We start from the raw sequence: 54,822 nt of genomic DNA, 5'->3' as shown, positions 1-54,822 counted from the left end.
CTCATTGATTTGCAAGAAATCGGCAAAACTGGCACTACGAGAACCGCCCGAATACATTTCAGACCATACTTTCTCTAACGCAATCGCCCATTTCCCTTCTGCCAAAGGATAAAGTGCCGGAGCAATGCTATAATAGGGTTCTGCTTCCAGCTCATTAAAATTACCTGCCCGATGTTGATAATTGGAAAAATCCCAATGATTTTTCAGTTTATAACCATTACTTTTCGGGAAAAAGGCTAATTGAGGCGTGCCATCGCTCAAATAGAGGTCGCCATTTGCTGCTTGGTATAACCTTACTAAATCTTCACATTTCGGTAACTGGCGGCAAAGCTCCAGCCTTTTCGCCTCATTATCCACCAATTTCATTGTTTGTGCTTTAATCGAACTATTCGCAATTCCGGTTGATGAAAGCATAAGTAGCGAAATGCTGATGATTTTTTTCATTGATGATATTCCTTATACAAGCGGTTACTTTTCTGCTGTTTTTTGCAAATGTTGCCAGGCTTTGATCATTTCCTGCATTTTCGGCGAGCCAGCCTTAAAATTTTCATTAAAGCCACAGCCAAATTCAGGTGAAACCTCAAAATTTTGAGGGTTAAACTGCCAACTTGCGTTATCTTTCACACGAAAGGCAAGATCATAATTACATTCACGCCACAGCTCAAAAAAGCAGTGGTTTGGTTTAATTTCCGCATCCCAAATTGGGCTGATAAGCAGATGCGTATTGTAATCCGAGAAGTCTGTTACGGGCATTTCGCCCCACATCAAGGGTTCAGATAAATGGATACTTGTAATCGTACTCTCTTTTAACGGCTTTTCCTGCTTATATTTTGCCCTTGTTTTATTACCATCGTAGAAAATTGTCGTTTCCACAGGTAATGGCAGATATTTGGCTGTCATCGGCTCAGTTGTGATAAATTTCGGTGTTGGATCGGCTTTCCCCAAACTTTGTCCAAGCAGGTGAAAAAATACTATCATAGCAAGTGCTACCAAGACAAAAATAGCCCCTAAGATTATCAAAATCTTTTTCGCCATTTGAAGCTCCATCTTTTATTCAATTTGCAAATTTTTAGTGGTTTTTGACCGCTTACAAGCGGTTATTTTTTGTGTTTTTTTGCGACATTTTACTGCGGATTATCGCCAAAAATTCATCAATCTGAGCCTGCCCCCCAAAGGCACTTTTCGGAATAACGTGGCTGACAACACCTCTATCAAAAAAGATTAATACGAAATCTTTGCTCTGTTCAACGGCATAGAATTTTTCATAAAGGCTGAGGCTTGAACCCATATCACTTTGGTGAAACAGCTCTTTCTCACGTAGCTCAATACGATTATTCATCAGTAAGGCATAATAGTGCTCGAACGCTTTGATCCTATGCAATGCCATTTCAATATACGGCTTAACACCAGCAACAATCGCTAAAATTACCGCAGAGATCACTAACCAACGATTGGTTTGCTTAACATCATTGAGAAACTCATCGAGAGTTTCACCATAATCATCTCCAAGTATTTCTAAAATAACGCTTTGCTGTTCAAAAAACGTAATCCACCACCAAAGAATAAAACAGATGAATGGAAATATGAGCAGAGCACGAATAAGGTGAGACTTCAAAGTCCATTTGCTAAAAATGAGATTAGCTTGCAGTAACCCTTTAATATAACTTTTGGGGGTTAATTCGTAGTTTAATTGCATTTTTATTCCTATGTTGCCTGAAATCGAGCCACAATTTCCTGCACCAAACTTTCCGCCAATTTCCCTTTATCCGCAAGTGGGAGCGTTTTCTCACCGTTTTTCCAGAACAAGTGCAACGCATTTTGGTCTTGTCCGAATACTTGCCCGCCTGACACATCGTTGGCACAAATCATATCGAGCTTTTTACGTTCAAGTTTGGATTTCGCATATTCCGCCACATTTTGCGTTTCGGCGGCAAAACCAACCACGAACGGACGATTTTGGGTAAGATGAGCGATGTTAGCGATAATATCGGGGTTTTTTACCAATTTTAGCGTGAGTTCATTACTGTCATCGGTTTTCTTGATTTTCTGGTCGGAAATTTCCGCCATTCGATAATCCGCCACTGCCGCACAGCCGATAAAAATTGCAGATTTTTGGGCAAATTTGACCGCTTGTTGCTCCATCTCAACCGCAGATTCCACATTGATTCGTTCCACATTATCGGGCGTAGGTAAATTCACCGGGCCGCTAATCAGCGCAACGTTCGCCCCACGTTCAGCAAAGGCTTTGGCGATGGAGTAGCCCATTTTGCCTGAGCTGTGGTTGCTAATATAACGCACAGGGTCAATAGCTTCACGGGTTGGACCTGCGGTAATGGTTACATTCAAGCCTTGTAAATCTTGGTTTTTGGAGAAATGAGCCAATACTGCTTGGTAAATTTCTTCAGGCTCAGACATTCTGCCTGCCCCCACATCGCCACAGGCTTGGAAACCACTGTTCGGGCCGACAAACTGCATTCCACGAAAAATGAGGGTGGTGATATTTTCTTGCACCGCCAGTTGTTTATACATTTGTTGGTTCATTGCAGGGGCAAGCAGAATAGGGCTTGCAGTGGCAAGGCAGAGGGTGGAGAGCAAATCGTTCCCCATTCCCACACGCAAGCGAGCAATAAAATCAGCACTTGCCGGGGCGATAACCACTAAATCCGCCCATTTCGCTAACTCAATATGCCCCATTGCCAGCTCGGCTTGAGGGTCGAGTAGGGAAGTAGAAACGGCATTGCCTGAAATGGCTTGTAAGGTTAAAGGTGTTACAAAAGCCTCTGCGGCGGGGGTTAAAACCACTCTAACTTCCGCATTCGCCTTTTTCAAATGGCGGATAAATTCAATGGTTTTGTAGGCCGCGATCCCACCGGAAATGCCGACTAAAATTTTTTTGTTTTGTAACATCTTTACTATCCTTAAAGCGTGGATTTATTTTGCATATTTTAGCGGAATAAGGAGTTGCTCACAACTTCACTATTTTTGCGATCTTGCTCGAAAAATTGAATAAATCCCTTTGTCTGCAAAGGTTGGCTCTTTTATGCTTAACTAAATTGATGGAGGAAAAAATGAACGATTTTTTTGATGAAGATTCTCAAGAGCCAACAATAATGCCGCGTGAGAAATTATTAACACAGGGGGCAGCCTCATTAACTGATGCCGAATTATTAGCAATTTTTTTACGGACGGGCACGAAAGCTGTGCCTGTGTTGGCATTGGCAGAGAGTGTATTGATGGCATTTGGCTCGTTACGCCAATTACTGAATGCAAATATTGATGATTTTTGCAAAATTTACGGTTTAGGCAAAACCAAATACATTCAGTTACAAGCCTCTAAAGAGATGACCAAACGCTATTTGGCTCAACAAATGGAATTTAGCGAGATGATTCAAGCCCCTTATATGGCGATTATGTATTTCCAAACCGAGCTAGAGGAAGAAGATCGAGAAGTCTTTATGGTGCTGTTTTTGGACAACCAAAACCGATTGATTTATAAAGAAAAAATGTTCTTTGGTACGATTAACCAAACCGCTGTTCACCCCCGAGAAATTATTAAAAGAGCGTTAAAATATAATGCCGCAGCGATTATTGTGGCTCATAATCACCCCTCAGGTTCTTGTCTGCCGAGTGAGTCGGACAGAAGTTTAACTAAAAAGATCGAAATGGCGTGCGAATTGGTTGATATTCGCTTTGTGGATCATATTATTGTCGGCAAAGGGGACTACTTTTCATTCGAGGAAGAGAAATTAGAAATGCAGGAACATTCATTTTTGCAAATTTCTGATAGAAAATAACCGCTTGCTTTATTTAACCTTTAACATTTCTCCTGAAATAGTAAAAAAATACGCATATAAATTCTACTTGAATATAACAAATGAAATCGGTATAATCCGCAGTCTTTATTACATAGACTGTGGTCGGGTTAATGCCTGACGAGGCAATCAAAATCGGAGGGGTTGGTTGAGCAACGCCTTTTGTGAGATCGCCCGAACCATTTTTAAGCTTAAAATTATTGGAGAAATTCAAATGTCAAGAGTTTGCCAAGTAACCGGCAAGCGTCCAGCAGTTGGTAACAACCGCTCACACGCAATGAATGCGACAAAACGTCGTTTCTTACCAAACCTTCACACTCACCGTTTCTGGGTTGAGAGCGAAAACCGTTTCGTAACCTTACGTTTAACAGCGAAAGGTATGCGTATTATTGATAAAAAAGGCATTGATGCAGTATTAGCTGAAATCCGTGCTCGTGGCGAAAAAATCTAAGGAGCTAAAAAATGGCAGCTAAAGGCGCTCGTGAGAAAATCCGTTTAGTTTCTACAGCAGAAACTGGTCACTTCTACACAACAGATAAAAACAAACGTAATATGCCTGAAAAAATGGAAATCAAAAAATTTGATCCAGTTGTGCGTAAACACGTTATCTACAAAGAAGCAAAAATTAAATAATTTTGTTTTAAATTTTAGAACCCGACTTATGTCGGGTTTTTTATTATCCTACTTTTTAGGAAATACTTATTACATTAATTGGTTAGGCAAAAAAACTTTCTTTTTTGATAAAAAACGGTATCATTACGCCCCTTAAATGTAACCCTACATTTAAGTCTGTTTCCAACCTATCCCATTCATTTCTTCGGGACAAATAGGGTAAAAACAAAAAAGCTGAAACGCTTTTTTTAATAAGTAGCGAGTCAAATGCCCCAAGGCACCGAGTCTTTCAGGATTCGAGAGCTTAGGCTTCCTCCGCAAGGCACCCGACTTATTTTTTTCACCTCTTTTAGAAGGTTTATTTCAATGACAATTAAAACTCCTATTCAAGCTGTTCTTGCTTCAAACCAATACTTTTTAGATCGCCAAGATGCAATGGAATCAAACGTACGTAGCTATCCGCGTAAATTACCGTTTGCTTACCAAAAAGCTCAAGGCGTGTGGGTAACTGATGTTGAAGGCAATGAATACCTCGATTTCTTAGCAGGTGCAGGAACGCTTGCATTAGGTCATAACCACCCTAAATTAATCCAAGCGATTAAAGATGTTTTAGACAGTGGTTTACCTTTACATTCTTTAGATATTACCACCCCATTAAAAGATGCTTTCACAGAAGAATTACTTTCATTCTTCCCGAAAGATCAATATATTCTCCAATTCACAGGCCCAACAGGGGCTGATGCGAATGAAGCTGCGATTAAATTAGCGAAAACCTTTACCGGTCGTAGCAATGTGATCGCATTCTCAGGTGGTTTCCACGGTATGACACACGGTGCGTTATCTTTAACAGGTAACTTAAGTGCGAAGAATGCAGTACAAGGTTTAATGCCGGGTGTGCAATTTATGCCGTATCCGCACGAATATCGTTGCCCGTTTGGTATTGGGGGCGAGGCTGGTGCAAAAGCAGTTGAGCACTATTTTGAAAACTTTATCGAAGATGTTGAAAGTGGTGTGGTAAAACCGGCTGCTGTTATTCTTGAAGCAATTCAAGGCGAAGGCGGTGTTGTGCCAGCTCCAATCAGTTTCTTACAAAAAGTGCGTGAAGTAACGAAAAAACACGGCATTTTAATGATTGTGGACGAAGTTCAAGCAGGTTTTTGCCGTTCAGGTAAAATGTTCGCCTTTGAACACGCAGGTATTGAGCCGGATATCGTGGTGATGTCAAAAGCGATTGGTGGTAGCTTACCGCTTGCAGTATTAGCGATCAAAAAAGAGTTTGACGCTTGGCTGCCGGCAGGTCATACCGGTACATTCCGTGGCAACCAATTAGCAATGGCAACCGGCTATGTATCGCTTAAAATTATGCGTGAAGAGAATTTAGCGAAAAACGCACAAGAGCGTGGCGAATACTTAACTAACGCATTACGTGAATTAAGCAAAGAATTACCTTGTATTGGCAATGTGCGTGGTAAAGGCTTAATGATGGGTATTGATATTGTTGATGAACGCCAGCCAAAAGATGCAACAGGTGCTTACCCTCGTGATTGCGATTTAGCCATCGCTATTCAGAAATATTGCTTTAAAAACAAATTATTATTAGAGCGTGGCGGACGTGGTGGTAATGTGGTGCGTGTACTTTGTGCCGTGAATATTACCCAAGCAGAATGTGAAGAGTTTATTAAACGCTTTAAACAATCTGTTACCGAAGCAGTGAAAGCGGTGCGTGGTTAATTTGTAATGAGATAAGCGGTTGAATTTTGTAAATTTTTTGCGAAATTTAACCGCTTTTTAAAACACTCAAAATCAAGCAAAGGACATTCTTATGGCAACAACAGTTAATTGGAATAGCTTCTTTACAAATAAAGAAACCGTAAGTGATGACTTTATGCTTGAGCATTCTTTTGGAGAAGAAATAAATATGTCAAACCTAGAAAAACACAGACAATCTCTGTTCTGTAGTGATCCAAAATCCATTGCGGATTATGAATCCGCAATGAATAATGCAGTGAAAGCTGTTTCAGATTGGCTTAAGAATGAAAAAATGTACACAGGCGGTTCAATCAAGCAAATGCGTGCCTTGATTGATGGTTTCAAGCCGAGTAAAGAAGGCGTTGGGGTGCAAAAATCCCTTGAGCACTTAGTGGATATTTTCTTAAATCCAAGCCTTAAGGTTCACCACCCACACTCATTGGCTCATTTGCATTGCCCGACAATGGTAACCAGCCAAATTGCGGAAGTGTTAATTAATGCGACTAACCAATCAATGGACTCCTGGGATCAAAGCCCGGCAGGTTCGATTATGGAAGAGCATTTAATTGATTGGTTACGCCAAAAAGTGGGCTATGGAAACGGCACGTCAGGCGTGTTTACGTCAGGTGGTACACAATCAAACTTAATGGGCGTGTTGTTGGCTCGTGATTGGGCGATTGCAAACCATTGGAAAAATGAAGATGGCTCGGAATGGTCGGTGCAAGCAGATGGTATTCCGCCTGATGCAATGAAAAAAGTGAAAGTGGTTTGCTCTGAAAATGCTCACTTCTCGGTGCAAAAAAATATGGCAATGATGGGAATGGGTTTCCAATCGGTTGTTACTGTGCCGTCAAATGCGAATGCACAAATGGACGTTGAGGCTCTAGCGAAAACCCTTGCACAATTAAAAGCGGAAGGCAAAGTGGTGGCTTGTATCGTTGCAACAGCAGGCACAACAGATGCTGGGGCGATTGATGATTTAAAAGCAATCCGCAAATTAGCCGATGAATACAAGGCTTGGGTTCACGTTGATGCAGCGTGGGGCGGAGCGTTATTATTATCGAAAGATTTCCGTCATTTCCTTGATGGTATTGAACTAACCGATTCGATTACCCTTGATTTCCACAAGCACTTCTTCCAATCGATTTCTTGTGGGGCATTCTTGTTAAAAGATGAAGCGAACTATCGTTTCATTGATTACAAGGCGGATTACCTCAACTCAGAATACGATGAAGAACACGGTGTACCAAACTTAGTGGCAAAATCGCTGCAAACGACCCGTCGTTTTGATGCGTTGAAATTATGGTTCACAGTAGAAGCCTTAGGCGAAGATTTATATGCTTCGATGATCGATCACGGTGTGTATCTCTCAAAAGAGGTGGAAGCCTACATTAATGCTACCGATGGCTTGGAAATGTTAGTGCCGGCACAATTTGCCTCAGTGCTATTCCGTGTTGTGCCGGAAGGTTATCCAGCCGAGTTTGTGGATACCTTAAACCAAAACGTTGCAGATGAATTGTTTGCACGAGGTGAGGCGAATATCGGGGTAACTAAAGTAGGCGATAACCAATCGCTGAAAATGACCACATTAAGTCCGATTGCGACGCTTGAAAACGTAAAAGCATTATTAGCTCAGGTGTTAGCAGAAGCGGAGCGGATTAAAGATTCGATTGTCAATGGCACTTACGTTCCACCAATTGACTAACAGCATTGAAAATAAAAGCGTGTTTTCAGGATTTATTTATGTTTTAATGTTTGCATTCGGTAGTTTTTATCGAATGCAAATTTTTTAATAAGGAGTTTTTATGAAAAAAGTACTGGGTTTAGCCTTGATGGCAATGGCTTTATCGGCGTGTAATTCAACCGCTTCTAATAGTTCTTCACAAGCAAATACAGGCGTTGCTCCGGCGAATGTGATTAGCGTGAAACAGGCGTTAGCGGCAGCAGATGATAGCTACGTTACTGTAGAAGGCACAATATTAAATAAAGTAGGTGATGAAACTTACTTATTTAAAGATGCAACAGGGCAAATTCGTGTGGAGATTGACGATGAAGTTTGGGCAGGTCAACACGTTGGTAGCGAAGGCAATCAAGTCCGTTTATCCGGTGAAATTGACAAAGACCGTAACAAAACTGAGTTAGATGTTAAAAAACTCACGGTAATCAAACCTTAAGCTGATTCCCCGCCTTGTTTGGCGGGGTTTTCATTTAATAGAACGAAATTTTCAGCTCAATAAAGGCAAGTCACAAAGCCATACGTTTTGCAAAAAACGCAAAATCCTACCGCTTGTTATTTCAATATTTCTCTGCAAGATTCTGCAACTTCTTGCAAGATGGCCACATAATCTGTCTCTTTTAAGCCAATATTGCCAAAATAGTGCATTTTCACATCATTAATCCCACAAAACTCAAATAGCCCTTTACCAAGCGTGTGTTCAAAGGCATTGAGAAAACCTTTTCGCTCATATTTTTCATTGGAATTACCCAGCGTAACAAATTGTTGCATTTTCTTGCCTGTGAGTAAGCCGATACTTTCAATCTCGCCATTTTGATAGGCAAAATCATAGCTCAATACACGGTCTAAATAGCCTTTTAAAATGGCAGGAAACCCCATCCACCAAAGGGGATAAATCAGCGTAATCACATCGGCTTCCCGCCAATATTTGTGTTCTGTTGCAATATCGGGAGCGTATTGTTGGGAAAGGGTTTGGCTAAATTCTTGCCAAGTTAAAACAGGGTCAAAATTAAGCTGATAGAGATCTCGCACAACCACATTATTTGGCGAGGTTTCAATCGCTTTTTCTAAAATAGCGTGGTTAAAACTGCGGTTTGAGGGGTGAGCGTAGATAATGAGATGTTTCATTTTCTTACCTTTTATCTTTTTTTGTGTAGCTAATAGAGGATCTCAATGAAATTTCTTTGATGGAAATCAATGTTTTAGCGAATACTTGCCCAAATACCCCATTTGAGGAATGAACGATAACCAGTGAACATTGGATAATTTAACCTATGATAATGGCATTTAAAATGGTGTTTTCTTGACCAATAATCCTAATCAATTACTTCCTCGCCGCAGTTTTTTACGAGGGCAGTTTTTAGATTCACTAAAAAGCGAAAAAGCCAGTCGGCAAGGGTATGAAGCAATTCGTCCGCCTTGGGCTAATTTAGCAAATTTTTTAGAAAAATGCACCGCTTGTAATAACTGCATTAAGGTTTGCGAAACAAGCATTGTTGTAAAAGGGGCAGGTGGTTATCCTGAGGTTGATTTCAGCAAAGGCGAATGTACATTCTGTGAAAAGTGTGTGCAATCTTGCGAAGCTGATGTGTTTCGAGACGTTTCAGAACAGGCTTGGAATCACAAAATTGAAATTCAAGACAGTTGTTTATTGAAACAGGGAACAGAATGCCGAAGCTGTGGCGACAGTTGTGAAATGCGAGTGTTTCGCTTTCGACCGAGTTTAGGTGGTATCGCCCAAATGACATTAGATTTAGAAAGCTGTAACGGCTGTGGAGCTTGTTTAAATGTTTGTCCAACAAGTGCAATTAAAATCAGCCACAGTAATAATACAGGCAAATAGAGATGAGTGAAAAATTATCTGAACAGGAAAACTGGTATGTTTGTAGTTTAGTGGTGCAAGCAAAGCCAGAAAAGTTGGAAGAAGTGAAAGCTGAGATTCTGAACATTCCTTATACCGAGATTCACGGGGAAAAACCAGAAGAAGGCAAATTAGTCGTAACGATCGAAAGTAATGTGCATTTAGCCCTTTCCGATCGTATCGATCAAGTAAGAGATATTAAAGGTGTGATTGTAGTCTCTTTAATCTCAAACTATATCGATGAACAGTAACAGTTATTTTTGAAGCAAACGTGGGACAGTATTATGGAACTCAATCGTAGAGATTTTATGAAAGCAAATGCAGCTGTGGCTGCAGCTGCTGCGGCAGGAATTATGATTCCCGTGAAAAACGTCCAAGCTGATGATAGCGGTATTCGTTGGGATAAAGCTCCTTGCCGTTATTGTGGTACAGGTTGTAGTGTACTTGTAGGTACAAAAGATGGCAAGGTGGTTGCAACACAAGGCGATCCGGATGCAGAAGTGAACCGTGGTTTAAACTGTATTAAAGGTTATTTCTTATCAAAAATGATGTATGGTGCAGACCGTATGCAAGAGCCAATGCTTCGTATGAAAGATGGCAAATTTGATAAGAATGGCGATTTCACTCCGGTTTCGTGGGAACAAGCATTCACAGTAATGGCAGATAAAATCAAAGCTACCATTAAAAGTGATGGTCCTAATGCAGTAGGTATGTTCTCATCAGGTCAAACAACCATTTTTGAAGGTTATGCGAAAGTGAAACTTTGGAAAGGTGGTTTCCGTTCTAATACCATTGACCCGAATGCACGTCACTGTATGGCATCAGCTGCGGTTGCCTTTATGCGTACCTTTGGTATGGACGAACCGATGGGCTGCTATAACGATATTGAAAAAACCGATGCGTTTGTGCTTTGGGGCTCAAATATGGCAGAAATGCACCCGATTTTATGGAGCCGTATTTCTGATCGCCGCTTATCGAATGACAATGTGCGTGTTGTGGTAATGTCTACTTACGAACACCGTTCATTTGAGTTAGCCGATACACCAATTATCTTTAAACCGCATTCAGACTTAGCAATCTTAAACTACATTGCTAACTACATTATTGAAAATGATAAAGTAAATTGGGATTTCGTAAACAAGCATACTAAATTCAAACGTGGTGAGACCAACATCGGTTACGGTTTACGTCCTGAACACAAATTACAACAAAATACCAATGCGAAAACTGCAGGTAAAATGTATGACAGTGATTTTGAAGAATTTAAGAAAATCGTTGCGCCATATACATTAGACGAAGCTCACCGTATTTCGGGTGTGCCGAAAGAGCAGTTACAAGCCTTAGCAGAAATGTATGCTGATCCAAACAGAAAAATTGTTTCATTCTGGACAATGGGCTTCAACCAGCACACTCGTGGTGTATGGGTAAACCATATGATGTATAACGTACACTTATTAACAGGCAAGATTGCATTAGAAGGTTGCGGACCATTCTCTTTAACCGGTCAGCCATCTGCTTGTGGTACAGCCCGTGAAGTAGGAACATTTATCCACCGCTTACCGGCAGATATGGTGGTAACAAATCCTAAACACCGTGAGATTGTAGAAAAGTCGTGGAAATTACCGGCTGGGGTAATTCCTGATGTGCCGGGCTATCACGCAACTGCACAAAGTCGTGCATTAAAAGACAGTAAAATGAAATTCTTATGGCAGATGTGTACCAACAATATGCAGGGCGGTCCAAATATCAATGAAGAGATCTTCCCAGGCTGGCGTAACCCTGAAACCTTTATCGTGGTTTCAGATCCGTACCCATCAGTTTCAGCCGTTGCTGCAGACTTAATCCTTCCAACCTGTATGTGGGTAGAAAAAGAAGGGGCTTATGGTAACGCAGAACGCCGTACTCAATTCTGGCGTCAGCAGGTTAAAGGCCCGGCAAATGCACGTTCTGATACTTGGCAATTAGTTGAGTTCTCTAAATACTTCAAAGTAGAAGAAGTATGGCCGGAAGAACTATTAGCAAAAGCGCCTGAATTACGTGGCAAAACGTTGTACGAAATCCTTTATACCAACGGAAAAGTGGATAGCTACCAAGTACCGACAAACATTCCGGGTTATATGAATGATGAAGCGGATCACTTCGGTTACTACATTCAAAAAGGTTTATTTGAAGAGTATGCAGAATTTGGCCGAGGACACGGACACGATTTAGCTGACTTCGATACTTACCACAAAGTGCGTGGTTTACGTTGGCCTGTAGTAAAAGACGAAAAAACAGGCGAATATAAAGAAACACTATGGCGTTACCGTGAAGGTTATGACCCATATGTAAAACCGGGTGAAGAAGTTGCGTTCTATGGTAATGCAGACAAAAAAGCTGTTATTTTGGGCGTACCTTATGAGCCACCTGCAGAAGCACCTGATGAAGAATATGATTTATGGTTCTGTACAGGTCGTGTGCTTGAACACTGGCACACAGGTACAATGACCCGCCGTGTTCCTGAGCTTCACAAAGCATTCCCAACTAACTTAGTTTGGATGCACCCGGACGATGCGAAAAAACGTGGTTTACGTCATGGTGATAAAGTGAAAGTGATTTCACGCCGTGGTGAGTATGTATCTAACTTAGATACGCGTGGGCGTAACAAATGTCCACAAGGGTTAATTTACTCAACCTTCTTTGATGCAGGTCAGTTAATTAACAAAGTAACTCTTGATGCGACAGACCCAATTTCATTTGAGACCGACTTCAAAAAATGTGCGGTTAAAGTGGTTAAGGCTTAATGTGAATGGGCGAATTCTTTCGCCCGACATTATACCCCGTAGGGGCAAATTATTATTTGCCCATCACAAGCGGTTAAATTTTCATAAAAATTTGCAAAATTTCAAGTTTAGCGTAGGGGCTAATTGCAATTAGCCCCTACAGAAATCGTCAAATTTGCAAAAAATTGTCGAAAACCAACCGCTTGAATTAAGAGGAACCCTCAATGAAAATGGATCCAAATCGCCGTCAGTTTTTAAAAAATGCAACCCGAACCGCTGCAGGCGTTTGCGGTGTGGGAATGATTTTAGGGCTACAGCAACAACAAAGTTTTGCCCGTCAAGGGGTGGCATTACGTCCACCGGGTGCTTTGCCGGAGCAAGATTTCCTAAGTGCTTGCACCCGTTGCGGACAATGTGTGCAGGCTTGTCCTTACGATATGTTGCATTTGGCATCGCTTATTTCACCAGTGGAAGCAGGCACGCCATACTTTATTGCACGGGATAAGCCTTGCGAAATGTGCGTGGATATTCCCTGTATGAATGCTTGCCCAACCGGGGCATTAAGCGAAGAGCTAAAAGACATTGACGATGCACGAATGGGGCTTGCGGTGTTGCTCGACCACGAAACTTGTCTTAACTGGCAAGGCTTGCGTTGTGATGTGTGTTATCGAGTTTGCCCTTTAATTGATAAAGCAATTACCCTTGAAAAAGTACATAACGATAGAACCTCCATTCACGCAAAATTAATCCCAACTGTACATTCCGATGCTTGTACAGGCTGTGGAAAATGTGAACAGGCTTGTGTGCTAGAAGAAGCAGCAATTAAAGTATTACCGATGGATTTAGCCAAAGGATTACTCGGCAGACACTACCGCTTAGGCTGGCAAGAAAAACAAAATGCAGGTAAATCGTTAATTGAAGATGTACACCCTGACGGTTTACGTCCAGCTTATGATGCAAGAATGCCGGAAGGCTTACACGAACCCGTTTATCAACATATGGAAGTAAAACCGGGAGCGAAAGTTGCAACGCCAAGTCGGGCGACACAAAATTATGTACCGAACTCTACGACGGTGGAAGCTCCGGAGCATTTCCCTGATTTAGACTTGAATCTCAAGGGGGTGAAATAATGGCAGCCAATTCTCCAAAAAATGCGGGCTTAGAGGCTCGTCAGAAACTAGGTTGGTGGCACGCTTACCGCTTTTTGATTTTAAGACGCTTAACCCAGCTTAGCATTATTTTGATGTTTTTAAGCGGACCACTTTGGAATGTCTGGATTTTAAAAGGCAATTATAGCGGCAGCTTATTGCTGGATACCGTGCCAATGACAGATCCGTTAATGACAGCCCAAGTCTTAGCGACAGGCTATCAACCTGAATGGACAGTGCTAATCGGGGCATTAATTATTGTTGCATTTTATGCGATTGTCGGCAGCAAGCTATTTTGCAGTTGGATTTGCCCGATGAATATGGTAACTGATGCCGCCGCTTGGCTGAGACGCAAATTAGGTATTCGCCAAAGTGCTAAAATTCCACGCAATTTGCGCTATGTGATTTTGGCAGTCATTTTAGTCGGTAGTGCAATTTCCGGCACGCTATTATGGGAGTGGATCAACCCTGTTGCAGCACTAGGTCGAGCCTTTGTATTCGGGTTAGGTGCAACTATTTGGCTAGTGCTAGTGATATTTCTGTTCGACTTGCTAGTAACAGAACACGGTTGGTGCGGACACCTTTGCCCGATAGGGGCAACTTATGCCTTAATTGGGGCGAAAAGCCTGATTAAAGTTAAAGTGGTGGATCGTAACCTTTGCGATAATTGTATGGATTGTTACAACGTTTGCCCTGAGCCACAAGTGCTTCGAGTACCATTACATGGTAAGCCTGAAGATAGCACTGTTATCTTATCAAAAGATTGTATTACCTGCGGACGTTGTATTGACGTTTGTGCTGAAAAAGTTTTTGCCTTTGGAACACGTTTTCAAGGCAGTATTGATGTAAAGAATATTTAAATTTAGCTTTGTTTAAAAACAAGCATTTTAATGGAGTGAACCTCAAATGAGAAAATATCTTGCCCTAATTTTAGCCGCAATGACAGGCTTGGCAATGGCAGAAGGCCCGAAATTATCCGGTTCTATTGATGATACAGCCGAAAGTGTTGCACCGGGATTTCATAATCCGCAAAAAGATGTAGGGAATATCCCAACAACTTTCCCATTCCAACCACCACTTGTTCCACATAGTATTCGTGGTTTGCAAGTGAGTAAAAACGTGAACCAGTGCTTAGCGTGTCACGCAGTTGAGCCTTCAAAAGTAACAGGTGCAACTCGTTTACCGCCAAGTCATTTTATGGATCGTGATGGCAAAGTTTATGAAAATGAATCGCCACGTCGTTACTTCTGTTTACAATGCCACGTTCAACAAACAAGTGTAAACCCAATTGTTCAAAATAAATTTGAATCTGTACGACAAACGCAAGGTAAATAAGGAGTAAGTAATGATAAGAAGATTTTTTAACTGGTTACGTCGCCCAAGTAGAATGGCAATTGGTTTGGTAATTCTACTTTCTGCATTAGGGGGTATTTTGGCGTGGAGTGGTTTTAATGCGGGGCTTGCTTACACCAATACCGAAGAGTTTTGTTCAAGCTGTCATATGAACGATGTTGTACCTGAATACCGTGCTTCTGCTCACTACTCAAATCGCAGTGGTGTGAAAGCGATTTGTTCAGACTGCCACGTTCCACACGAATTTTTCCCAAAATGGAAGCGTAAAATTATTGCAGCTAAAGAAGTATATGCTCACTATACGGGTAAAGTAGATACTAAAGAGAAATTCGAAGCTCATCGTGGCGAAATGGCGATGCGTGAATGGGAGCGTTTAAAAGCGAACGATTCACAAGAGTGCCGTAACTGCCATAACTTTGAAGATATGGATTTCACCCAACAAAAAACCGTGGCACAGCAAATGCACGCATTGGCACAAGAACAAAATAAAACCTGTATCGATTGCCATAAAGGGATTGCTCACAATCTTCCACATATGGAAGCGATTCAGAAAAACTTCATTCCTGATGATTTGCTGAAAAAAGAAGAAGAGAAGAAATAGCCTAAAGTTGTTCAACAGAAAACCCTCAATTTCGATTGAGGGTTTCTTTTTTCGTAGCCAAGTTAGTAACCGACTGCATTTAGATTTGGTAAAAAATCATTGGAATTTAACCGCTTGACGGCTGTTTCCTGCATACCATCTTCGTGAAGTACAATTTCCCGCCAGCCTTGAGGCAATAAATCTAAAGTAAACTGATCGCAATTCGGCTTAAATTGAATACAAGTAGATGGAGTGGCATAAATCGGAATACCTTGCCACACATCATCGACCTGCTGATGAATATGTCCGTGCACAATTCCTTTAACATTCGCAAATTTTGTTAAAATTTCGGCTAATTCGTTACTGTTTTTTAAACTATGCTGATCGAGCCACGCAGAATTTGTCGGTAAAATGTTGTGGTGCAGAGCAATCAAGCTAAAACGTTGCGGATATTGTGCCAATTTTTCTTCCAACCACTTCAGCTGTAAGTAGGAGAGTTCGCCATAAGGCATACCAACTACTTGGCTATTCAATAAAAGCAGCTGCCATTTATCGCCGATTAAGATCTGCTTATGCGGTAAAATATGTGAATACTGCCCTAAAATTTCTCCCATATTCGGCTGAACATCGTGATTTCCCTCCAACCATACAATCGGCGTTTTTAGTGGTTCGGTAATTTGGGCAAAATAATGATAACCGGCGATATTGTGATCTTGAATTAAATCGCCGGTGGCAAGCACTAAATCAAAGGCTTGTGTGGTCTCAATTTGTTTTTGTATCTGCTCAATGACTGCTGAGAAGCTCTTTACTGTTTTGACATTGAGCAGTGTCTCCTCCGTGTGGGAAAACAAATGCGGATCGGTTATTTGCAATAACCTAACCGTACCGTTTTTTTGCAGTTTAAAGGGTTCACTCATTGTGTGTTTCCATTCAAAATTTCATAAAATTTAACTGGTTAGATTTTATCAGTAAGCGAAAATGAAAAATGTGTTCTATGCCGCATTTTTGAAAAAAAGTTTCTCTTTTTGATAAAAATCTATGCAGCTAGCGTTCTATCAGCTTCAATTAGAAAAAAGTGGAATTTTATTACGAGTTTTTTATAACAGAATAGAATAATTATTTGATTAATATCAATGACATTTTTTTCCAAAACGAAAATAATCACACCTTATTAGATAAAGGAGTAAATTAATATGCGTTCAGAACTTTTAAAAACGCTTTTGCTATCAGGGCTGATTTTGCCGTTATTGATGGCGTTTGCCGTAGGGGCTTACGGCTTGATTGTGTGGCTATTACAAATGTTTGTTATTGGTTTACCGGGGGCATAGAAAATGTTAGGTTCAATCAAAGCATTATTTACTAAGCCGGCAACCAAAATCGGGTTAGGTGTGTTAGTCAGCATCGGCTTTATTGCAGGGGCAATTAGCTGGCATCAATTTAATAAAGCGATGGATCACACCAGCAGTGAAGAGTTTTGTGTGAGCTGCCACTCAATGCAGCAGCCGTTAGAGGAGCTTAAAAAAACCGCCCACTGGTCGAATAAAAGCGGGGTAACGGCAACTTGTTCAAGCTGCCACTTACCGCACGATTACACCGAAAAATATGCCCGCAAAGTGCAGGCAAGCCGTGAGGTGTGGGCAGAATTATCCGGCAAATATAAAGAAGAAGGCTCATTTGAAAAACACCGCTTAGAAATGGCAGAGCGTGAGTGGGCAAGATTTGCCGCTAATGGTTCTAAAGAGTGTAAGGCTTGCCACAGCTATGAGCGAATGAATTTTGATAAAATGAGCGAAGCAGCTCGTAAGGCAATGAAACCGGCTGCGGAGAAAGATCAAAGTTGTATGGATTGTCACAAAGGCATTGCTCACCACTTACCGAAAGCCGATGAAAATGCACTGAAATCGAAGTTTGATCAGTTTGTGAATAAATCCCCAAGCCAAGGCAAATCTTACTACACCAAAGGGAATGCCGAATTATTCCTAGACGAAGGTTTAAGCCAAGCTATCGGGCAATTAGAAACCGCCGTGCCGGTGGCATTTGTGCAAGCGGGCAAAAATGCGGATTTGGTTGAGCTGACAATGTGGCGTAAAGAGAAAGGTTTTGGTCGCATTTGGTATCACGATTTCGGGAAAAACATTACCGATGCGGTACTCACCAAAGAGTTTATGGCAAATCAGCCGAAATTTGAGGTGTTGGAAACCAAAGAAGACCCGATTACCGGCTTGAATTGGCAAAAAGTGAAACTACAAGGGTGGATTGGCAAAGCTAAATTATTAGACGATGTCACCCCAATTTGGGCAAATGCGGAAAGCCAATACAAAACCCAATGTAGCACTTGCCACAGACAGCCTGATGTCGCCCACTTCGATTCCAATAGCTGGATCGGCTTATTCAACGGAATGGTCGGCTTTACCAATATGGACAAACAGACCGGCAAAGAGGTGCTACGTTATTTACAAATGCACGCCTCCGACAGAGAAGGGGCGAAGCATTAATCCATAATAGATGGCGCAAGCGTCCTCGCTTGTGCCAATAATTAAATAGATGTGTAGCACCAGCGTGGACGCTGGCGCTATCAATCAAACAAGCGGTCAAATTTCCGCAAAATTTTACAAATTAACAAGGACAAGATATGCAACAATCTCGCCGTCAATTTTTAAAAAATATGTCTGTGATGGCTGCCGCTGTCACAATGCCGAATTTTCTCGTGCCTCGCAATGTGTTTGCAAGCGAAGACCTCAGCCAATGGAAAGTTTCCGGCTCTCACTGGGGGGCAATGCGTGCCAAAATTGAGAACGGACGAGTGGCAGAAATCAAACCGTTCGAGTTTGATAAACACCCGACCGAAATGCTCAACGGCATCAAAGGCTTAATTTACAGCGATTCCCGTATCCGCTATCCGATGGTGCGTTTAGATTGGCTCAAAAACCGCCATAACAGCAACACTGCACAGCGTGGCGATAACCGCTTTGTGCGGGTAACCTGGGACGAAGCCCTTGACCTGTTCTACCAAGAGTTAGAACGGGTGCAAAAAGAGTACGGTCCGTGGGCGTTACATACCGCCAATGTGGGCTGGCGTTCAACCGGTCAATTCCACAGTTGCGGTAACCATATGATCCGAGCGATTGCGATGCACGGTAACAGTGTCGGCACTGCCGGCGACTATTCTACCGGTGCAGGACAAACCGTTCTGCCGTATGTGCTGGGTTCAACCGAAGTCTATTCACAAGGCACTTCTTGGGAAATCATCTTAAAAGAGAGCGAAAACATCATTTTCTGGGCAAGCGATCCGGTGAAAAACCTGCAAGTGGGCTGGAACTGCGAAACCCACGAAGCCTATGCCTACTTGGAAAAACTGAAAGAGAAAGTGGCGGCAAAAGGCGTGAATGTGATTTGTGTCGATCCGGTAAAAAGCAAAACCCAGAATTTCTTAGGCTGCGAACAGCAGTACATCAATCCACAAACCGATGTGCCGTTTATGTTGGCACTTGCCCACACGCTCTACACGGAAAATCTGTACGATAAAAAATTCTTGGATATGTACACGGTCGGTTTTGAAAAATTCCTGCCGTATCTGTTAGGCGAAACCGAAGACAAAGTAGCGAAAACCCCGGAATGGGCAGCCGAAATTTGTGGTATTTCTGCCGACAAAATCCGTGAATTTGCACGAATGCTTGCCGGCAAACGCACCCAGTTTATTTTCGGCTGGGCAATCCAACGCCAACAACACGGCGAACAACCGTATTGGATGGGAGCGGTGTTAGCCTCAATGTTAGGGCAAATCGGCTTGGCAGGCGGCGGCATCAGCTATGCACACCATTACAGCTCCATCGGTATTCCGGAATCGGGTGCGGCAATGCCGGGGGCGTTCCCGCTCAACATTGATGAAGGGCAAACCCCGAAATACGACAACAAAGATTACAAAGGCTACAGCGACACTATTCCGGTGGCTCGTATGACCGACAGCTTGCTCCACGCCGGTGAAACCATTGATTACAACGGCAAAAAAGTGACTTACGCCCCGTTCAAAATGGCGATTTTCACCGGTTGTAACCAATGGCACCGTCATTCCGAACGCAACAAAATGAAGCAAGCGTTCCAAAAAATGGAAACCATTGTCTCCATCAACTACAGCTGGACGGCAACCTGTCGCTTCTCTGACATCGTATTGCCAGCCTGTACTCCGTTTGAACGCAACGACATTGATGCTTACGGTTCATACAGCAACCGTGGCGTGATTGCAATGCACAAGCTGATCGATCCGCTCTATGACTCTCGCTCCGACTTTGAGATTTTCCGTGATCTGTGCCGCCGTTTCGGTAAAGAGAAAGAGTACAGCCGTGGAATGGACGAAATGCAATGGGTGGAAAAACTCTACAAAGATTGCCGCCGTGAAAACAAAGGCAAATTTGAAATGCCGGAATTTGCCGAATTTTGGCAAAAAGGCTATGTGCTGTTCCCGGAGGGCAAACCTTGGGTTCGCCACGCCGATTTCCGTGAAGATCCGGAATTGCACGCCCTCGGCACACCGTCCGGCTTTATCGAAATTTACAGCAATAAAATCGCCTCTTTCGGCTATGACGATTGCAAAGGGCACCCAATGTGGTTTGAGAAAGCAGAACGTTCACACGGCGGTAAAAATTCCGACAAATTCCCGTTCTGGCTGCAATCGGTTCACCCTGACAAACGCCTGCACTCCCAGCTTTGTGAGTCGAAAGAACTGCGTGAAACTTACAGCGTGCAAGGGCGTGAACCGCTTTACATTAACCCGCAAGATGCCGCCAAACACGGCATTCAAGACGGTGATTTAGTGCGCGTGTTTAACGACCGTGGGCAAGCGATTGTAGGTGCGGTGCTTTCCGATAACTTCCCGACCGGCGTGGTGCGTTTGCAAGAAGGGGCGTGGTATTCACCGCTTGACGAAAGCGTAGGGGCGATTGATACCTATGGAGACCCGAATACAATGACCCTCGACATCGGCACCTCCAAGCTGGCACAAGCAGTTTCCGCTAACACCTGCTTGGTGAATATCGAGAAATTTGTAGGCCAAGCCCCAGCCCCGAACGGCTTTAACGGTGCGATTGAGGTAACGGCTTGATGACATTGGTAATCAGTCGTGAAGAACGGCAATTTATCTATGGCTGGTTTAACGCAATGCTCGCCCGAGAACTTTCGGACGAGCAGTTAAATGCCTTACAAGCGGGCGAATTTGACGATTTTTTTGCATACCTCAGCGAATTGGGTTTTGCCGAACAGGTTGCAAAATTTCAAGCAGAAGTGACCGCTTGTAGGCAGCTGGAATTTCCTCGTCTAGAACTGGCGGCTGACTTTGCCCAACTGTTTTTATTGGAAGGCAATCTCAGTGCAATCCCTTATGCCTCCGCCTATTTGGAAGGCGAGGCATTAGCGAAAAATTTGGCGGAAATGGACAGACTGCTGGGCGAATTTGGGCTACAAGTTAATCGGGAAAGCAAAGAGCCGAGCGATCATCTTTGCGTTTATCTCGCTCTTTTCGACCGCTTGCTTGCCGAAAAACCGTTGGAAACACAACAGCAATTTCTGCAAAACCAACTGATGAGCTGGCTCCCAGCGTGGTTCGCCAAAGCCAAAACCGTCAAGACCAACACCGGCGTTTATTTTGCGTTGTTAAGGTTGTTTGAAGAGGTATTGCTGAAGGAACAAAGATAAAGTTATTTATTTGAGAATGATTTGCATTGAGTGAATTTAAAAAGGAAGTTAAAATTTCAACTTCCTTTTTTATTGGCCGGATTTATCCACATTATTTATTACAAGCGGTTATTTTTATAAAAAAATTTACAAAGGAGACATTAATGCAAAATAATAAAACCACCTACCTAAATTGGTACGATTTATGCGTGCTAACCCTGATCTTTTTTGGCGAGGCAATTTACACCTCAACTCAGCAATATTTCATCACCACCGAAATGCAAGGTAATTTTGAAGAAAATTTAACCTTTTCAAATGAACAAAATTATTGGGCATTACTGACTCAACTTGCATTGTTACTGGTTGCAATGGGCTATCTAAAATGGCGGAATTTTGATTTCAGCCGTTGGGTGATTCGCCCATCTTGGCGGGCTTTTTTTAGCGGTATCGGGTTGTTTATCTTGCTCTCGTTAGCGATGGATCTCTATTTTGAAATATTATATGGTGTTTACAACCTAGTGTATTCGGAGCCATTTTTAGCAGTCTTAAAAGAAGTGAATTTTTCTACCGTGCTGTATGCGATTTTAAACGGCTTTTATGAAGAAATCTTTTTCCTCGGTATTTGCTTGGCGGTTAAACCTGAATATCTAAAATGGGCGGTGATTTATTCACTGATTATTCGGGTGAGTTTTCATACCTATCAAGGAATGGAAAGTGCGTTAGGATTAGGAATTTGGCTTGGTTTAATTATTTATTTGCTCTACTCACGCTCAAAGCAGAAAAACCTATTTCCATTTTGGGTGGCACACAGTATTGCGGATACTTTGGGGCTGAGTTTGTTGGCTTATTTTTAGTTAAAGGTGCTACATTTAAGCGGCATAAGTTGATAGAGCTGATCGTACCTGATCGTACCAGTAGCATAAAAACATTATTATTTGTATGGAAAGCTGCTTTTCGGTTACAATATAACCGATAGTTATTGGTTATAACTAAAAATTATTTTTAATTTAACGGAGCAAATATGAAATATGAAGAGTATCAAAAAATTAACCCTAGCCACTTTGATTTTAGTGGGTTTAACTGCTTGTGGTAGTGGTGGTTCAGGTAGCAGTTCTAATAATGCTAAATCGAAACCACAAGTTGAGTTAAAAAAACTGAAGAAGCAAAAAAATTGCAGAGGCAAAAGGAATTGGCAATAAAGAATATAAAGATGGATTAAATGAGTTAGAAGAAAAAAATGAAACAGGTAAAAACGGAGAAGAGATTCGAACCCATGGTTATCTCTATAACAGCCATTATTCCGTTGTAACTGCCAAAATGAAACAAACTTTACAGTAAAATGGTCGTCAAATGGAACCTACGGTTGAAGTGAAAGGGCTTAAAACTGAGAATTTACCGACAGAGGGCAAAGCAACATATAAAGGCGAAGTTTTTGATTCTCACGGTAAAGCAGACACTGCATTAACTGGTGGAAAATTAACATATTATGTTGATTTTCTAGTCGCATAGGCTCAGGTCAAGTTGAAAATGCACACGCTGGTTCTATCGCGTTAGAACAAGGCAAAATAGATAATGGTGGTATTACGGCTTCTGCTAGTCAAAAGCATAATAACGACTCCATTGGAAAAGGCAATTATAGTGTGCAATTCTTCGGTCCAAATGCAGAAGAAATCGGTGGTAAAATAGAGCTCAAAGCTAATGATAGAACAGATATCTTTGGTATTAGCGGAACTCGAGGCGAAATTCAAAAATAAATAACTTCTATTATTCAATGCCGTTTAATCCCTTAAACGGCATTCTTTTTTACTATGCATAAAAAATACTTTCTATTTTTACTTGTTTCGCCGTTGGTAATGGCGGAAACGGTTGAGTTTCAGCAAGATCCCACAGAGTTTGATAGTCGGCAACAAGCGGTCAAATTTGAGAAAGAAATTGCAAAAAAAGATTTAAAATCAACCGCTTACTTGGCGGAAGATAATACACTTAAAGGTATTGAACAACATATTAACCAAGCAATTCTTAGACAAGATTGGGCAAAGCTGGAAAGCCTGCTTGGCGATTATGCAAAGCAAGAGCAATTTGATCCGCTACTTTTAGACTATGCTTTGGCGGCATTGGCTTATGCTAAAAAAGATTATCGCTCTGCGGCGTTTTATTATCAGCAGTTGCTGAAAAAACAGCCTGATTTAACCTACCCTCGTTTTGATCTAGCCCTGATTTTAAAAGAGGATTATCGCTACAGGGAAGCAGAGTAAGAATTTCAGCAACTCAAAATCGATGATTTACGCAATGCGGTGAATGCTGCTTTGGCTCAAATAAAGGAGGAAGAGAGCTGGAAGCCGGATTTTTATTTGCAATATACTCAAACCAACAATGTGAATAATGCTTCTTCGTCGCCAACGGTAAATGTAAACGGGCGGATTTTTATTAAAGAGTCAGACAGCTTGCCGCAGTCGGCAAAAGGCATAAGGTATGGCGTTGGCTTGAGTAAAATGCGAAACATCGGCGGCAATCATTTTGTGGGCGTTGATCTTGGCTATCACGGTGTTTATTACTGGAATAACCACGATTATAGCGAACAATCGGTCTCACTAACGCCAAAATATAGCTACAGAACGGCAACTTACCGAATCGGGGTTTCGCCCTTTATTGAGCAGAATTGGCTGGGTAGCTCACGGTATAACTATCAATTTGGTAGCAGTATCAATGCTGTTAAACTTTTTGAACGAGGGCTGATTTCCGGCTCATTCAGCCATCTGCAAAAACTTTATAGTGAACAGCATATTGCCGACCGTTACAATGGTTATCGCAACCAACTCACGCTAGGCACGCAATGGCAAGCGGTCAAAGATTGGCGATTTTTTGCAAATCTTAACGCTAGCCGTGAAATTACCCGTGAGAAAGCCCAATCTTCCAATAAGTGGCTGGCGACCATTGGCGTAATTTACCAAACCCCAAGCTGGGCAAGCTCGGCGAGCATTGGTTATGGCAAGCGGTATTTTGCCGATAAGCATTATGTGTTTGGCTACAAACGCCAAGATAAGGAATATCAAGCGAATGTGGCGGTATGGAATCGAAGTTGGCACTTGCACGGAATTGTGCCGAAAGTGAATTTCCGCTATCAAAAAATCGACAGCAATATTACCGATTTCTACTCTCGTAGCAATAAAGAAGTCTTTATGACGTTAGAGAAACTGTTTTAAGTTTAAGGCTGTGTGAATATGGGGGCGAAAATTTTCGCCCGCTATTTATGTGAGCTAATTGAATTTCTTGTAATTTAACTGCAACCATTGCAGCCCAATTACCGCAATGACATTGTCAATTGTGCCGTCTTCCACCCATTGATAAGCCTGCTCACGGCTGACAACGTGGACTAAAATATCCTCATTTTCTTCTTCCAATAAGCCGTATACCTCGCCCGATTTGACTTTGGTGCTATCAATTAAGCCAAGAAATAAATGCAAACGCTCAAGTTGTCCGCCCGGGCTGTCCCACACGCTAAGGGCGTGTTGCACCTCTGTTACTTCTAAGCCTGCTTCTTCTTTTGCTTCTCGAATAGCAACTTCCGCAGGTTCTTCATTGCCTTTATCGACCATACCTGCCACTAATTCCAACAGCCAAGGGGAGCTTTTCTGTGCGGAGTCATAAGCTCCAATACGCACTTGCTCAACCAACACGACATTATCCAATTTCGGATCGTAAGCAATAAGTGCTGCCGCTTCGCCTTTAATTAAGAGTTCACGCACCACATCGCCGCTCATTTCGCCTGAAAAGAGTTTATGGCGGAATGTGATTTTTTGTAACTCAAAATGCCCTTTGTAAACTGTTTCTTTGTTTAGTATCTGCAAATCGTCATATTGATATTGGTTCATTCTGCCCCCTAGCTTCTTTGTAAACGGTCACTATGTACAAGATACAACGCTACAATCATTACTAAAATCGATACCGAGAAAAGTAGCGTGTGCATTGCATTTGAGTGATCGACAATAATTAATCTTACCATTGCGGTAATGCCGATATAGAGAAAATATCGCAACGGGAAGTGATAGTTCGATTTAAAATATTTCACAATTAAAGCCAAAAACTCAAAATAGAGGAAGAAAATCACGATATGTTCTACCACTTGGAATTTTTCGCTATTGTCAATTAATAATTCATAAAGTGCATAGCCTTCGACAAAGAGTGAATAAGAAAGCAGTACACCGGCTACCAATAAAGAGAGATTGAGCACCCATTGAAAAATTTCTGACGCAATTCTGCCAAACGTAGAGTGGCGTTCTTCTAATGATTTTTTAGACATTTATTATCCTTCATTCACATCATAAACAATCGATTGGCACGTAACAGGCTGAAATTGCCCATTCTGCCAATGGTATAACAAAGGTTCAGATAATAGCATATTTTCGGGGAGCTGATAGAAGTAGCTTAAATAGAACGGCAGCTCGCTTACAAAATGCAATTTTCCTCTCGGGCAATGGGCGGAAAAAATGCGTTTTTCCAACGGAAGATGTTTTACTTCAGATAATTTCACAATCCCCACGCCTTGCGATTTCAAAATCGCCTCTCGCAAGCACCAACTTAGATAAAAGCGTTGTGAAAGGTTGTCTAGTAAAGGGCAATGTTTATTTAATAATACAACTTGTTCTTCCATATTGGCATAGTGGCGAATCAGATCCGCATAACGCCTTTCTTTCTGTGGGTGTTCAATATCAATGCCTACTGCTAATTTTGCAAAAAAATGCGAAAAAATGATCGCTATCCAATTCCCCGAATGGCTAATATTAAAATCAATCTGCTCGGCACTCACAAAAGGTCTGCCACTTTTTGTGTGTTGAATGTTCTCTAACAATTGCAAATCCAAGCCATATTTTTTAAACAGTTCAGTCAGCAAAAAATGAGCGGCACGGCGGCTCTGCCATTTATGGGTTTGCTTTTCATTAAAATGTTCAGGCATTGGCGGAAAGTCAAAATCACTCGGCAAAATAGCGTGCCGATGAATAAAAGCAATTTCGATATGGGGGATTGTGTTTGCAAAATTTTCCATAAAAATGACCGCTTGTTGTTAGCGTTTAAAAGCGAGTAACAGCACACTTGCTGAAATTAGCCCAATGCCCGCCCACTCTTGCCCGTTTGGGCGTTCGCCAAGAAATACCACCGCAAAAAGAGTCACCAGCACAAGGCTAAATTTATCCACCGGTGCAACTTGTGAGGCGTTACCTATCTGTAGAGCTTTAAAATAAGCCAGCCAAGAAATGCCCGTAGCAAGCCCTGAGAGAATCAGAAACAACCAATTTTTATTGCTGATGTGAGCAATCCGCTGCCACTTGCCTGTGTAAGTCAGAAACGCGATTAACGCAATGATGATCACAATAGTACGAATAACAGTGGCAAAATCAGAATTAATATTTTGTAAGCCCACTTTAGCGAAAATTGCCGTGAGGGCAGCAAAAACAGCAGAAATTGCTGCCCAATAGAACCATTCATTACTCATAACAAATTCCTAACATTTTTGATGAAATTATACTCAAACAGATTGATAAAATGTAACTTATCTCTAGTTTAGCAAATTTTCTATTTAATCTTAGGGAAATCTTTGGTAAAAAATAAATTGTATGAAAAAGTAGATAAATAATGAATAGGAGAATTTCAGTGGGAAGATTACTTTTACTTTTAAAATCAGAAGCAGCAGGGGGGATTTTACTATTAATCTTTGCCTTTACCGCAATTATATTGGCAAATTCATCACTAAATGATGTTTATTTTGATTTCTTACAAACTAAAGTAAGTTTTCAGTTTGGTAACTTTGTGTTAGCTAAGCCACTATTGCTTTGGATAAATGATGGGTTGATGGCAATTTTCTTTACCCTGATAGGCTTAGAAGTGAAAAAAGAGTTATTTGAGGGCTCGCTTTCGAGCATTAAAAATGCCTCATTCCCAGCGATGGCAGCAATTGGAGGAATGGTAGTTCCAGCGCTAATTTTCTGGTTTATCAATAAAGATTATCCCGAATATCATTCAGGTTGGGCAATTCCTATGGCAACCGATATTGCTTTTGCTGTTGGTATTGTAGCACTGTTAGGGACGCGTGTGCCGTTAGCACTAAAAGTATTCTTACTGGCACTTGCGATTATTGATGATTTAGGTGCAATTATTGTGATTGCCCTTTTCTATTCGCAAGAGATTAGTATGCAAGCTCTTAGCATTGCTGGTGTTGCAATTTTTGCGTTGTTCATTCTTAATCGTTTTAAGGTTACTTCACTTTGTGCCTATATCTTTATTGGTCTGATTTTGTGGACATCAGTTTTAAAATCAGGTGTTCACGCTACTTTAGCTGGGGTAATTATTGGCTTTTGTATACCATTGAAAGGAAAAAATGGGGAACGACCAGCAGAAGAATTGGAACATATCCTTGTACCTTGGTGTTCATTTATGATTCTTCCTATTTTCGCATTTGCTAATGCCGGTGTATCGTTATTAGGGATGGGGATTGAACAGCTAACTTCGCCATTACCATTGGGTATTGCACTAGGTTTGCTTGTAGGTAAGGCTATAGGGGTGTTTGGATTTAGCTATTTAGCTGTTATTTTCCGATTTGCAAGCTTACCACCAGGTGTTAATTTTAAACAAATTTTTGCCATTGCGGTGTTATGTGGTATCGGGTTTACTATGTCAATGTTCCTTGCAAGTCTCGCATTTGATGTAAGTCAAGCAGGGGAGACTATCACACCTCTTGCACGTTTAGGCATTTTACTTGGTTCTGCTATATCTGCTATTTTAGGTTATATCTTATTAAGAATGGCAACGCGTAAAAATGTGGAATTAGATGAGCCGGTTTAGAGAATGCATTAATATTACTTCTTTTTTAATTTGTGACCGCTTGTAAGTAGGCTTTTTAAGCAACTCTAAATTAGCGGAGTTATAGGGCGAAGTAGTATCTTCGCCCTTATGTTTACTGAACGGGTTTATCTCTTAAAGAACATTATAGTATCTAAATATAAAGTCTAATAATTATCTACCTAACTAAGTATATAACAATTTATAAATATTTTTGTAAAGATTTATTCATATTAGGCCTTATAGTGTGTAAAATGTGCAAAATTTTTTTACTTTTAGGTATATGAGTTTGAATTTATGATTAAAAAGGATAAACTTCTAGCAAGCTAGCAAGGTAATACAACAAGTTTTACTTGTAAAAAGCCGTACCTAAATTTTAATAGACCCACTATGCTGAGTAGCTAAATTACTATAATAGCTACGCAGTGTAGTGGGTTTTTTTATCTATTCAATCTGGAGAAAATTAATGAACAAAGTTTTTAAAGTGATTTGGAATACGGCTACACAAAGTTACTCTGTTGTATCTGAATTATCTCGTGCTAAGGGGAAACCCACAAAATCAAGCGTTCTATCTAAAGCGATTGCTTTAGCACTGAGTGTTGTGGGTGTCACTTCTGCTTATGCAGCAGAAATACCTGACACCTATTTCCATGTCAATACTGGCGCTGCCGATCAGCCTGCAGGCAATGCTACCACTAATGAAGGCTCTATCGATAGCAAAGCAGGGGCGACTGGCGATCGTTCTATTGCCGTAGGTATGAATGCACGAGCAGAGGGCATCAGCTCCATTTCCATCGGTAGAGATGCCTCCAACTCACAAGCATCAGCCAATGCCATCGCTATCGGTCGCAATGCCCAAAATACAGGCAATGCAAGTCGATCTGTTACTATCGGTGAAAATGCCCTAAGTGAAGGATCAAACACTTCGGTTACCATTGGCTATGGCGCAAAAACCACCATGAACTCACTACCAGATCCTGAAAAAAACTCATTGCGCGTGGGTGGCTGGGCTGTGGCGATCGGTAGAAATGCAACAGCCAACTATGACAGTATCGCTATCGGTGCTGGAGCAGAAGCAGCCACCGACCCTAATGGCGCTAACCAATATGGTACCCTAGGTTGGTCAACTGCCGTAGGTAGAGAGGCAAAAGCGACAGCACACGCCAGCACCGCTTTATTTCTGAAATAATCGTTATGATTAGCTATTCCAATTAGCCAATTCTACATATTCTTTTATTTCAGGAAATTGCTTCAACCACTTATTCCATTGCACTTCATTCACTTCAATAGAAATAATACGCTCGCCAAACTCATTGAATGTTTCCGTTTTAATACAATTTTCTGCTTTAAATTGAGCATAGATTGCCCCAGCAGTAACAGGCAGTAGGAGTGTTTCACACACTAAATTGCTTCGCAATCTTTCCTGAATGGCTTGGTAGAGTAGATCAATACCAATATTTTCTTGAGCGGAGAGATAAACCGCAATCGCTGTGCCGTCATCATTACGCTCAATATGTGGCTCAATGCCATCCAATTTGTCTATTTTGTTAAAAACTAAAAGTGTAGGGATCTCTAATGCCTCAATTTCATCAAGCACTTGATTTACCGCATCAATATTTTCATTTTTGCGATCGTCTGATCCATCTATAACGTGCAAAAGCAATGTCGCTTCGGTAGTTTCTTGCAAGGTAGATTTAAACGCAGAAACCAAATCGTGTGGTAGAAAACGGATAAAACCTACTGTATCAGCAAGAATGGTTGTGCCGACATCTTGTACTTGAATACGGCGTAAGGTTGGATCGAGTGTCGCAAACAGTTGATCGGCTGCATAAACGCCTGCTTGGGTAATCGCATTGAATAGCGTAGATTTGCCCGCATTGGTATAGCCAACAAGAGAAACGGTTGGAATATCTGCTTTTTGGCGTGTTTTGCGGTTTTGATTGCGTTGCTTGCTGACTTTTTCAAGACGGCTTAAAAGCTGTTGAATGCGTACTTTGATCAAACGGCGATCGGTTTCGAGCTGCGTTTCCCCCGGGCCCCGTAGCCCCACAGATCCCCCTTTTTGCTGATCTTGATTGGTTACACGGCGAACTAAACGGGTAGAGAGATGGCGAAGCTGTGCCAGTTCCACCTGTAGTTTCCCTTCGTGGGATCTGGCTCGCTGAGCGAAAATATCAAGGATCAAACCTGTTCTATCCACCACCCGGCAGCCGCATAGTGATTGCAAATTCCGTGTTTGAGCAGGGCTAAGTTGGTGGTTAACCAACACCACCGTTGCTTCTAGCTGTTCTACCGTTTCCGCAATTTCCTCCGCTTTGCCTTGCCCGACATAATATTTAATGTGTGGGCTTTGGCGAGTTGTGGTCAGGGTTGAAAGAACCTCTACGCCGGCAGATTCGGCAAGTGTTTTAAATTCAAGTAAGTTTTCGACATCTTTATGCTGACCAAGATAGAGATGGACTAAAATCGCTTTATCTCGATTATCTTCGGTAGGATTTGTGATTTCCGTTGTTTGGCTTGCTTCAGATAAAGCAAAGCCAAACGCAGAATTGTCTTCTGAGTTTGGCAATGATTCGTTTAACATTGGTTGAAAATAATGTTTATTCTGCTTGTTCAGCCACTTCTTGTGTAGGCTGAGCTTGTTGAGATTGGTTGTTATTGTTGTGGTGCGATAATGCACGAGCTGGAACAACCGTTGAAATTGCGTGTTTGTAAACCATTTGGCTTACGGTGTTTTTTAGTAAAATTACGAATTGGTCGAAAGATTCGATTTGACCTTGTAATTTAATGCCGTTAACTAAATAAATTGAAACAGGAATACGCTCACGACGAAGTGCATTCAAATATGGATCTTGTAAAGATTGACCTTTTGCCATTTTATTTTCCTTTTTTATTGTTGTGTGATGATTACTAGGACAGCAAATATCATAATAAGTGCCAAGGCGTGCTAGATATTACCACAATTATTTAAATAATGATCGATCTTTTCCACCATTTTTGCTTTAGAGCTAGTCGGATCTAGGCTATCGAGCCACGTTAGCTCACCTTGCCAACTTCTCAACCAAGTAATTTGCCGCTTCGCTAATTGGCGAGTGGCACAAATGCCTTTGAAAATCGCTTCATCAAGTGAAATATCGCCTTGTAAATATTCCCACATTTGGCGATAACCCACACAGCGAATAGACGGCAAATTGATATGCAAATCTTTGCGTAAAAATAACCGCTTGACTTCATCTTCAAACCCCAAGTCAATCATTTTGTGGAAACGTTGCTCAATGCGTTGGTGTAGCACGCTTCTATCTTCTGGCGCAATCGCAAACTGGAGTATGTTATAAGGAATGGCTTCACCTTGTTGGGCGGTGAGTGCTGTCATTGTTTTACCCGTAATATAAAACACCTCTAACGCACGGTTAATGCGTTGGCTATCGTTCGGGTTAATTCTTGCCCCTGCAATAGGGTCGATTTTGACTAATTCTTGGTGTAATACTGCCCAGCCGTGCTGTTCTGCTTTCGTCTCAATGTCGGCACGAATGCTTGGATCGGCAGAGGGTAATGGAGAAAGCCCTTCCAACAAGGCTTTGTAGTAAAGCATTGTGCCACCCACCAAGAGCGGAATTTTACCCTGTGCGGTAATATCCGCCATTTCACGCAACGCATCTGCGTGGAAATTCATCGCCGAATAGCTTTCTGCTGGGTCTAAAATATCAATTAAACGGTGAGGTGCGAGAGCCAGCTCTTCCTTGCTTGGCTTTGCCGTGCCGATATCCATTCCTTTGTAAATTAAGGCAGAATCCACGCTAATTACTTCAACAGGCAGTTCTTGCCTGAGAGCAATCGCTAAATCTGTTTTACCGGAGGCAGTTGGGCCCATTAAAAAGAGGGCGAGGGGTTTTTGAGTCATTTTATACTTAATTTGAATAGTTAATTCTTTTAAACCAGTATAGCACATTTAAGCTTAAGTTTAGGCTCAGTCATAAAGCCATAAAATTAAAGTATTTATTGAACTAATTCTGATAAATACTATTATGATGTATATCATTTGATATACAAAGGAGGTTTTTATGGCAAATAGTTCATTAGTAAGTGTAAGAATTAGTCCTGAAATTAAAGAGCAGGCGAGTGAAGTTTTAGCAGGGGTTGGTTTAACGGTTTCTGATGTTATGCGAATGACATTAGCGAAAATTGCGACAGAAAAACGTTTTCAGTTTGACTATCAACCTAACTTAGTAACAGCAGAAGTATTAAGATCGGTTAGAAATGGAGAAGAAAAATTAAACTCAGCAAAAAATATTGCTGATTTAATGGAGCAGCTCAATGCGAGAGATTGAGTATAGTAATGCTTTTAAGCGAGACTACAAAAAGTGTGCAGTTGATACCCTATCTTCTTCGCTGATTGAAGCACTTTATTTTCTCATCAACGATAAGCCACTACTTGAGAAATACTGCGAGCACGCTTTAACTGGCGAATGGAAAGGTTTTCGAGATTGCCATATTCAGCCTGATTTAGTGCTCATTTATCGAAAAATCGATGATAAATTAGAGCTATTGAGAATAGGTAGTCATTCTAATTTATTTGGATAAAGGGCGATTGAACGCCCTTTCTCTTTTATAGATACGCCGAAAAATCCACCTCTTTTCTTATCCCTTCAATTTCTTTCTTCCCATTGGCATAAAGCTCAATTTCTGAAAGCAGAGCAATCACTTCACTCAGCGTACAAGCGGTTGGAATTTCACATTTTTTTGCAAAAAATTCGGCTAAATTGACCGCTTGTGTTTGGTTAAACAAGGCAAAGAGTATCTGTTGCAAGTTTTGCTCTCTTACTGCTTGTGGTACGGAAAGCAGCGTTAGCCTTGTTTGCTCTTGCCAATGTTTTTCGGTAATGGAAAAACCAAGTTCGGTTAAGCTCTCTTTGTATTGGTGCCAGCGTGCCGTTTGTTGTTCATCTAACGTAATGTTAAGCGGAATTAATAACGCTTGAGTTTGCCTTTTACCAAGCTGATGAGTAAATTTCAGCTCAGCAAGTTTAGCGAGCGGAATTAAGTAGAAATCCTCTCCCTCTTTCATTAATACTGCTTGGTTTTTCACAATGGCTAAGGCTTGGGAATGATGAACTGCAAGCGGTATTATTTTTTCTGTTTGTTGCAAAACAGGTTCAGGTTTTATCTCCGCTTTTGGCTCAAAAGTTGGTATTTGAATGGCGGTTCTTTCTGCTTTTTCCGTTCGAATATCTGAACCGCCCACTAGCTCGTTATACCATTTTTGAGCTGATTGACTGCTACTACTTCGCTCAAATTTAGGCATAAAAGGCGAGTGAGTAGAACGATGTGCATTTTTTTGTGATAATTCGACCGCTTGCTTAGGCTCTTTCGGCTGAGTAAACACATTCTGCCCAGCGGCTTGGCGGTTTGTATCTTTTACATAAGCAGGCATTGGCTCATTGAGTTCGTTTTTTAGTTCAAGTGTGGGTTGATTTTGTTGTAGGCTATTGCTCACACCTTGCAAAATAAAGTCGTGTACCAATCTGCCTTGATGAAAACGGACTTCGTGCTTGGCTGGGTGAACGTTTACATCCACCATCGTTGGATCTAAATCCAAGAAAATCACAAAGGCAGGGTAGTAGCCAGTTACAATGCTCTCGCCATAGGCTTGGCGGATTGCGTGATTAATGGTTTTATCCCGCATCATTCGCCCATTTACATAGCTGTAGCAAAGATCGTTTTGCAGACGAGCCAGCATCGGCGAGCCAACCCAGCCGTGCAGGTGTAAATCGCCGTGTTGCCAGTCAATATAATTGGCATTTTGGATAAATTCCTCGCCACAAATTGCCGCTACACGCTTTTGTTTTTGTTCTACTGATTGATCTGCCACTTTGCGATATTGGCGGACAATTTTGCCGTTATGAGTAAGGGTAAAACTGATGTTCGGTTTAGCCAGAGCAATGCGGCGAATCACTTCATCAATATGAGCAAACTCGGTTTTATCAGTGCGTAAAAATTTACGGCGTGCAGGCGTGTTGAAAAATAGATTAGCGACTTCAATGGTTGTGCCGATTGGGTGAGAGGCTGGTTGAATTTCTACCTCCATTTCTCGCCCCTGTGCGTAAGCCTGCCACGCTTCACTTTGCTCTGCGGTGCGAGAAGTAAGGGTTAAACGGGAGACCGAGCTGATACTCGCCAATGCTTCACCCCTAAAGCCCAAACTTAAAATGGCTTCCAAATCTTCTAAACTGCTGATTTTGCTCGTAGCGTGGCGAGCGAGAGCGAGCGGTAAATCTTGCTTGCTGATACCACAGCCATTATCTCGAATGCGGATCAGTTGCGAGCCACCTTTTTCAATATCAATTTGAATAGTGTTCGCCCCCGCATCGAGGCTGTTTTCGACCAGTTCTTTCACCACAGACGCAGGGCGTTCTACTACCTCGCCTGCAGCAATTTGGTTTGCCAGTTGCGGAGGAAGGATATGGATTAGCTGTTTAGGGGTAGTATTTGTCATTTTTGTGCCTAATCATTTGGAATTAGCCCATTTTATCTAATTTTCTTCGCTTTTGCATATTTCTTCACACAAAAGAACATGTTAGATTATGAAGAATATTCACAAAATGAGAATAAATTTATGCAGATGATAGAACTTGCTCAACAAGCGAAACAAGCCAGTTTTGAATTGGCACAATTTGGCAATCGCCAGAAAAACGAAGCTCTGCTAACCATTGCAGATAGCCTTGAACAGCGTGCGACTGAAATTTTATATGCCAATGCAAAAGACATTGAATTTGCACAATCGCAAGGGATCTCATTAGCTATTATTGACCGTTTATTGCTGAATGAAGAGAGGCTAAAAGGGATCGCAAACGATGTTCGAAATGTGGCGAAATTAGCCGATCCTGTAGGGCAAGTGATTGATGGCGGTGTGTTAGACAGTGGCTTAAAGATTGAACGCCAACGTGTGCCGTTGGGTGTGATTTTAACTATTTATGAAGCTCGCCCGAATGTAACCATTGATGTAGCATCACTTTGTTTAAAAACAGGTAATGCGGTTATTTTACGAGGTGGGAAAGAAACCAAATTTACCAATGCAGTATTGGTTGATGTGGTGCAAGATGCGCTAGAAAAAGCAGGTTTGCCGAAATTAGCGGTGCAGGCGGTAACGGATCCGAATCGTGCTTTGTTGTTAGAGCTTTTAAAGTTAGATCGTTACATTGATATGGTTATTCCACGAGGCGGGGCGGGTTTACATCAGTTCTGCAAAGAAAATTCAACCATTCCTGTGATTGTAGGCGGCATTGGGGTTTGTCATCTGTTTGTGGAGAAAACAGCGGATCAAGAGAAATCGCTAGAGGTGATTGCCAATGCGAAAACCCAACGTCCAAGCACTTGCAATACATTAGAAACCTTGTTAGTGGAGAAATCTATCGCTGTGGAATTTATACCGAAATTGGTCGCTAAAATGCAGCAGTTAGGTGTAACCATTCATAGTAATGATTTGCAAAAAATTGAGGGAATTGAACCGCTTGATCAGGAAAAACTTAGCCAAGAATGGTTATCTCTTGATCTTAACGTAGTCGTTGTGAATGACTTACAACAAGCGGTGGAACACATTCGCCATTATGGCTCGCAGCATTCGGAAAGTATTTTAACTTCTGATTATCAAGCTGCTCGTCAATTCGTACAACAAGTCGATGCAGCAGCCGTTTATATTAACGCCAGTACACGTTTTACTGATGGCGGTGAATTTGGCTTGGAGGCAGAAGTAGCAGTAAGTACGCAAAAATTACACGCAAGAGGTCCAATGGGGCTTGAGGCATTAACCACTTATAAATGGGTGTGTGAAGGCGATTATTTAATTAGAGGATAAGTATGTTAAAGCAGATTTTAGAATTTTTTAAATTGCTCGCTAAGCGTTATACGGAAAATAATATTGCGGTTTCGGCAGGTTATCTTACTTACAGTACGATGCTTGCCATTGTACCGTCAATTATTGTGCTTTTTTCGATTTTTACATTTTTTCCTGTGTTTTATGAAGCTAGTGAAATGTTAAAAGCGTTTATTTATGACAATTTTGCTCCGAGTGCGAGCGAAATGGTTTCAGAATATCTTGAGCTATTTGTCAGTAATGCTAAAAAAATGGGGATAGTTAGTATTATCGGTTTATTTGTGGTTTCTTTGATGTTGATTAAAAGCATTGATGAATCTCTTAATACTATTTGGCACAATAGTCAGAGTAGACCGATGTGGTTCTCTTTCTTGCTTTATTTCTTAGTTTTAATATTTGGACCATTACTTGCTGGAGCAAGTATTGCGATTACAACCTATATCACGTCATTAGCAATTTTTAATGGCTCCGGAGCATTGTCGCTCGGGCAACATTTATTAGAATTAATGCCGTTTTTCTTGATTTGGCTGCTGTTTACATTGGTGTATAAATTTATCCCGGTTACAAAGGTAGAATTTAAGCACGCAGCAATTGGAGCATTACTGGCTGCGGTGTTCTTCACCTTAGGTAAACAAGCCTTTATTTGGTATATTACAGCCTTCCCATCTTATCAAGCAATTTATGGGGCATTAGCGGTATTGCCGATTATGTTGTTGTGGATTCAATTAAGCTGGCAAGTGGTGCTATTAGGAGGGCAGTTCGCTGCAATATTAAAAGAGATGGAAGAAAACAGAGGCGCTAATGATCGGATTAATTCAGCGGGTTAAATGGGCAAAAGTAGAGGTTAAAGAACAAATTATTGGCGAAATTCAGCACGGTTTATTGGTTCTGCTCGGCGTTGAAAAAGATGATGATGAGTCTAAAGCCGATAAATTATTGGAAAAGGTACTGAATTATCGGGTGTTTTCTGATGAGCAAGGCAAGATGAATTTGAATGTTCAGCAAGCAGGTGGCAGCCTGCTCGTAGTGTCACAATTCACACTTGCAGCGGATACGAACAAAGGCTTACGCCCGAGTTTTTCCAGAGGAGCAGCCCCAATTGATGCGGAACGTTTATACGACTACTTTCATCAACAAGCGGCAACTAAAATCCATACCCAAACAGGGAAATTTGCGGCAGATATGCAAGTTAGCCTACAAAATGATGGACCTGTTACCTTTTGGTTGCAGGTTTAATTTCTCTTTTTAGGAGATTTTCAGTGTATCAATTACCGCTCGTAGTGCAGGTGAAACATTGCGGTGCGGATAGTATAGATAAAGAGGTGGCAATGTGATGCAACTTTGGTTAAAAATAGAAATTAATTGACCGCTTGCCAGCTCAGTTTCTATTAAATTTTCAGGTAAATAGGCTAATCCTAAATGCAAAAGAGCAGCGTCTTTGGCAGACTGTGAACTATTGAAAATCCAGCGGCAATTTGGGGTAAGTTTAATTTGTTCGCCATTGTCTTTAAACTCCCAAGAAAAAAGTTCTCTATTGCTTAAGCGATATCCGATACATTGATATTGTGTCAGCTCTTGGAGGTCTTTTGGAAATACTCGTTCAGCTCAAATCAGTAAATTAATTACTTCGTTAGATACTGCTGCTCATCAAAATGAGTTACAAGTAGCTAAACAATCAGTATTATTTGATGTGGCAAGATATCTTTAACTCTAAATAATTTTTTTCATAGTTCCTTAGTAGTAAGCGGTCATATTTGTACGTTTTTTTGCAAATATGACCTTTTTTATATTAGCGATTAATCAAAATCACTTAGGCAATCTCTGACACTTCGAGCAAAAGTAAGTGTTACGTTGCCCAATCACTTTAGTTTCAATCGGCTTTCCGCAATCGTTGCACGCTTCGCCTTTTCGCCCATAAACTTGTAGCACTTGAGCAAAATAGCCGGGTTTGCCGTCAGGTTGAATAAAATCTTTGAGTGTTGTACCACCTTGAATAATCGCTTTGGTTAGCACTTCTTTGATGGTTTTCACTAAACGTTCGCACTGTTTTTTCGTCAGGTTTTGTGCCGCTAATTCAGGGTGAATCCCCGCCATAAACAGGCTTTCACAGGCATAGATATTTCCAACACCTACAACCACTTCATTCGTCATAATAAAGGTTTTACAAGCGGTCGTTTTTTTACGGCTTTTTGCAAATAAGTAATCAGAGGTGAAATCGTCTGAAAGCGGCTCGGGGCCGAGTTTACGAAGTAGTTCGTGATTTTCGGCTTTTTCTGCCCATAGCCAACAGCCGAATTTGCGAGGATCGTTATAACGTAAAATGGTACCGTTTTGGGTAACAAGATCGATATGATCGTGTTTGCCAATCTCTTTTTGTTGACTTTCTTGTAAAATGCCGAGTGAGCCGGACATTCCCAAATGGACTAAAATATCGCCTTTATCGGTATGAATCATCAGATATTTCGCCCGTCTTTCGATACATTCAATCCTTGCATTTTCCATTTGCGATAATTCTTCGCTCACTGTCCAGCGTAGTTTTGGTTGGCGGACAATAATCTGCTTAATGGTTTGCCCTTTTAAATAAGGCTCAACGCCTCGCACGCTTGTTTCTACTTCGGGTAATTCAGGCATTTTTTATTCCTTATAGTAAAAAGGTGCGTTTATTACGCACCCTAGATAGTGTTAATTAGGCTTTTTTACCGACTAGATAGCCAATAACTGTGCCTGCAACGGCAAACGGAATCCACTCCATTGAGATAGATTTGAGTGGTAGAGCATTCAATGCTTCTACACCAGCAACCGATAGAATAGACACAACAGTAACCAAAGCCAATGGTAAGCGTTGAGCTAGCAACGGCAACTTGATGAAAATATTGATAAACATCAGGAAGATAACCGTCATCGCAATCGGGTATAGCACTAACAATACAGGCACAGATTTTGAGATAACAAAATCTAGGCCTTGATTTGCAATACCAAAACTAATAAGCGTGAAAATCAGCACATACACTTTATAGGAAATTTTAGGGAATACTTCGTTGAAATATTCGCTTGTGGTTACGATTAAACCAATCGAGGTAGTTAAACAGGCAAGGGTTACAATCACACCCAGTAGCGTGCGACCAAATGCTCCGAAAGTATCAGTTGCAACACTATTGAGAATAAATGTACCGATATTTTGACCTTTTTCATTCAGCTCTGTAATTGTTTCTGCACTAATCGGGTAGTGGTTACCAATCCACGCAAGAGAAATATAAATTGCCGCCAATGCAACAGCGGCAATGACCCCAGCCATTGAGGTTTGTTTGATTAAATCTTTACCGCCAATACCTTTTGCTTTAATGGCACTGATCACAATCACAGAGAAAGTAATTGAAGCCAATGCGTCCATTGTTAAATAACCTTCAACAATGCCTGTAAAGAGAGGGGTTTCAGGATCAGCTTTAGTTGCCACCGTAGGTAATTCATTTCCACCTAATAAGATAACTGCTTTGATAACTAACGCTAAAATGGTAACCAACAATACAGGTGTTAAGATTGAGCCGATTCTATCAACCACTGTTGATGGATTTAAGCTGAACCATACCGCAATTAAGTAGTAAACGAGGGTAAATATCAATAAAGAAACTGTGCTGCTCTCGCCAATAAACGGTACAACTGCCATTTGGTAGGCGGTTGCCCCTGTGCGAGGAATAGCAAAAAATGGTCCGATCGTTAGGTAGATCGCCATTAAGAAAATTAAGGAAAAGTAAGGGTGAACATTTTTGCTCAACGCTTCTTTATAACCACCCTGATAGTGACCGCTTACAGCAATCCCAAGTAAAGGTAAGCCTACGCCGGTCAACACGAAGCCAATAATAGAGGGCAGAAAATCAACGCCACTATCTAAACCGAGTTTTGGCGGAAAAATTAAGTTTCCCGCCCCAAAGAAAATCGCAAAGAGCATAAAGCCCACGATGAAGGTATTTTTAGTCATAATAAGTACTACTTAAAAATTAAAAGGAGAGACATTAAAAAATAAGGGGAGAATTGTGCCATATTTGCAAACTTCTTGCAAAAAAAGACCGCTTGATGTTTGAAATATTTCTTAATGAAGAAAAGCCAGAGAATTTCTCCGGCTTTATAAGAGGTTAATAACCTAGTGTTTTTCCTTCCGGATTGCGAGGATCTGAGTAGCCATAAAATCCGCCGTCTCTAGCTTGAATGATTTGTACTCTTCCCATCGCTGCTTTTTCAACAACCTTATGCCCTTTTTCTTTTAATAAGTTGATGGTGTCTCGGCTTAAGCCTTCTTCAACACGAAGCTCATCAGGTAGCCATTGATGATGTATACGAGGAGTAACAATAGCTTCTGCCGGGTTCATCTGATGGTCTATTGTATTAACAATACTTTGTAGCACTGTTGTAATGATACGAGCACCACCCGGGCTACCGGTTACTAGCCAAGGTTTATTGTCTTTCATTACGATAGTTGGTGTCATAGAAGAAAGAGGGCGTTTTTTAGCCTCAATAGCATTTGCATCACCACCGATTAAACCAAATGCGTTTGCTACCCCAGGTTTAGCAGAGAAATCATCCATCTCATTATTTAATAATATACCTGTTCCCTCTGCTACAATTCCGCTACCAAAATTGAGGTTAAGGGTATAGGTTACTGCAACAGCGTTACCTTCTTTATCCATAACAGAGTAATGTGTAGTTTGATCGCTCTCATAAGGTTGAGGTTTACCTGGTTTGATTTCACTTGCAGTCTTTGCTATTGCTTCATCAATACCTTTTGATAACTCATCGGCATATTTTTTAGATGTTAGTCCTCTAACAGGAATTTTTACAAAATCAGGATCGCCTAAATATTCGGAACGGTCGGCATAAGCTAATTTCATTGATTCAGCTAAATAATGGATGCTTTTTGCACTATTAGATCCATATTCGGCTAAAGGATAACGCTCTAAAAGATTAAGAATTTGTACTAAATGAATGCCACCCGAGCTTGGAGGTGGCATAGTAACGACTTTATAGCCGTGATATTCCCCTTCAATAGGTTCACGCTCAACAACTTGATAACCTTTTAGATCCTCAAGACTAATTAAACCTTGATGTTTTTCCATTTCAGCAACTATCTTTTCTGCAATATCCCCTTCATAAAAGGCTTTAGCACCATCTTTTGCTATTTTTTCAAGTGAAAGAGCTAAATCCTTTTGGATCAATGTATCGCCTTCTTCTAAAGGCTTGCCATCTTTAAAGAAAATAGCTTTGGTACTTTCCCATTTAGCTAAGTTATCTGTTTCTTGTTTTAGTGTGGCTGCAAGGGCAGGTCCGACAGTAAAGCCTTCTTGTGCTAACTTAATGGAAGGGGAAATAACTTGTTCTAAAGTCATTGTTCCCCATTTTTTTAGGGCATATTCCATTCCTGCAACTGTACCAGGCACGCCTACAGAGAAATGAGTATAGAGAGATTTTCCGTCAATAACATTGCCATCTTTATCTAAATACATATCTCGACTTGCTTTTAAAGGAGCCATTTCACGAAAATCTAACGAAAGATTTTTACCTCTTTTAGCATCGTGTAGTACCATAAATCCACCTCCGCCAATATTACCAGCATTAGGTAATACAACAGCAAGTGCGAAGCCTACTGCAACCGCAGCATCTACCGCATTACCACCTTGACGTAAAATAGACAAACCCACTTCGGAAGCCAATCCTTGCTCACTAGCAACCATTCCATTTTTTGCAAAAACGGGGTGGAAAATATCCTTACTACTATCATAACGTATTGCTGCTTGCTGAGCTGCTGCTGTTGTGGTAACTGATGGATTAGCGAATGCTGTTCCCATTGCTAATGATAAGGTTAAGAGACTTAGAAAGTACTTTTTCATAGTTTGCTCCAGTTTAAGGTGGGGTAGTATGTTACTATTTAGAGTAAATAAGCTGTAACAAATTTATAACATTAATTATTTTAATTTGTCAAATAAGAAAGGGTAATTTGAAATAAAAAACTCCTGATAGAATCTACCAGGAGTAAAATAGAGGATTTTAAGAAATAAATTCCTAATTAACTCATATATAACCCACCATTCACGTGAATGGTTTCTCCGTTAATATAACGTGCATCATCTGAAGCTAAGAAAGCCACCGCTTTTGCAATATCTTGTGGAGAGCCTAACTCACCTGCTGGAATTTGGCTTAAGATGGCGTTGCGTTGTTCTTCGTTTAACTCATCGGTCATATCTGTTGCGATAAAGCCCGGTGCAACAACGTTTACGGTAATACCACGACTTGCTACTTCTTTTGCTAATGATTTAGAGAATCCCACTAAACCCGCTTTTGCTGCACAGTAGTTGGTCTGTCCCGGATTACCCATTGAGCCGACCACCGAACCAATGCTGATAATCCGACCGCCTTTTTTCATCATTGGGCGTAACACCGCTTTTGATAAGCGGTAAACGGATGTAAGGTTAGTTTGAATGATGTCGAACCAATCATCATCTTTCATACGCATTAATAAGCCATCACGTGTGATTCCTGCGTTATTGACTAAGACATCCACATCACCAAAGGTTTCTTTGACTTGTTTTAATACACAATCAATCGATTCGGCATCTGCCACGTTTAGCACTAAACCCTTACCGCTTTCGCCTAAGTAAGCAGAAATGGATTCCGCTCCTTTTTCAGAGGTTGCTGTACCGACTACGGTGTAACCTTTTGCTACTAATTCTTCGGCAATTGCTTTGCCGATACCACGAGTTGCACCTGTAACTAATGCGATTTTGCTCATATATTCTCCTATAAAAGACGATGATTAACGCGTTAAAATATAAAAAATAAAAAGAATAATAAAGTAGTTTATGACGGTGGTTGAACTACCAAATAAGGCATATTTAACCGCCGAGCCTTGCGGTGGATAAATCCAACGTGGGCGGGCGAATACCCATATTGTTGAGACGACTAATAGCCCCAAACTGCTTAATAAATAAATTTGCAATAATGCTATCGCACCTTTTGGGTCGCCTTGGCTTAACAGCACGCCATAAATTGCCCACGCTTGAATAGCGCCAGAGGTGAGAGAGGCACCGCCAATAAAAGCCTGACGAATTTTAGGATGGATAGCGAGAAAATAAACTAAAAATGAGCAACCAGATGCAACTGAGAGCATACCAAATTGTTTAAATACGGAGCTGTTTTCAAGTGGATCAACATTGCTAAACATATAGCTAGCAGGCACGATTACCAATGCAACCAATACGCTGATTAGCATAAATATAGTTTCTTTGCTCATTTTATCGCTCTTACAATTAGGCTTGAACTGCCTCAAGGCTGGCAACATCGTTTACCGCCTGTGCTGATAATTCTTTCACAATACGGCTCGTTAAGCCTGTTAATACTTTGTTCGGGCCGATTTCATAAAGTGTTGTAATGCCATCTTGAGCCATTTTCTCAACGGTTTCTGTCCAACGTACTGGGCTATAAAGCTGGCGAACAAGAGCGTTACGAATAGCCTCAGCATCAGTGTCAACGGCTACATCAACGTTATTAATAACAGGTACAAGCGGTTGATTTAGCTCAATATTTTGCAATGCTGCAGCTAATTTTTCTGCCGCCGGTTTCATTAATGCACAGTGCGAGGGTACGCTTACCGCTAATGGTAACGCACGTTTTGCCCCTGCAGCTTTACATAATTCGCCTGCTTTTTCTGCCGCTGCTTTTGTGCCTGCAATTACTACCTGCCCCGGGCTGTTAAAGTTTACCGCTGAAACAATTTCGCCTGTTTCAGTTGCAGCTTGCTCGCAGGCTTTGATAATAGCTTCGTTATCTAAACCGATAATCGCATACATCGCACCGCTTCCTGCCGGCACGGCTTCTTGCATAGCATTACCACGCAATTCAACTAATTTGATCGCATCTTGGAAGTTTAATACGCCAGCACAAACTAATGCTGAGTATTCGCCCAAGCTATGACCTGCCATTACAGAGGGTTTTAATTCAGGGTATTTTTCTTGCCAGACACGGAAAATCGCCACCGAGGCGGCTAATAAAGCAGGCTGAGTGCATTGGGTTTGCCCTAATTCTTCCGCAGTACCATTTTGAACTAAATCCCATAAATCATAGCCCAGCACATCACTTGCTTGTTTGAAGGTTTCTTCTACGATTGGATATTGCGGAGCAAGATCAGCAAGCATTCCAATCGCTTGCGAGCCTTGACCGGGAAAAACCATAGCGAATTTTGACATTGTTTTATCCTCTTTTGAAATTTTAGTGATCCGTCCCCTCTTTTCTAAAGAGGGGGGCATATTCATTGGAATATTGATATTTGTACGATGTTTGCAAATTTTTCGTGAAATCTGACCGCTTGTATCAAATTAATCAGGCGAATAGTAAAGTTTGCCGATCTCAATGCGTTGGCGACCTGTTTCTAAGCGCCATTTGTTGCTATCACGCAGGGAATAGACGCAACCGCAATACTCTTGTTGGTAGAAACGTTCCCGTTTGCTGATTTCGATCATCCGTTGTGAGCCGCCGCCTTTACGCCAGTTGTAATCCCAGTAAACCACATCATCAAATTTGGCGGCGGCACGGTGTCCGCAATCGTTGATTTGGTTCATATCTTTCCAGCGAGAAATGCCTAAACAGCTGGTGAATACAGGGAAGCCGTTATTGTGGGCGTATTCTGCCGCCTTTTCAAAACGCATATCGAAACACATTGTGCAACGAATGCCACGCTCAGGCTCCCATTCCATTCCTTTTGCTTTTTTGAACCACTCTTTGCGGTCGTTTTCGTAGTCGTCATCTAAATCGATAAACGGAATCCCCCACTTTTCGGCAAAGCGGATATTCTCTTCTTTACGAATTAAATACTCTTTGAGCGGGTGAATGTTTGGGTTGTAGAAGTAGATGGTAAACTCAATGCCGGAGGCTTGAATGGCTTCCATCACCTCGCCCGAACAAGGAGCACAGCAAGAGTGTAATAGCAACTTGTTGTGGCCGTTCGGTAGCTCTAATTTCTCACGCACAAACGGTGCATTCGGGTCTTTTTTATTCTGTTGGGCACGGCGTTTCGCTCGTACACTTTCAATATGTTNCTTGTTGTGGCCGTTCGGTAGCTCTAATTTCTCACGCACAAACGGTGCATTCGGGTCTTTTTTATTCTGTTGGGCACGGCGTTTCGCTCGTACACTTTCAATATGTTCTTGGGGTTGTTGGTTTTGTTGTTCTGTCATTTTATATATAGGGGCGGGGCCTGTGCCCGCCCAAAATTATCATTAGTGTTCGGGCGGGCACAGGACCCGCCCCTACAAGAGGTTAAATGTATCGGATTTTTGCAAATTAATAAGATCTATCCACCGACAAATACGCCAGTGAAATCAACGCCTGTTTGTATTCGCTTTCAGGCAATACGGCTAACGCATCCACCGCTTTTTGGGCTTCTTCACGGGCTTTTTGCATTGCATAATCCAACGATTTGTGTTCTGCCATAATGGCTAATACGTCAGGAATTTGCTCCCGTTCGCCGCCATTTTCAATTGCATTACGAATAAGCTCAGCCTGTGCGGTTTTGCCTGCTTTTTCGGCAGCGTGCATTGCGTGTAAGAGTGGAAGCGTTGGTTTGCCTTCTACAAAGTCATCGCCTACATTTTTGCCTAAACTTTCGCTTTGAGCAGAGTAGTCTAAAATATCATCAATAAGCTGGAAAGCTGTGCCTAAATAGCAGCCGTACTCTTTTAAGCCATTTTCGATTTCTACACTTGCTTCAGCAGCAATCGCCACGCATTGCGTAGCAGCTTCAAACAAACGTGCGGTTTTGTTGTAAATCACACGCATATAGTTTGCTTCGGTGGTTTTCGGGTCGTTCACATTCATTAACTGCTGAACTTCGCCCTCTGCCAACGCATTGGTGGCAGAAGACATCACTTTGAGTACACGAAGCGAGTCTAAATCTGTCATCATTTGGAAAGAGCGAGTGTAGATATAGTCGCCCACCAGCACGCTTGCGGCATTGCCAAACACCGCATTGGCAGTATCTCGTCCACGACGTTTGTCTGATTCGTCCACCACATCATCGTGTAAAAGTGTTGCCGTATGTACAAACTCAATAAAAGCCGCTGCCGTAATATGCTTTTTACCTTGATAACCTAATGCACGGGCAGCCAACACCGAAATTAACGGGCGAATGCGTTTGCCGCCACCTGCGATAATGTAATGCCCAAGTTGGTTAATCAATAAGACTTCCGAATTAAGTTGAGCCAAAATTTCTGCGTTTACCGCTTGCATATCTTCATTTGCAAGAGCTTGAATTTGTTCGAGAGTTAATTGCGTAGCCATTTGTTTTCATCTAATTAGGTAAAATTTGCCCCACATTCTACCCTAAATCAGCCTAGCTTCAAAAAGAATAATTTCACAAAGTATTTGCATATCGGACTAAATTTTCTTAGACTTGAGCTAATTTTAGTCGGGGTGCTGTTTTCAGCTGAGATGATACCCGTGAACCTGATTCAGTTAATACTGTCGTAGGAAACTAATTATGCCAAACTCAATCCCTATCTCTATTCTTTTATCTTTTTCACGCTTTTCTTGCCTTACTCTAAATCGTTGATTTGGGGGCATTATGCACATTGAAATCCGCAATCTTTGCTTAACATTTGGCAAGCAAGTGCTATTTCAACACTTCAATTTTCAGCTTCAAAAAGGAAGTTGGACCAGTCTGTTGGGAGCAAGTGGGGTTGGAAAATCAACACTTTTACGCATTATTGCAGGCTTAGAAAATGAAGCGATACAAACGGGCGAAGTCGCTTTTGCTCCTCACACTTGCCTTGCGTGGTTGGCTCAAACCGATTCGCTCTATCCGTGGCTCTCCATTATTGACAACGTTCAGTTACAGGCTCATTTAAGTGGTGAAAAATCAGCAGAAAGCAGAGAAAAAGCGATAAGTCTGCTTGAACAAGTTGGGCTGGGCGAGCATTTGCATAAACGTTGTTATCAGCTTTCGGGCGGTCAGCGGCAGCGAGTGGCATTGGCTCGCACCTTAATGCAAGAAGCCAATCTGATTTTAATGGACGAGCCATTCTCAGCCCTTGATGCGGTAACTCGCCATCAATTACAAGCCCTTGCGGTTGAGCTATTGCGTGATAAAACCGTGCTGCTGATTACCCACGATCCACAAGAAGCTATTCGTGTTAGTGATGAAATTCGCATTTTACGCCATCAACCTGCTGAAATTGCCCTAACCATTACCCTTAAGGGCGAACGACCAAGAGAACTCAACAGCCACGAGCAATGGGCATTGCAGCAACAATTATTTAATGAATTCACAGGCAGAGGAGAGTAATGCGTTCCTTTTTGCAAAAAATTCCACTTTTTCGACCGCTTGTGATTGCATTTAGCTTGCTTGCCCTTTGGCAGGGCGTGATAAGTTTTGGTGGAATGCCTGCTTATATGCTGCCATCGCCGCTTACAGTTTGGCAAAAATTAATTGAAAATGCACCGCTTCTTGCCACTCACGCTCAAATCACGTTATTGGAAATTGGGTTAGGGTTGCTGCTCGGCTTTTTATTTGGGCTAGGCTCGGCATTATTACTGACTCGCTATAAGCGATTGTCTAAATTCTTATTGCCTTTGCTTGTCATTTCTCAAGCCATTCCGGTGTTTGCTATTGCCCCTCTGCTCGTGTTGTGGTTTGGTTATGGGCTTGCGTCCAAAATTGTGATGACGATATTGATTATCTACTTCCCTGTAACCGCCGCCTGTTTTGATGGCTTACGCAATACACCAAGAACTTGGCTCGATTTAGCCAAAACCTTAGAGATTTCTCCCTTTGCAATGTTGTTTAAGGTTCAACTTCCTGCAGCATTGCCATCGCTTGCTTCAGGCTTGCGCATTGCGGTGTCGGTTGCTCCTATTGGAGCTATTGTGGGGGAGTGGGTAGGCTCATCACAAGGCTTGGGCTATTTAATGCTCCACGCCAATGCTCGTATGCAGACGGATTTAATGTTTGCCGCATTGTTTATTTTGATTGTGATTGCGTTATTACTTTATTTTGTTACCGATAAATTACTAAAACGCCTTGTGCCTTGGGCAGCTCATTTACATTAAAAAGGAGAATTTATGACTATTATTCAACGACTTACCGAACAAGCAGGGCAGTATTGGCTTGATTATGTGGAACACGATTTTGTCAAACAGCTTGCAAATGGCACATTACCCAAACATTGCTTTCAGCACTATTTAAAGCAAGATTACCGTTTTTTATTTCAATATAGCCGAGCGATTTCACTAGGCATTTTCAAGGCTGAGCGATTTGAAGATATTTATTTCGCACAACAGATGAATGCAGGCTTACTGAGCGAAATTCAATTACACATTGATTATTGCAAGCAGTGGGGCATTGAGGAGAAAGAACTATTTGCAACGGAAGAATCGCCTGCTTGCGTTGCCTACACTCGTTATGCTTTAGATTGTGGAATGAAAGGTGGATTGGCGGAGCTTTACACTGCACTTGCTCCTTGTGCGATGGGGTATGCTGAAATTGCTCGCCGTATTGCTTCACATTCTGTGGCGAATAATCCTTATCAGAGTTGGATTGATACTTACGCCTCAACTGAATTTCAACAGGATAACCAAGCCTTTGCGGATTATCTAACTAAACTCTATGAACCTTTAAACGACACACAGAAAGCCGAACTACAGCAAATTTTCAACACCGCCAGCCGTATGGAAGCCGCATTTTGGCAAATGGAGCTGGATTTAAACTAACAATAAAAGGAGACATTTATGAAACTTCATCGTACTTTATTTGCCGTTGCGGCTCTACTTTCAGCCAATAGCGTTATGGCAAAAGAAAAAATCAGCCTAATGCTAGATTGGCTTGTAAACCCTGACCACGCTGCCATTATTGTGGCGCAGCAGAAAGGCTATTTTGCTGAGCAAGGTTTGGAGGTTGAAATCATCGAGCCTGCCGACCCGTCTATGCCGCCTAAATTAGTTGCCGCAGGCAAGGCAGATTTAGCGGTGGATTATCAGCCACAACTTCAACAACAAGTGGCACAAGGTTTGCCTCTAAGCCGTATAGGCACATTGGTTGCCACGCCACTAAATAGCCTTGTGGTGTTGGATAACGGCAAGATCAATAGCCTTGCTGATCTAAAAGGTAATAAAATTGGTTATTCCGTAAGCGGATTTGAAGATGCGTTATTGAAAGCAATGCTCTCATCAACTGGTTTGAAGGAAGATGATATTGAGTTAATCAATGTGAACTGGTCGCTCTCGCCATCATTACTTTCAGGGCAAGTTGATGCAGTTATTGGGGCGTTTCGTAATTTCGAGCTAAACCAACTAGCATTGGAAAACCAAAAAGGAAAAGCCCTCTTCCCCGAAGAGCACGGTGTGCCAGCCTATGATGAGTTGATTTTAGTTGCTCATAAAGATAAAACCCAAGATGCAAAATTTTCTGCTTTTTTGACCGCTTTAGAGAAGGCAACGATTTATACGCTCAATCACCCACAGGCTGCGTGGGAGGATTTTGTCAGTTATAAACCGCAAGAGCTAAATAATGAATTAAACCGTCGTGCGTGGGCAGATACTTTACCTCGCCTTGCACATCGTCCGAGAACACTAGATTCTCATCGCTATATTCGTATGGCGGAGTTTTTGCAATATCAAGGCTTAGTTAAAGAAATGCCTAAGCTGGAAGAATATGCGGTTGAGTTAAAATAGTGATTTTAGGGTTGCGAAATCAGAAAAAAGATCAAAATAGTTAGCCTAAAAAGCGAGATAACAAAATTTTAAAGATTTTATTAAAATCCTGCTTGCTCTTTTGAATGTTTTTCCGTAGAATTGCAACCCTATTTTTATGAATTAATTTAGTGCCTAAAAGCAAAAGCAGATGGCACATAGCGGAGTAAATATGTACGCAGTTTTCCAAAGTGGCGGCAAACAACACCGTGTTAGCGAAGGTCAAGTAGTTCGTTTAGAAAAACTAGAAATCGCAACTGGTGAGAAAGTTGAATTCGATTCAGTTTTAATGGTCGTTAATGGCGAAGATGTTAAAATCGGTGCACCGGTAGTTTCTGGTGCAAAAGTAGTGGCTGAAGTTGTAGCACAAGGTCGTGGCGAAAAAGTTAAAATCGTTAAGTTCCGTCGTCGTAAACACAGCCGTAAACAACAAGGTCATCGTCAGTGGTTCACAGAAGTGAAAATCACTGGGATTCAAGCATAATTTCAGAGGAGATCTAGAAGATGGCAACTAAAAAAGCTGGTGGTTCAACTCGTAACGGTCGTGATTCTGAAGCTAAACGCCTTGGTGTTAAACGTTTCGGTGGTGAATCTGTATTAGCAGGTAGCATTATTGTTCGTCAACGTGGTACTAAATTCCACGCAGGTAGCAATGTAGGTATGGGTAAAGACCACACTTTATTTGCAACTGTAGACGGTAAAGTTAAATTTGAAGTGAAAGGCGAGAAAAGCCGTAAATATGTAAGCATCATTGCTGACTAATCATTTCAAAACCCAAAAAAGAACCTCGCAACTTGCGAGGTTTTTTTGTATCTGAAATCTTACAAGCGGTCGTAAATTTATAAAAATTTGCAACCGCTTTTTGTTTAAATGACTTTTAATGTTTCGAGGGCGTATAGAATGCCGTCTTCTTCAATGGGTTTTGTAACGAAATCAGCGACTGCTTTGAGTTCTGGTTCGCCATTGCCCATTGCCACACCAATGCCGACGGTCGGTAACATTTCCATATCATTAAATCCATCACCAAATGCCATTGAGCTTTCAATATCGATATTCAGTTTTGCCAGCACATCTTGAATGCCACGAGCCTTTGAGTTCTCTTTTCTTAGAATATCTACCGCATTCGGGTGCCAGCGAGCTTCTTTTAAGTCATTTGCAAAAATTCCGCTATTTTCGACCGCTTGTTGCTGCTCTTTGGTGTAAAACAACAGCATTTGCACAATATGCTCTTTTTCGTGATAGTTAGGATCAACCAAGTAATTCGGCGTAATTGGTAAAACCGCTTCGTGAACGATAGGATTGGTTTCAGAAACTGCAATCGTCATTGGCGTGACGAAAGCATAAATAATGCCTAATTCATTTGCTTTATTGATAATTCGCTCGATTTGCTCACGGCTGAGAGAGTAATCGCTAATTAGTTGATCTTTATAGAAATTATATTGCCCGTTGATGGTAACGAATAGTTCAAAACCTGTTTCAGGGTTTAGATAGGGTTTCAAGGCTTCAGGAAAACAACCGTGATTTCTACCCGTAGCAATGGCAGGAATAATCCCTTTCTCTTTTAGGCGAGGTAGAACTTGCTCGGTAACAGAGGTAGGAATATAGGTTTTGTGTTTTACATATAGGGTTTCATCAATATCGAAAAAAACAATTTTAATGGGTTTTTGTGGTGTGTTCATCTGCTTTTCCTTTGTGTTGCCAATAGTAAGATTTTACTCTTTTTTCGAGCAAGATCACAAAAATAGTCCGAAAAAATCGGCTTAAGTTTGATAATCTGCAAAGAAAAGGAGGAAAGATGAATCTGTTCGGCTTTTGTTGTTTTCATTGTGATAAATCATTGGCGGTTGGTATTCACGGGTTTTGCAGCCTTTGCCAACAACAAATAAAAAGTCAGCCTTATTGCACTCACTGCGGAATGAGTTCGGCAGAGTTCCGCAATTATTGTGGCTATTGTTTAAACAGTGAACCTAAATGGCATAAATTAGTGAGAGTCGGGGAGTACAAGCCGCCGCTTTCTGATTGGGTACACCGACTTAAATTTCAGCAACAATATTGGCTTGATCAAGCCCTTGCTCGGCAATTACTTTTAGCCATAAAACAAGCTCAACGAGAGCAAGGTTTGAGATTGCCAGATGTGATTCTACCTGTGCCATTATTTTGGCAGCGGTATTGGCAAAGAGGCTTTAACCAAAGTGAATTGCTAAGTCGTTGGTTAGCTGAATGGCTCAATATTCCGTTGGATAATCAAAGCCTAACAAGACAAAGACAGACAGTTTCTCAACGCAACTTGAGTGCTGCAGAACGCAGCAAAAATTTAAAAAAGGCTTTTCATTATCAACCTATCAAAGAGTATAAACGAGTAGCGATTGTTGATGACGTGCTGACCACAGGTTCAACTTTAAATGCCATTTGTGCAGAGTTATTAAAAGGGAATGTTGAGGAAATTCAGGTATGGGTGTTAGCAAGAGCTTAAATCAAATGCTATGGATGATCTAGCCTGCAGAACTATTCTTTCAAGAATCATTAAAAATGTGATCTAAATCACAAATTTAAAAATATTTTCAATCTTTTCTTTTTTAGCTAAACCGTTTTAGTTAGAATGCAAACATTCCATTCTCACAAAGGTAATTACTATGAATTTTCCAAAAATTGCGGAACAAACCATCGCAAAACTAGGTGGTAAAGAAAACATTACAACTCTTGCTCATTGTGCGACCCGTTTACGTTTAACCATTGCTGACGAATCAAAGATTGATAAAGAAGGCATTGAAAATATTGAGGGGGTAAAAGGTCAATTCTCAACCTCAGGTCAGTATCAAATCATCTTCGGTTCAGGCATTGTAAATAGCGTTCACGCTGAAATGCAAAAACAGATGGGGCTGGCTGATATGTCTGCTTCTGACGTGGCAGCAGCTGGTGCGGCAAATCAACCATTATTACAACGTTTGGTAAAAGGCTTAGCGGATATTTTCGTGCCAATTATTCCTGCTATTGTGGCAGGTGGTTTGTTAATGGGTATTCACTCAATGCTAACTGCGGTTGGCTTCTTCTGGGAAGGCGAATCTGTTGTTAGCCGCTATCCTGCTATTGCCGATTTAGTGGATTTCATTAACACCGTTGCAAATGCTCCATTTGTATTCTTACCAGTGCTGCTTGGTTTCTCAGCAACTCGCAAATTTGGTGGAAATCCATTCTTAGGGGCAGCTCTTGGTATGTTATTAGTTCACCCTGCTCTTGCAGATGGCTGGAACTATGCGAAAACCTTAATGGAAGGCAACATCAAATATTGGAATATTTTCGGTTTAGAAATTGAAAAAGTAGGCTATCAAGGCACGGTTATTCCAACTATTATTTCTGCGTGGGTATTAGCAACCCTTGAAAAAACCTTCCGTAAATTTGTACCGAGCTACTTAGATAACCTTGTTACGCCAATGATGTCATTATTCATCGCAGGTATCTTAGCATTTACCGTAATCGGCCCATTCGGACGTGAAGCAGGTTCTGCAATTTCAGCAGGTTTAACTTGGTTATATGATTCATTAGGCTTTATCGGCGGAGCGATTTTTGGTACATTCTATGCACCAATCGTAATTACCGGTATGCATCAAACCTTTATTGCGGTAGAAACTCAATTATTAGCAGAAGTGGCACAAACAGGCGGTACTTTCATCTTCCCAATCGCTGCAATGTCTAACATTGCACAAGGTGCGGCTTGTTTAGGTGTGGCGTTCGCAATGAAAGATGCTAAAGTGCGTGGTTTAGCAGTGCCATCAGGTATCTCTGCATTATTAGGTATTACCGAACCTGCAATGTTCGGTGTGAACTTACGCTACCGCCAAGCCTTTATTGCGGCAATGATTGGCTCAGGCTTAGCAAGTGCATTTATCGCATTCTTTAATGTAAAAGCTATCGCTTTAGGTGCGGCTGGTTTCTTAGGTATTCCGTCAATCAGACCAGATAGCCTTGCAATGTACTCTGTGGGTATGGTAATTTCATTTGTTGTTGCCTTTACTATCTCAGCTGTTTGGGTGAAAAGAGCACAATCAAAGGCAAAATAATTACAATATAATCTGATCAGAAAAGGGATTAAGTTAAACAACTTAATCCCTTTTTACTATTACAAGCGGTCACTTTTTGCTAAAGACTTGCAAATTATTTGTTAGACATTTTGCATTATACGGCTGATTCTTCCTTCCGCAATTTCTTCATCACGAATTGTCAGCACTTCACAACCGTCTTTCGTTACTACAATTTGGTGTTCGTATTGAGCAGAATGGCTGCGGTCTTTGGTTTTTACTGTCCAGCCATCACCCATTAAACGGATTTCTTTTTTACCCGAATTTACCATTGGTTCAATGGTAAATACCATTCCCTCTTTTAATACCACACCGCCGTCATCTGCTGCATAGTGAACCACTTGTGGTTCGCAGTGGAACTCTGTACCAATGCCGTGTCCGCAATATTCACGCACCACAGAGAAGCCTTCTTTTTCAACATATTTTTGAATTGCCGTGCCGATTTCTTTTAAGCGAATACCTGCTTTTACCGTGCGAATACCGATATAAAGCGACTCTTGAGTAACTTCCATTAAGCGCTTATCACGCACACTCGGCTCGCCTACTACATACATCATTGAATTGTCGCCATAGTAACCATCTTTAATGACGGTTACATCAATGTTTAGAATATCGCCTTTTTTCAATTTTTTCTCATCGCTTGGAATACCGTGACAAACCACTTCATTTAGCGAGATACATACCGATTTTGGAAAGCCGTGATAACCAAGACTGGCAGAGGTTGCCCCATTTTCCAAAATATAATTGTGGCAAATTTTATCTAATTCGCCTGTCGTTACTCCTTCTTTTACATAAGGCTTGATCATTACCAGCACATCGGAAGCTAATTTGCAGGCTTCTCGTAATTTTTGAATTTCTTCGTCATTTCTTAATGGAATATTGCTCATTGTTTTGTTCTCTAAATATAAAAAAATTGGGGCTGTCCTAGATAACTAATCTAAACCCCCTTTAACCAATTGTTTTAAAAGGAATATTTGAGATTTTAAGTCACTGTGATTAAAACGCCATTCGCATTCTTTCAAATATAGCTCAAAATGG

63 protein-coding genes, 1 pseudogene and 1 riboswitch (1 of these 65 only partly in view) are annotated in these 54,822 nt (G+C 41.4%); of the genes and pseudogenes, 38 read left to right on the top strand and 26 right to left on the bottom strand.

Going from position 1 to position 54,822, the window contains the following annotated elements:
- The 4 genes in view from ACERCG_RS08150 to coaBC are tightly spaced (at most 52 nt apart) and all read right to left on the bottom strand, a layout consistent with a single transcriptional unit that may run on beyond the window.
- Positions 1–444: the 5' portion of a hypothetical protein gene (locus ACERCG_RS08150; protein WP_373611540.1), read on the bottom strand. The gene continues 300 nt to the left of window position 1, outside the view; only the first 444 of its 744 coding nucleotides appear in the window; its start codon is at positions 442–444; its stop codon lies beyond the left edge, outside the window.
- Positions 445–468: 24 nt separating this feature from the next.
- On the bottom strand, positions 469–1,035 hold the full coding sequence (locus tag ACERCG_RS08145; protein WP_373611539.1) for a hypothetical protein: 567 nt from the start codon (positions 1,033–1,035) through the stop codon (positions 469–471).
- 52 nt (positions 1,036–1,087) lie between these two features.
- On the bottom strand, positions 1,088–1,696 hold the full coding sequence (locus tag ACERCG_RS08140; protein WP_373611538.1) for a YcxB family protein: 609 nt from the start codon (positions 1,694–1,696) through the stop codon (positions 1,088–1,090).
- A gap of 8 nt (positions 1,697–1,704) precedes the next feature.
- Positions 1,705–2,907 (bottom strand): bifunctional phosphopantothenoylcysteine decarboxylase/phosphopantothenate--cysteine ligase CoaBC, encoded by a 1,203-nt coding sequence (gene coaBC / locus ACERCG_RS08135; RefSeq protein ID WP_373611537.1) that lies wholly within the window; start codon positions 2,905–2,907, stop codon positions 1,705–1,707.
- A gap of 161 nt (positions 2,908–3,068) precedes the next feature.
- Here coaBC and radC point away from each other — a divergent pair, with 161 nt between their 5' ends.
- From radC to ACERCG_RS08105, 6 genes are all read left to right on the top strand, one after another.
- On the top strand, positions 3,069–3,794 hold the full coding sequence (radC, locus tag ACERCG_RS08130; RefSeq protein ID WP_373611536.1) for a DNA repair protein RadC: 726 nt from the start codon (positions 3,069–3,071) through the stop codon (positions 3,792–3,794).
- A gap of 232 nt (positions 3,795–4,026) precedes the next feature.
- The gene (gene rpmB, locus ACERCG_RS08125) at positions 4,027–4,263 is read left to right on the top strand and encodes a 50S ribosomal protein L28 (protein WP_006251446.1); all 237 of its coding nucleotides are present in this window, start codon (positions 4,027–4,029) and stop codon (positions 4,261–4,263) included.
- Between the two features lie 11 nt (positions 4,264–4,274).
- Positions 4,275–4,445 (top strand): 50S ribosomal protein L33, encoded by a 171-nt coding sequence (gene rpmG / locus ACERCG_RS08120; RefSeq protein WP_005613503.1) that lies wholly within the window; start codon positions 4,275–4,277, stop codon positions 4,443–4,445.
- A gap of 345 nt (positions 4,446–4,790) precedes the next feature.
- The gene (locus ACERCG_RS08115; RefSeq protein ID WP_373611535.1) at positions 4,791–6,155 is read left to right on the top strand and encodes a diaminobutyrate--2-oxoglutarate transaminase; all 1,365 of its coding nucleotides are present in this window, start codon (positions 4,791–4,793) and stop codon (positions 6,153–6,155) included.
- 187 nt (positions 6,156–6,342) lie between these two features.
- Positions 6,343–7,878 (top strand): L-2,4-diaminobutyrate decarboxylase, encoded by a 1,536-nt coding sequence (ddc, locus tag ACERCG_RS08110; RefSeq protein WP_373611549.1) that lies wholly within the window; start codon positions 6,343–6,345, stop codon positions 7,876–7,878.
- A 100-nt stretch (positions 7,879–7,978) separates the two neighbouring features.
- Positions 7,979–8,347 (top strand): YgiW/YdeI family stress tolerance OB fold protein, encoded by a 369-nt coding sequence (locus ACERCG_RS08105; protein ID WP_373611534.1) that lies wholly within the window; start codon positions 7,979–7,981, stop codon positions 8,345–8,347.
- A 116-nt stretch (positions 8,348–8,463) separates the two neighbouring features.
- Here ACERCG_RS08105 and ACERCG_RS08100 read toward each other — a convergent pair whose 3' ends face one another.
- Positions 8,464–9,036, bottom strand: coding sequence for an NAD(P)H-dependent oxidoreductase (locus ACERCG_RS08100; RefSeq protein ID WP_373611533.1), 573 nt, complete (start codon positions 9,034–9,036; stop codon positions 8,464–8,466).
- Between the two features lie 175 nt (positions 9,037–9,211).
- Here ACERCG_RS08100 and napF point away from each other — a divergent pair, with 175 nt between their 5' ends.
- From napF to ACERCG_RS08065, 7 genes are all read left to right on the top strand, one after another.
- On the top strand, positions 9,212–9,751 hold the full coding sequence (gene napF / locus ACERCG_RS08095; protein ID WP_373611532.1) for a ferredoxin-type protein NapF: 540 nt from the start codon (positions 9,212–9,214) through the stop codon (positions 9,749–9,751).
- Positions 9,752–9,753: 2 nt separating this feature from the next.
- Positions 9,754–10,020, top strand: a complete 267-nt coding sequence (locus ACERCG_RS08090) for a chaperone NapD (RefSeq protein ID WP_373611531.1) — start codon at positions 9,754–9,756, stop codon at positions 10,018–10,020.
- Positions 10,021–10,053: 33 nt separating this feature from the next.
- A complete protein-coding gene (gene napA, locus ACERCG_RS08085; RefSeq protein WP_373611530.1) occupies positions 10,054–12,552 on the top strand; it encodes a nitrate reductase catalytic subunit NapA in 2,499 nt (832 codons plus the stop codon).
- A gap of 203 nt (positions 12,553–12,755) precedes the next feature.
- Positions 12,756–13,661, top strand: a complete 906-nt coding sequence (gene napG, locus ACERCG_RS08080) for a ferredoxin-type protein NapG (RefSeq protein ID WP_373611529.1) — start codon at positions 12,756–12,758, stop codon at positions 13,659–13,661.
- Positions 13,661–14,539: a quinol dehydrogenase ferredoxin subunit NapH gene (napH, locus tag ACERCG_RS08075; protein ID WP_373611528.1), complete on the top strand. Its 879-nt coding sequence runs from the start codon at positions 13,661–13,663 to the stop codon at positions 14,537–14,539. The genes napG and napH overlap by 1 nt, the downstream gene beginning before the upstream one ends.
- Positions 14,540–14,585: 46 nt before the next feature.
- Complete coding sequence (locus ACERCG_RS08070) at positions 14,586–15,014, top strand: nitrate reductase cytochrome c-type subunit (protein ID WP_373611527.1); 429 nt, start codon at positions 14,586–14,588, stop codon at positions 15,012–15,014.
- Positions 15,015–15,024: 10 nt separating this feature from the next.
- On the top strand, positions 15,025–15,633 hold the full coding sequence (locus tag ACERCG_RS08065) for a NapC/NirT family cytochrome c (protein ID WP_373611526.1): 609 nt from the start codon (positions 15,025–15,027) through the stop codon (positions 15,631–15,633).
- A gap of 62 nt (positions 15,634–15,695) precedes the next feature.
- Here the strand turns inward: ACERCG_RS08065 and cpdA are convergent, their stop codons facing one another.
- Entirely contained in the window at positions 15,696–16,529 is an 834-nt protein-coding gene (cpdA, locus tag ACERCG_RS08060) for a 3',5'-cyclic-AMP phosphodiesterase (RefSeq protein ID WP_373611525.1), read from the bottom strand.
- A 276-nt stretch (positions 16,530–16,805) separates the two neighbouring features.
- Between cpdA and ACERCG_RS08055 the strand changes: the two genes are divergently transcribed.
- The 10 genes from ACERCG_RS08055 (at position 16,806) to ACERCG_RS08010 (ending at position 24,482) form a co-directional block, all read left to right on the top strand.
- Positions 16,806–16,940 carry a nitrate/trimethylamine N-oxide reductase NapE/TorE gene (locus ACERCG_RS08055; protein WP_373611524.1) on the top strand — a complete coding sequence of 45 codons (135 nt, stop codon included), beginning with the start codon at positions 16,806–16,808 and terminating at the stop codon, positions 16,938–16,940.
- 3 nt (positions 16,941–16,943) lie between these two features.
- Positions 16,944–18,107 (top strand): pentaheme c-type cytochrome TorC, encoded by a 1,164-nt coding sequence (gene torC, locus ACERCG_RS08050; protein ID WP_373611523.1) that lies wholly within the window; start codon positions 16,944–16,946, stop codon positions 18,105–18,107.
- Between the two features lie 137 nt (positions 18,108–18,244).
- Complete coding sequence (gene torA, locus ACERCG_RS08045; protein WP_373611522.1) at positions 18,245–20,710, top strand: trimethylamine-N-oxide reductase TorA; 2,466 nt, start codon at positions 18,245–18,247, stop codon at positions 20,708–20,710.
- Positions 20,710–21,300: a molecular chaperone TorD gene (torD, locus tag ACERCG_RS08040; protein ID WP_373611521.1), complete on the top strand. Its 591-nt coding sequence runs from the start codon at positions 20,710–20,712 to the stop codon at positions 21,298–21,300. Before torA ends, torD begins: the two co-directional genes overlap by 1 nt.
- 143 nt (positions 21,301–21,443) lie before the next feature.
- Positions 21,444–22,133 carry a CPBP family intramembrane glutamic endopeptidase gene (locus tag ACERCG_RS08035; protein WP_373611520.1) on the top strand — a complete coding sequence of 230 codons (690 nt, stop codon included), beginning with the start codon at positions 21,444–21,446 and terminating at the stop codon, positions 22,131–22,133.
- A 174-nt stretch (positions 22,134–22,307) separates the two neighbouring features.
- Positions 22,308–22,478, top strand: a complete 171-nt coding sequence (locus tag ACERCG_RS08030) for a hypothetical protein (protein WP_373611519.1) — start codon at positions 22,308–22,310, stop codon at positions 22,476–22,478.
- A 151-nt stretch (positions 22,479–22,629) separates the two neighbouring features.
- Entirely contained in the window at positions 22,630–22,788 is a 159-nt protein-coding gene (locus tag ACERCG_RS08025) for a hypothetical protein (RefSeq protein WP_373611518.1), read from the top strand.
- Positions 22,785–23,033, top strand: coding sequence for a factor H binding protein domain-containing protein (locus ACERCG_RS08020; protein WP_373611548.1), 249 nt, complete (start codon positions 22,785–22,787; stop codon positions 23,031–23,033). The genes ACERCG_RS08025 and ACERCG_RS08020 overlap by 4 nt, the downstream gene beginning before the upstream one ends.
- Positions 23,034–23,087: 54 nt before the next feature.
- Positions 23,088–23,534, top strand: a complete 447-nt coding sequence (locus ACERCG_RS08015; RefSeq protein ID WP_373611517.1) for a hypothetical protein — start codon at positions 23,088–23,090, stop codon at positions 23,532–23,534.
- Between the two features lie 51 nt (positions 23,535–23,585).
- Positions 23,586–24,482, top strand: a complete 897-nt coding sequence (locus tag ACERCG_RS08010; RefSeq protein ID WP_373611516.1) for a surface lipoprotein assembly modifier — start codon at positions 23,586–23,588, stop codon at positions 24,480–24,482.
- Between the two features lie 54 nt (positions 24,483–24,536).
- Here the strand turns inward: ACERCG_RS08010 and ACERCG_RS08005 are convergent, their stop codons facing one another.
- From ACERCG_RS08005 to ACERCG_RS07990, 4 genes are read right to left on the bottom strand one after another with little or no spacing between them, the layout of a single operon-like run.
- Positions 24,537–25,151, bottom strand: a complete 615-nt coding sequence (locus ACERCG_RS08005) for an NUDIX domain-containing protein (RefSeq protein WP_373611515.1) — start codon at positions 25,149–25,151, stop codon at positions 24,537–24,539.
- A gap of 8 nt (positions 25,152–25,159) precedes the next feature.
- Positions 25,160–25,579 carry a phosphate-starvation-inducible protein PsiE gene (gene psiE, locus ACERCG_RS08000; protein ID WP_373611514.1) on the bottom strand — a complete coding sequence of 140 codons (420 nt, stop codon included), beginning with the start codon at positions 25,577–25,579 and terminating at the stop codon, positions 25,160–25,162.
- A gap of 3 nt (positions 25,580–25,582) precedes the next feature.
- A complete protein-coding gene (locus tag ACERCG_RS07995) occupies positions 25,583–26,323 on the bottom strand; it encodes a 4'-phosphopantetheinyl transferase superfamily protein (protein WP_373611513.1) in 741 nt (246 codons plus the stop codon).
- An 18-nt stretch (positions 26,324–26,341) separates the two neighbouring features.
- Positions 26,342–26,770: an EamA family transporter gene (locus ACERCG_RS07990; RefSeq protein ID WP_373611512.1), complete on the bottom strand. Its 429-nt coding sequence runs from the start codon at positions 26,768–26,770 to the stop codon at positions 26,342–26,344.
- Between the two features lie 158 nt (positions 26,771–26,928).
- On the opposite strand from ACERCG_RS07990, the gene nhaA reads away from it, so the two are divergent.
- Positions 26,929–28,116, top strand: coding sequence for a Na+/H+ antiporter NhaA (nhaA, locus tag ACERCG_RS07985; protein WP_373611511.1), 1,188 nt, complete (start codon positions 26,929–26,931; stop codon positions 28,114–28,116).
- Positions 28,117–28,579: 463 nt separating this feature from the next.
- On the top strand, positions 28,580–29,302 hold the full coding sequence (locus ACERCG_RS07980; RefSeq protein WP_373611510.1) for an ESPR-type extended signal peptide-containing protein: 723 nt from the start codon (positions 28,580–28,582) through the stop codon (positions 29,300–29,302).
- Between the two features lie 9 nt (positions 29,303–29,311).
- On the opposite strand, the gene hflX is transcribed toward ACERCG_RS07980, so the two are convergent.
- The 3 genes from hflX to miaA form a co-directional block, all read right to left on the bottom strand.
- Positions 29,312–30,697, bottom strand: a complete 1,386-nt coding sequence (gene hflX, locus ACERCG_RS07975; protein WP_373611509.1) for a ribosome rescue GTPase HflX — start codon at positions 30,695–30,697, stop codon at positions 29,312–29,314.
- A 16-nt stretch (positions 30,698–30,713) separates the two neighbouring features.
- Positions 30,714–30,989, bottom strand: coding sequence for an RNA chaperone Hfq (gene hfq, locus ACERCG_RS07970; RefSeq protein ID WP_373611508.1), 276 nt, complete (start codon positions 30,987–30,989; stop codon positions 30,714–30,716).
- A gap of 71 nt (positions 30,990–31,060) precedes the next feature.
- Positions 31,061–32,014, bottom strand: a complete 954-nt coding sequence (miaA, locus tag ACERCG_RS07965) for a tRNA (adenosine(37)-N6)-dimethylallyltransferase MiaA (protein ID WP_373611507.1) — start codon at positions 32,012–32,014, stop codon at positions 31,061–31,063.
- 160 nt (positions 32,015–32,174) lie between these two features.
- On the opposite strand from miaA, the gene ACERCG_RS07960 reads away from it, so the two are divergent.
- The gene (locus ACERCG_RS07960; RefSeq protein WP_373611506.1) at positions 32,175–32,441 is read left to right on the top strand and encodes a type II toxin-antitoxin system RelB/DinJ family antitoxin; all 267 of its coding nucleotides are present in this window, start codon (positions 32,175–32,177) and stop codon (positions 32,439–32,441) included.
- A complete protein-coding gene (locus tag ACERCG_RS07955; RefSeq protein ID WP_373611505.1) occupies positions 32,428–32,694 on the top strand; it encodes a type II toxin-antitoxin system YafQ family toxin in 267 nt (88 codons plus the stop codon). The genes ACERCG_RS07960 and ACERCG_RS07955 overlap by 14 nt, the downstream gene beginning before the upstream one ends.
- A gap of 25 nt (positions 32,695–32,719) precedes the next feature.
- Here the strand turns inward: ACERCG_RS07955 and mutL are convergent, their stop codons facing one another.
- A complete protein-coding gene (gene mutL, locus ACERCG_RS07950; protein WP_373611504.1) occupies positions 32,720–34,606 on the bottom strand; it encodes a DNA mismatch repair endonuclease MutL in 1,887 nt (628 codons plus the stop codon).
- A gap of 120 nt (positions 34,607–34,726) precedes the next feature.
- Here mutL and proA point away from each other — a divergent pair, with 120 nt between their 5' ends.
- From proA to dtd, 3 genes are read left to right on the top strand one after another with little or no spacing between them, the layout of a single operon-like run.
- Positions 34,727–35,965 carry a glutamate-5-semialdehyde dehydrogenase gene (gene proA / locus ACERCG_RS07945; protein WP_373611547.1) on the top strand — a complete coding sequence of 413 codons (1,239 nt, stop codon included), beginning with the start codon at positions 34,727–34,729 and terminating at the stop codon, positions 35,963–35,965.
- A 2-nt stretch (positions 35,966–35,967) separates the two neighbouring features.
- Positions 35,968–36,810 (top strand): virulence factor BrkB family protein, encoded by an 843-nt coding sequence (locus ACERCG_RS07940; protein ID WP_373611503.1) that lies wholly within the window; start codon positions 35,968–35,970, stop codon positions 36,808–36,810.
- Entirely contained in the window at positions 36,785–37,219 is a 435-nt protein-coding gene (dtd, locus tag ACERCG_RS07935; protein WP_373611502.1) for a D-aminoacyl-tRNA deacylase, read from the top strand. The genes ACERCG_RS07940 and dtd overlap by 26 nt, the downstream gene beginning before the upstream one ends.
- Before the next feature lie 9 nt (positions 37,220–37,228).
- Here the strand turns inward: dtd and ACERCG_RS07930 are convergent, their stop codons facing one another.
- The 9 genes from ACERCG_RS07930 to ispB all read right to left on the bottom strand — a co-directional run bounded on the left by ACERCG_RS07930 (position 37,229) and on the right by ispB (position 46,303).
- Entirely contained in the window at positions 37,229–37,555 is a 327-nt protein-coding gene (locus tag ACERCG_RS07930; protein ID WP_373611546.1) for a LysR substrate-binding domain-containing protein, read from the bottom strand.
- Between the two features lie 234 nt (positions 37,556–37,789).
- Positions 37,790–38,614: a bifunctional DNA-formamidopyrimidine glycosylase/DNA-(apurinic or apyrimidinic site) lyase gene (gene mutM, locus ACERCG_RS07925; protein ID WP_373611501.1), complete on the bottom strand. Its 825-nt coding sequence runs from the start codon at positions 38,612–38,614 to the stop codon at positions 37,790–37,792.
- A 55-nt stretch (positions 38,615–38,669) separates the two neighbouring features.
- Positions 38,670–39,959 (bottom strand): branched-chain amino acid transport system II carrier protein, encoded by a 1,290-nt coding sequence (brnQ, locus tag ACERCG_RS07920; protein WP_373611500.1) that lies wholly within the window; start codon positions 39,957–39,959, stop codon positions 38,670–38,672.
- A 154-nt stretch (positions 39,960–40,113) separates the two neighbouring features.
- The gene (gene ggt / locus ACERCG_RS07915) at positions 40,114–41,862 is read right to left on the bottom strand and encodes a gamma-glutamyltransferase (RefSeq protein ID WP_373611499.1); all 1,749 of its coding nucleotides are present in this window, start codon (positions 41,860–41,862) and stop codon (positions 40,114–40,116) included.
- Between the two features lie 176 nt (positions 41,863–42,038).
- Positions 42,039–42,761 carry a 3-oxoacyl-ACP reductase FabG gene (gene fabG, locus ACERCG_RS07910; protein WP_373611498.1) on the bottom strand — a complete coding sequence of 241 codons (723 nt, stop codon included), beginning with the start codon at positions 42,759–42,761 and terminating at the stop codon, positions 42,039–42,041.
- Positions 42,762–42,785: 24 nt separating this feature from the next.
- A complete protein-coding gene (locus ACERCG_RS07905; protein WP_373611497.1) occupies positions 42,786–43,262 on the bottom strand; it encodes a hypothetical protein in 477 nt (158 codons plus the stop codon).
- A gap of 16 nt (positions 43,263–43,278) precedes the next feature.
- A complete protein-coding gene (gene fabD / locus ACERCG_RS07900; protein WP_373611496.1) occupies positions 43,279–44,214 on the bottom strand; it encodes an ACP S-malonyltransferase in 936 nt (311 codons plus the stop codon).
- 129 nt (positions 44,215–44,343) lie between these two features.
- A complete protein-coding gene (locus ACERCG_RS07895; protein WP_373611495.1) occupies positions 44,344–45,201 on the bottom strand; it encodes an epoxyqueuosine reductase QueH in 858 nt (285 codons plus the stop codon).
- 106 nt (positions 45,202–45,307) lie between these two features.
- The gene (gene ispB, locus ACERCG_RS07890; protein ID WP_373611494.1) at positions 45,308–46,303 is read right to left on the bottom strand and encodes an octaprenyl diphosphate synthase; all 996 of its coding nucleotides are present in this window, start codon (positions 46,301–46,303) and stop codon (positions 45,308–45,310) included.
- Between the two features lie 118 nt (positions 46,304–46,421).
- A riboswitch (TPP riboswitch) is annotated at positions 46,422–46,512 on the top strand.
- Positions 46,513–46,586: 74 nt separating this feature from the next.
- Here ispB and ACERCG_RS07885 point away from each other — a divergent pair.
- The 6 genes from ACERCG_RS07885 to rpmA all read left to right on the top strand — a co-directional run bounded on the left by ACERCG_RS07885 (position 46,587) and on the right by rpmA (position 50,470).
- Complete coding sequence (locus ACERCG_RS07885) at positions 46,587–47,306, top strand: ABC transporter ATP-binding protein (protein ID WP_373611493.1); 720 nt, start codon at positions 46,587–46,589, stop codon at positions 47,304–47,306.
- Positions 47,306–48,070: an ABC transporter permease gene (locus ACERCG_RS07880; protein WP_373611492.1), complete on the top strand. Its 765-nt coding sequence runs from the start codon at positions 47,306–47,308 to the stop codon at positions 48,068–48,070. Before ACERCG_RS07885 ends, ACERCG_RS07880 begins: the two co-directional genes overlap by 1 nt.
- Before the next feature lie 12 nt (positions 48,071–48,082).
- Entirely contained in the window at positions 48,083–48,730 is a 648-nt protein-coding gene (tenA, locus tag ACERCG_RS07875; protein ID WP_373611491.1) for a thiaminase II, read from the top strand.
- A gap of 18 nt (positions 48,731–48,748) precedes the next feature.
- Positions 48,749–49,690 (top strand): ABC transporter substrate-binding protein, encoded by a 942-nt coding sequence (locus ACERCG_RS07870; RefSeq protein ID WP_373611490.1) that lies wholly within the window; start codon positions 48,749–48,751, stop codon positions 49,688–49,690.
- Positions 49,691–49,880: 190 nt separating this feature from the next.
- Complete coding sequence (gene rplU / locus ACERCG_RS07865; protein WP_373611545.1) at positions 49,881–50,192, top strand: 50S ribosomal protein L21; 312 nt, start codon at positions 49,881–49,883, stop codon at positions 50,190–50,192.
- A 20-nt stretch (positions 50,193–50,212) separates the two neighbouring features.
- Positions 50,213–50,470 carry a 50S ribosomal protein L27 gene (gene rpmA, locus ACERCG_RS07860; RefSeq protein ID WP_373611489.1) on the top strand — a complete coding sequence of 86 codons (258 nt, stop codon included), beginning with the start codon at positions 50,213–50,215 and terminating at the stop codon, positions 50,468–50,470.
- 104 nt (positions 50,471–50,574) lie between these two features.
- Here rpmA and ACERCG_RS07855 read toward each other — a convergent pair whose 3' ends face one another.
- A complete protein-coding gene (locus tag ACERCG_RS07855) occupies positions 50,575–51,387 on the bottom strand; it encodes a Cof-type HAD-IIB family hydrolase (RefSeq protein WP_373611488.1) in 813 nt (270 codons plus the stop codon).
- Positions 51,388–51,503: 116 nt separating this feature from the next.
- Between ACERCG_RS07855 and ACERCG_RS07850 the strand changes: the two genes are divergently transcribed.
- Both ACERCG_RS07850 and ACERCG_RS07845 read left to right on the top strand, forming a co-directional pair.
- On the top strand, positions 51,504–52,181 hold the full coding sequence (locus ACERCG_RS07850) for a phosphoribosyltransferase family protein (protein WP_373611487.1): 678 nt from the start codon (positions 51,504–51,506) through the stop codon (positions 52,179–52,181).
- 160 nt (positions 52,182–52,341) lie between these two features.
- Positions 52,342–53,766, top strand: coding sequence for a sucrose-specific PTS transporter subunit IIBC (locus tag ACERCG_RS07845; protein WP_373611486.1), 1,425 nt, complete (start codon positions 52,342–52,344; stop codon positions 53,764–53,766).
- 101 nt (positions 53,767–53,867) lie between these two features.
- Here the strand turns inward: ACERCG_RS07845 and map are convergent, their stop codons facing one another.
- Positions 53,868–54,671, bottom strand: a complete 804-nt coding sequence (gene map, locus ACERCG_RS07840) for a type I methionyl aminopeptidase (protein ID WP_373611485.1) — start codon at positions 54,669–54,671, stop codon at positions 53,868–53,870.
- A 45-nt stretch (positions 54,672–54,716) separates the two neighbouring features.
- Positions 54,717–54,822, bottom strand: a pseudogene (locus ACERCG_RS07835) (IS1595 family transposase); the annotation flags it as partial.

The sequence above is a fragment of the Mannheimia sp. E30BD genome (assembly GCF_041807785.1).
GTDB lineage: Bacteria > Pseudomonadota > Gammaproteobacteria > Enterobacterales > Pasteurellaceae > Mannheimia.
Note: the sequence above shows the minus strand (reverse complement) of the source record. Positions and strands in the feature narration are given on the sequence as shown.

What these genes read in the sequence shown, in the direction of transcription:
- ACERCG_RS08145 (WP_373611539.1), bottom strand. Translation starts at nt 1,035, where the DNA reads ATGGCGAAAAAGATTTTGATAATCTTAGGGGCTATTTTTGTCTTGGTA.
- ACERCG_RS08140 (WP_373611538.1), bottom strand. Translation starts at nt 1,696, where the DNA reads ATGCAATTAAACTACGAATTAACCCCCAAAAGTTATATTAAAGGGTTA.
- coaBC (WP_373611537.1), bottom strand. Translation starts at nt 2,907, where the DNA reads ATGTTACAAAACAAAAAAATTTTAGTCGGCATTTCCGGTGGGATCGCG.
- radC (WP_373611536.1), top strand. Translation starts at nt 3,069, where the DNA reads ATGAACGATTTTTTTGATGAAGATTCTCAAGAGCCAACAATAATGCCG.
- rpmB (WP_006251446.1), top strand. Translation starts at nt 4,027, where the DNA reads ATGTCAAGAGTTTGCCAAGTAACCGGCAAGCGTCCAGCAGTTGGTAAC.
- rpmG (WP_005613503.1), top strand. Translation starts at nt 4,275, where the DNA reads ATGGCAGCTAAAGGCGCTCGTGAGAAAATCCGTTTAGTTTCTACAGCA.
- ACERCG_RS08115 (WP_373611535.1), top strand. Translation starts at nt 4,791, where the DNA reads ATGACAATTAAAACTCCTATTCAAGCTGTTCTTGCTTCAAACCAATAC.
- ddc (WP_373611549.1), top strand. Translation starts at nt 6,343, where the DNA reads ATGTCAAACCTAGAAAAACACAGACAATCTCTGTTCTGTAGTGATCCA.
- ACERCG_RS08105 (WP_373611534.1), top strand. Translation starts at nt 7,979, where the DNA reads ATGAAAAAAGTACTGGGTTTAGCCTTGATGGCAATGGCTTTATCGGCG.
- ACERCG_RS08100 (WP_373611533.1), bottom strand. Translation starts at nt 9,036, where the DNA reads ATGAAACATCTCATTATCTACGCTCACCCCTCAAACCGCAGTTTTAAC.
- ACERCG_RS08090 (WP_373611531.1), top strand. Translation starts at nt 9,754, where the DNA reads ATGAGTGAAAAATTATCTGAACAGGAAAACTGGTATGTTTGTAGTTTA.
- napA (WP_373611530.1), top strand. Translation starts at nt 10,054, where the DNA reads ATGGAACTCAATCGTAGAGATTTTATGAAAGCAAATGCAGCTGTGGCT.
- napG (WP_373611529.1), top strand. Translation starts at nt 12,756, where the DNA reads ATGAAAATGGATCCAAATCGCCGTCAGTTTTTAAAAAATGCAACCCGA.
- napH (WP_373611528.1), top strand. Translation starts at nt 13,661, where the DNA reads ATGGCAGCCAATTCTCCAAAAAATGCGGGCTTAGAGGCTCGTCAGAAA.
- ACERCG_RS08070 (WP_373611527.1), top strand. Translation starts at nt 14,586, where the DNA reads ATGAGAAAATATCTTGCCCTAATTTTAGCCGCAATGACAGGCTTGGCA.
- ACERCG_RS08065 (WP_373611526.1), top strand. Translation starts at nt 15,025, where the DNA reads ATGATAAGAAGATTTTTTAACTGGTTACGTCGCCCAAGTAGAATGGCA.
- cpdA (WP_373611525.1), bottom strand. Translation starts at nt 16,529, where the DNA reads ATGAGTGAACCCTTTAAACTGCAAAAAAACGGTACGGTTAGGTTATTG.
- ACERCG_RS08055 (WP_373611524.1), top strand. Translation starts at nt 16,806, where the DNA reads ATGCGTTCAGAACTTTTAAAAACGCTTTTGCTATCAGGGCTGATTTTG.
- torC (WP_373611523.1), top strand. Translation starts at nt 16,944, where the DNA reads ATGTTAGGTTCAATCAAAGCATTATTTACTAAGCCGGCAACCAAAATC.
- torA (WP_373611522.1), top strand. Translation starts at nt 18,245, where the DNA reads ATGCAACAATCTCGCCGTCAATTTTTAAAAAATATGTCTGTGATGGCT.
- torD (WP_373611521.1), top strand. Translation starts at nt 20,710, where the DNA reads ATGACATTGGTAATCAGTCGTGAAGAACGGCAATTTATCTATGGCTGG.
- ACERCG_RS08035 (WP_373611520.1), top strand. Translation starts at nt 21,444, where the DNA reads ATGCAAAATAATAAAACCACCTACCTAAATTGGTACGATTTATGCGTG.
- ACERCG_RS08030 (WP_373611519.1), top strand. Translation starts at nt 22,308, where the DNA reads ATGAAGAGTATCAAAAAATTAACCCTAGCCACTTTGATTTTAGTGGGT.
- ACERCG_RS08025 (WP_373611518.1), top strand. Translation starts at nt 22,630, where the DNA reads ATGGAACCTACGGTTGAAGTGAAAGGGCTTAAAACTGAGAATTTACCG.
- ACERCG_RS08015 (WP_373611517.1), top strand. Translation starts at nt 23,088, where the DNA reads ATGCATAAAAAATACTTTCTATTTTTACTTGTTTCGCCGTTGGTAATG.
- ACERCG_RS08005 (WP_373611515.1), bottom strand. Translation starts at nt 25,151, where the DNA reads ATGAACCAATATCAATATGACGATTTGCAGATACTAAACAAAGAAACA.
- psiE (WP_373611514.1), bottom strand. Translation starts at nt 25,579, where the DNA reads ATGTCTAAAAAATCATTAGAAGAACGCCACTCTACGTTTGGCAGAATT.
- ACERCG_RS07995 (WP_373611513.1), bottom strand. Translation starts at nt 26,323, where the DNA reads ATGGAAAATTTTGCAAACACAATCCCCCATATCGAAATTGCTTTTATT.
- ACERCG_RS07990 (WP_373611512.1), bottom strand. Translation starts at nt 26,770, where the DNA reads ATGAGTAATGAATGGTTCTATTGGGCAGCAATTTCTGCTGTTTTTGCT.
- ACERCG_RS07980 (WP_373611510.1), top strand. Translation starts at nt 28,580, where the DNA reads ATGAACAAAGTTTTTAAAGTGATTTGGAATACGGCTACACAAAGTTAC.
- hflX (WP_373611509.1), bottom strand. Translation starts at nt 30,697, where the DNA reads ATGTTAAACGAATCATTGCCAAACTCAGAAGACAATTCTGCGTTTGGC.
- hfq (WP_373611508.1), bottom strand. Translation starts at nt 30,989, where the DNA reads ATGGCAAAAGGTCAATCTTTACAAGATCCATATTTGAATGCACTTCGT.
- miaA (WP_373611507.1), bottom strand. Translation starts at nt 32,014, where the DNA reads ATGACTCAAAAACCCCTCGCCCTCTTTTTAATGGGCCCAACTGCCTCC.
- ACERCG_RS07960 (WP_373611506.1), top strand. Translation starts at nt 32,175, where the DNA reads ATGGCAAATAGTTCATTAGTAAGTGTAAGAATTAGTCCTGAAATTAAA.
- ACERCG_RS07955 (WP_373611505.1), top strand. Translation starts at nt 32,428, where the DNA reads ATGCGAGAGATTGAGTATAGTAATGCTTTTAAGCGAGACTACAAAAAG.
- mutL (WP_373611504.1), bottom strand. Translation starts at nt 34,606, where the DNA reads ATGACAAATACTACCCCTAAACAGCTAATCCATATCCTTCCTCCGCAA.
- proA (WP_373611547.1), top strand. Translation starts at nt 34,727, where the DNA reads ATGCAGATGATAGAACTTGCTCAACAAGCGAAACAAGCCAGTTTTGAA.
- ACERCG_RS07940 (WP_373611503.1), top strand. Translation starts at nt 35,968, where the DNA reads ATGTTAAAGCAGATTTTAGAATTTTTTAAATTGCTCGCTAAGCGTTAT.
- dtd (WP_373611502.1), top strand. Translation starts at nt 36,785, where the DNA reads ATGATCGGATTAATTCAGCGGGTTAAATGGGCAAAAGTAGAGGTTAAA.
- mutM (WP_373611501.1), bottom strand. Translation starts at nt 38,614, where the DNA reads ATGCCTGAATTACCCGAAGTAGAAACAAGCGTGCGAGGCGTTGAGCCT.
- brnQ (WP_373611500.1), bottom strand. Translation starts at nt 39,959, where the DNA reads ATGACTAAAAATACCTTCATCGTGGGCTTTATGCTCTTTGCGATTTTC.
- ggt (WP_373611499.1), bottom strand. Translation starts at nt 41,862, where the DNA reads ATGAAAAAGTACTTTCTAAGTCTCTTAACCTTATCATTAGCAATGGGA.
- fabG (WP_373611498.1), bottom strand. Translation starts at nt 42,761, where the DNA reads ATGAGCAAAATCGCATTAGTTACAGGTGCAACTCGTGGTATCGGCAAA.
- ACERCG_RS07905 (WP_373611497.1), bottom strand. Translation starts at nt 43,262, where the DNA reads ATGAGCAAAGAAACTATATTTATGCTAATCAGCGTATTGGTTGCATTG.
- fabD (WP_373611496.1), bottom strand. Translation starts at nt 44,214, where the DNA reads ATGTCAAAATTCGCTATGGTTTTTCCCGGTCAAGGCTCGCAAGCGATT.
- ispB (WP_373611494.1), bottom strand. Translation starts at nt 46,303, where the DNA reads ATGGCTACGCAATTAACTCTCGAACAAATTCAAGCTCTTGCAAATGAA.
- ACERCG_RS07885 (WP_373611493.1), top strand. Translation starts at nt 46,587, where the DNA reads ATGCACATTGAAATCCGCAATCTTTGCTTAACATTTGGCAAGCAAGTG.
- ACERCG_RS07880 (WP_373611492.1), top strand. Translation starts at nt 47,306, where the DNA reads ATGCGTTCCTTTTTGCAAAAAATTCCACTTTTTCGACCGCTTGTGATT.
- tenA (WP_373611491.1), top strand. Translation starts at nt 48,083, where the DNA reads ATGACTATTATTCAACGACTTACCGAACAAGCAGGGCAGTATTGGCTT.
- ACERCG_RS07870 (WP_373611490.1), top strand. Translation starts at nt 48,749, where the DNA reads ATGAAACTTCATCGTACTTTATTTGCCGTTGCGGCTCTACTTTCAGCC.
- rplU (WP_373611545.1), top strand. Translation starts at nt 49,881, where the DNA reads ATGTACGCAGTTTTCCAAAGTGGCGGCAAACAACACCGTGTTAGCGAA.
- rpmA (WP_373611489.1), top strand. Translation starts at nt 50,213, where the DNA reads ATGGCAACTAAAAAAGCTGGTGGTTCAACTCGTAACGGTCGTGATTCT.
- ACERCG_RS07855 (WP_373611488.1), bottom strand. Translation starts at nt 51,387, where the DNA reads ATGAACACACCACAAAAACCCATTAAAATTGTTTTTTTCGATATTGAT.
- ACERCG_RS07850 (WP_373611487.1), top strand. Translation starts at nt 51,504, where the DNA reads ATGAATCTGTTCGGCTTTTGTTGTTTTCATTGTGATAAATCATTGGCG.
- ACERCG_RS07845 (WP_373611486.1), top strand. Translation starts at nt 52,342, where the DNA reads ATGAATTTTCCAAAAATTGCGGAACAAACCATCGCAAAACTAGGTGGT.
- map (WP_373611485.1), bottom strand. Translation starts at nt 54,671, where the DNA reads ATGAGCAATATTCCATTAAGAAATGACGAAGAAATTCAAAAATTACGA.